The organism is Caballeronia sp. PC1 (assembly GCF_021353155.1).
GTDB lineage: Bacteria > Pseudomonadota > Gammaproteobacteria > Burkholderiales > Burkholderiaceae > Caballeronia > Caballeronia cordobensis.
In genome coordinates this window covers 57,672-115,176 of record NZ_JAJUBH010000005.1, presented here as the reverse complement: position 1 = coordinate 115,176, position 57,505 = coordinate 57,672, and the positions used below count along the sequence as shown (strand labels likewise).

55 protein-coding genes and 2 pseudogenes (1 of these 57 running past the window's edge) are annotated in these 57,505 nt (G+C 60.5%); 41 read left to right on the top strand and 16 right to left on the bottom strand.

Annotation, left to right across the window (positions count from 1 at the left end; translation table 11 throughout):
* The 21 genes from LY284_RS36650 to LY284_RS36550 form a co-directional block, all read left to right on the top strand.
* Positions 1–766, top strand: partial view of a hypothetical protein gene (locus LY284_RS36650; protein ID WP_233392138.1) — the 3' portion only. The gene continues 86 nt to the left of window position 1, outside the view; the window shows 766 of its 852 coding nt (coding positions 87–852); the start codon falls outside the window, past its left edge; the stop codon is at positions 764–766.
* A 377-nt stretch (positions 767–1,143) separates the two neighbouring features.
* Positions 1,144–3,291, top strand: a complete 2,148-nt coding sequence (locus LY284_RS36645) for a DUF3560 domain-containing protein (RefSeq protein WP_233392136.1) — start codon at positions 1,144–1,146, stop codon at positions 3,289–3,291.
* Between the two features lie 53 nt (positions 3,292–3,344).
* A complete protein-coding gene (locus LY284_RS36640) occupies positions 3,345–3,566 on the top strand; it encodes a hypothetical protein (RefSeq protein ID WP_033537241.1) in 222 nt (73 codons plus the stop codon).
* Between the two features lie 579 nt (positions 3,567–4,145).
* Positions 4,146–4,436 (top strand): hypothetical protein, encoded by a 291-nt coding sequence (locus tag LY284_RS36635; RefSeq protein WP_033536652.1) that lies wholly within the window; start codon positions 4,146–4,148, stop codon positions 4,434–4,436.
* A gap of 58 nt (positions 4,437–4,494) precedes the next feature.
* Entirely contained in the window at positions 4,495–5,307 is an 813-nt protein-coding gene (locus tag LY284_RS36630) for a methyltransferase (protein ID WP_033536651.1), read from the top strand.
* A gap of 28 nt (positions 5,308–5,335) precedes the next feature.
* Positions 5,336–5,638, top strand: coding sequence for a hypothetical protein (locus LY284_RS36625; RefSeq protein ID WP_033536650.1), 303 nt, complete (start codon positions 5,336–5,338; stop codon positions 5,636–5,638).
* A gap of 580 nt (positions 5,639–6,218) precedes the next feature.
* The gene (locus LY284_RS36620; RefSeq protein ID WP_033535944.1) at positions 6,219–6,449 is read left to right on the top strand and encodes a hypothetical protein; all 231 of its coding nucleotides are present in this window, start codon (positions 6,219–6,221) and stop codon (positions 6,447–6,449) included.
* A gap of 36 nt (positions 6,450–6,485) precedes the next feature.
* The gene (locus LY284_RS36615) at positions 6,486–6,839 is read left to right on the top strand and encodes a hypothetical protein (protein ID WP_033535945.1); all 354 of its coding nucleotides are present in this window, start codon (positions 6,486–6,488) and stop codon (positions 6,837–6,839) included.
* Between the two features lies 1 nt (position 6,840).
* Positions 6,841–7,029, top strand: a complete 189-nt coding sequence (locus LY284_RS36610) for a hypothetical protein (protein ID WP_033535946.1) — start codon at positions 6,841–6,843, stop codon at positions 7,027–7,029.
* Between the two features lie 40 nt (positions 7,030–7,069).
* Positions 7,070–7,453: a hypothetical protein gene (locus LY284_RS36605; protein ID WP_033535947.1), complete on the top strand. Its 384-nt coding sequence runs from the start codon at positions 7,070–7,072 to the stop codon at positions 7,451–7,453.
* Positions 7,454–7,459: 6 nt separating this feature from the next.
* Entirely contained in the window at positions 7,460–7,654 is a 195-nt protein-coding gene (locus LY284_RS36600) for a hypothetical protein (RefSeq protein ID WP_233392134.1), read from the top strand.
* Between the two features lie 563 nt (positions 7,655–8,217).
* Entirely contained in the window at positions 8,218–8,496 is a 279-nt protein-coding gene (locus LY284_RS36595; RefSeq protein WP_033537033.1) for a hypothetical protein, read from the top strand.
* Positions 8,497–8,563: 67 nt separating this feature from the next.
* The gene (bamE, locus tag LY284_RS36590) at positions 8,564–8,950 is read left to right on the top strand and encodes an outer membrane protein assembly factor BamE (RefSeq protein WP_033537032.1); all 387 of its coding nucleotides are present in this window, start codon (positions 8,564–8,566) and stop codon (positions 8,948–8,950) included.
* A 617-nt stretch (positions 8,951–9,567) separates the two neighbouring features.
* Positions 9,568–11,841, top strand: coding sequence for a ParB/RepB/Spo0J family partition protein (locus LY284_RS36585; RefSeq protein ID WP_051996582.1), 2,274 nt, complete (start codon positions 9,568–9,570; stop codon positions 11,839–11,841).
* Positions 11,842–13,671: 1,830 nt separating this feature from the next.
* Entirely contained in the window at positions 13,672–15,252 is a 1,581-nt protein-coding gene (locus LY284_RS36580; protein ID WP_144403812.1) for a DUF5710 domain-containing protein, read from the top strand.
* 5 nt (positions 15,253–15,257) lie between these two features.
* The gene (locus LY284_RS36575) at positions 15,258–15,689 is read left to right on the top strand and encodes a hypothetical protein (protein ID WP_033537031.1); all 432 of its coding nucleotides are present in this window, start codon (positions 15,258–15,260) and stop codon (positions 15,687–15,689) included.
* A gap of 202 nt (positions 15,690–15,891) precedes the next feature.
* Positions 15,892–16,314, top strand: coding sequence for a phospholipase D-like domain-containing protein (locus LY284_RS36570; protein ID WP_233392132.1), 423 nt, complete (start codon positions 15,892–15,894; stop codon positions 16,312–16,314).
* Complete coding sequence (locus tag LY284_RS36565) at positions 16,299–16,721, top strand: hypothetical protein (protein WP_144403811.1); 423 nt, start codon at positions 16,299–16,301, stop codon at positions 16,719–16,721. The genes LY284_RS36570 and LY284_RS36565 overlap by 16 nt, the downstream gene beginning before the upstream one ends.
* 567 nt (positions 16,722–17,288) lie before the next feature.
* The gene (locus LY284_RS36560) at positions 17,289–17,489 is read left to right on the top strand and encodes a hypothetical protein (protein ID WP_033537028.1); all 201 of its coding nucleotides are present in this window, start codon (positions 17,289–17,291) and stop codon (positions 17,487–17,489) included.
* A 10-nt stretch (positions 17,490–17,499) separates the two neighbouring features.
* Positions 17,500–17,796, top strand: coding sequence for a hypothetical protein (locus LY284_RS36555; protein WP_033537027.1), 297 nt, complete (start codon positions 17,500–17,502; stop codon positions 17,794–17,796).
* The gene (locus tag LY284_RS36550; RefSeq protein ID WP_033537026.1) at positions 17,793–18,347 is read left to right on the top strand and encodes a hypothetical protein; all 555 of its coding nucleotides are present in this window, start codon (positions 17,793–17,795) and stop codon (positions 18,345–18,347) included. The genes LY284_RS36555 and LY284_RS36550 overlap by 4 nt, the downstream gene beginning before the upstream one ends.
* Before the next feature lie 732 nt (positions 18,348–19,079).
* Here the strand turns inward: LY284_RS36550 and LY284_RS36545 are convergent.
* The gene (locus tag LY284_RS36545) at positions 19,080–19,406 is read right to left on the bottom strand and encodes a hypothetical protein (protein ID WP_144403810.1); all 327 of its coding nucleotides are present in this window, start codon (positions 19,404–19,406) and stop codon (positions 19,080–19,082) included.
* A 383-nt stretch (positions 19,407–19,789) separates the two neighbouring features.
* On the opposite strand from LY284_RS36545, the gene LY284_RS36540 reads away from it, so the two are divergent.
* The 5 genes from LY284_RS36540 to mobF are packed head-to-tail and all read left to right on the top strand — an operon-like array spanning position 19,790 to position 26,554.
* A complete protein-coding gene (locus LY284_RS36540) occupies positions 19,790–20,170 on the top strand; it encodes a hypothetical protein (protein WP_033537025.1) in 381 nt (126 codons plus the stop codon).
* A 4-nt stretch (positions 20,171–20,174) separates the two neighbouring features.
* Complete coding sequence (locus tag LY284_RS36535; RefSeq protein WP_033537024.1) at positions 20,175–20,525, top strand: hypothetical protein; 351 nt, start codon at positions 20,175–20,177, stop codon at positions 20,523–20,525.
* Positions 20,522–22,540 (top strand): type IV secretion system DNA-binding domain-containing protein, encoded by a 2,019-nt coding sequence (locus tag LY284_RS36530; protein ID WP_051996577.1) that lies wholly within the window; start codon positions 20,522–20,524, stop codon positions 22,538–22,540. The genes LY284_RS36535 and LY284_RS36530 overlap by 4 nt, the downstream gene beginning before the upstream one ends.
* Positions 22,540–23,010 carry a hypothetical protein gene (locus LY284_RS36525; protein ID WP_033537023.1) on the top strand — a complete coding sequence of 157 codons (471 nt, stop codon included), beginning with the start codon at positions 22,540–22,542 and terminating at the stop codon, positions 23,008–23,010. The genes LY284_RS36530 and LY284_RS36525 overlap by 1 nt, the downstream gene beginning before the upstream one ends.
* 1 nt (position 23,011) lies before the next feature.
* Positions 23,012–26,554 carry a MobF family relaxase gene (mobF, locus tag LY284_RS39175; RefSeq protein WP_051996575.1) on the top strand — a complete coding sequence of 1,181 codons (3,543 nt, stop codon included), beginning with the start codon at positions 23,012–23,014 and terminating at the stop codon, positions 26,552–26,554.
* A gap of 77 nt (positions 26,555–26,631) precedes the next feature.
* On the opposite strand, the gene LY284_RS38905 is transcribed toward mobF, so the two are convergent.
* Genes LY284_RS38905 through LY284_RS36490 form a run of 7 tightly spaced genes read right to left on the bottom strand, consistent with a single transcriptional unit; the run spans position 26,632 to position 32,453 of the window.
* Positions 26,632–26,760, bottom strand: a complete 129-nt coding sequence (locus LY284_RS38905) for a hypothetical protein (protein WP_255725350.1) — start codon at positions 26,758–26,760, stop codon at positions 26,632–26,634.
* Positions 26,747–27,655 (bottom strand): hypothetical protein, encoded by a 909-nt coding sequence (locus LY284_RS36515; protein WP_033537022.1) that lies wholly within the window; start codon positions 27,653–27,655, stop codon positions 26,747–26,749. The genes LY284_RS38905 and LY284_RS36515 overlap by 14 nt, the downstream gene beginning before the upstream one ends.
* A gap of 4 nt (positions 27,656–27,659) precedes the next feature.
* Positions 27,660–27,995, bottom strand: coding sequence for a hypothetical protein (locus LY284_RS36510; RefSeq protein WP_029672532.1), 336 nt, complete (start codon positions 27,993–27,995; stop codon positions 27,660–27,662).
* An 8-nt stretch (positions 27,996–28,003) separates the two neighbouring features.
* Positions 28,004–29,422, bottom strand: a complete 1,419-nt coding sequence (gene traN / locus LY284_RS36505) for a conjugal transfer protein TraN (protein ID WP_051996573.1) — start codon at positions 29,420–29,422, stop codon at positions 28,004–28,006.
* An 8-nt stretch (positions 29,423–29,430) separates the two neighbouring features.
* Positions 29,431–30,708 carry a hypothetical protein gene (locus tag LY284_RS36500; protein ID WP_033537021.1) on the bottom strand — a complete coding sequence of 426 codons (1,278 nt, stop codon included), beginning with the start codon at positions 30,706–30,708 and terminating at the stop codon, positions 29,431–29,433.
* Positions 30,705–31,253 carry a hypothetical protein gene (locus tag LY284_RS36495; RefSeq protein ID WP_029672559.1) on the bottom strand — a complete coding sequence of 183 codons (549 nt, stop codon included), beginning with the start codon at positions 31,251–31,253 and terminating at the stop codon, positions 30,705–30,707. The genes LY284_RS36500 and LY284_RS36495 overlap by 4 nt, the downstream gene beginning before the upstream one ends.
* 12 nt (positions 31,254–31,265) lie before the next feature.
* Positions 31,266–32,453 (bottom strand): hypothetical protein, encoded by a 1,188-nt coding sequence (locus tag LY284_RS36490; RefSeq protein ID WP_233392129.1) that lies wholly within the window; start codon positions 32,451–32,453, stop codon positions 31,266–31,268.
* A gap of 144 nt (positions 32,454–32,597) precedes the next feature.
* On the opposite strand from LY284_RS36490, the gene LY284_RS36485 reads away from it, so the two are divergent.
* The 3 genes from LY284_RS36485 to LY284_RS36475 all read left to right on the top strand — a co-directional run bounded on the left by LY284_RS36485 (position 32,598) and on the right by LY284_RS36475 (position 35,588).
* A complete protein-coding gene (locus tag LY284_RS36485) occupies positions 32,598–34,109 on the top strand; it encodes a GspE/PulE family protein (protein WP_233392127.1) in 1,512 nt (503 codons plus the stop codon).
* Positions 34,106–34,735: a thiol-disulfide isomerase gene (locus LY284_RS36480; RefSeq protein WP_033537020.1), complete on the top strand. Its 630-nt coding sequence runs from the start codon at positions 34,106–34,108 to the stop codon at positions 34,733–34,735. Before LY284_RS36485 ends, LY284_RS36480 begins: the two co-directional genes overlap by 4 nt.
* Before the next feature lie 331 nt (positions 34,736–35,066).
* Positions 35,067–35,588 (top strand): hypothetical protein, encoded by a 522-nt coding sequence (locus LY284_RS36475; RefSeq protein ID WP_033537019.1) that lies wholly within the window; start codon positions 35,067–35,069, stop codon positions 35,586–35,588.
* Between the two features lie 71 nt (positions 35,589–35,659).
* On the opposite strand, the gene LY284_RS36470 is transcribed toward LY284_RS36475, so the two are convergent.
* Positions 35,660–35,863 (bottom strand): hypothetical protein, encoded by a 204-nt coding sequence (locus LY284_RS36470; RefSeq protein ID WP_144403809.1) that lies wholly within the window; start codon positions 35,861–35,863, stop codon positions 35,660–35,662.
* 443 nt (positions 35,864–36,306) lie between these two features.
* Complete coding sequence (cadR, locus tag LY284_RS36465; protein ID WP_033537018.1) at positions 36,307–36,738, bottom strand: Cd(II)/Pb(II)-responsive transcriptional regulator; 432 nt, start codon at positions 36,736–36,738, stop codon at positions 36,307–36,309.
* 89 nt (positions 36,739–36,827) lie between these two features.
* On the opposite strand from cadR, the gene LY284_RS36460 reads away from it, so the two are divergent.
* The 9 genes from LY284_RS36460 to LY284_RS36420 all read left to right on the top strand — a co-directional run bounded on the left by LY284_RS36460 (position 36,828) and on the right by LY284_RS36420 (position 49,268).
* The gene (locus tag LY284_RS36460) at positions 36,828–39,296 is read left to right on the top strand and encodes a heavy metal translocating P-type ATPase (protein WP_075583539.1); all 2,469 of its coding nucleotides are present in this window, start codon (positions 36,828–36,830) and stop codon (positions 39,294–39,296) included.
* A gap of 32 nt (positions 39,297–39,328) precedes the next feature.
* Entirely contained in the window at positions 39,329–39,709 is a 381-nt protein-coding gene (locus tag LY284_RS36455; protein WP_075583538.1) for a zinc-ribbon domain-containing protein, read from the top strand.
* On the top strand, positions 39,706–40,431 hold the full coding sequence (locus LY284_RS36450; protein ID WP_033537016.1) for a ZIP family metal transporter: 726 nt from the start codon (positions 39,706–39,708) through the stop codon (positions 40,429–40,431). Before LY284_RS36455 ends, LY284_RS36450 begins: the two co-directional genes overlap by 4 nt.
* Positions 40,432–40,538: 107 nt before the next feature.
* Positions 40,539–40,802, top strand: a complete 264-nt coding sequence (locus LY284_RS36445; protein ID WP_033537015.1) for a DUF4148 domain-containing protein — start codon at positions 40,539–40,541, stop codon at positions 40,800–40,802.
* Positions 40,803–41,056: 254 nt separating this feature from the next.
* Positions 41,057–42,376, top strand: a complete 1,320-nt coding sequence (locus tag LY284_RS36440) for a TolC family protein (RefSeq protein WP_033537035.1) — start codon at positions 41,057–41,059, stop codon at positions 42,374–42,376.
* 10 nt (positions 42,377–42,386) lie between these two features.
* Positions 42,387–43,862: an efflux RND transporter periplasmic adaptor subunit gene (locus LY284_RS36435; RefSeq protein ID WP_033537014.1), complete on the top strand. Its 1,476-nt coding sequence runs from the start codon at positions 42,387–42,389 to the stop codon at positions 43,860–43,862.
* 72 nt (positions 43,863–43,934) lie between these two features.
* Positions 43,935–47,162, top strand: a complete 3,228-nt coding sequence (locus LY284_RS36430) for an efflux RND transporter permease subunit (protein ID WP_033537013.1) — start codon at positions 43,935–43,937, stop codon at positions 47,160–47,162.
* Positions 47,162–47,839: a heavy metal response regulator transcription factor IrlR gene (irlR, locus tag LY284_RS36425; protein ID WP_033537012.1), complete on the top strand. Its 678-nt coding sequence runs from the start codon at positions 47,162–47,164 to the stop codon at positions 47,837–47,839. Before LY284_RS36430 ends, irlR begins: the two co-directional genes overlap by 1 nt.
* 19 nt (positions 47,840–47,858) lie before the next feature.
* The gene (locus LY284_RS36420) at positions 47,859–49,268 is read left to right on the top strand and encodes a heavy metal sensor histidine kinase (protein ID WP_033537034.1); all 1,410 of its coding nucleotides are present in this window, start codon (positions 47,859–47,861) and stop codon (positions 49,266–49,268) included.
* Between the two features lie 100 nt (positions 49,269–49,368).
* On the opposite strand, the gene LY284_RS36415 is transcribed toward LY284_RS36420, so the two are convergent.
* Positions 49,369–49,641, bottom strand: coding sequence for a DUF4148 domain-containing protein (locus LY284_RS36415; protein WP_075583537.1), 273 nt, complete (start codon positions 49,639–49,641; stop codon positions 49,369–49,371).
* Between the two features lie 872 nt (positions 49,642–50,513).
* Between LY284_RS36415 and LY284_RS36410 the strand changes: the two genes are divergently transcribed.
* Complete coding sequence (locus tag LY284_RS36410; RefSeq protein WP_033537011.1) at positions 50,514–50,786, top strand: DUF4148 domain-containing protein; 273 nt, start codon at positions 50,514–50,516, stop codon at positions 50,784–50,786.
* Positions 50,787–50,924: 138 nt separating this feature from the next.
* Here LY284_RS36410 and LY284_RS36405 read toward each other — a convergent pair whose 3' ends face one another.
* Positions 50,925–51,107 carry a hypothetical protein gene (locus LY284_RS36405; RefSeq protein WP_033537010.1) on the bottom strand — a complete coding sequence of 61 codons (183 nt, stop codon included), beginning with the start codon at positions 51,105–51,107 and terminating at the stop codon, positions 50,925–50,927.
* Between the two features lie 490 nt (positions 51,108–51,597).
* Here LY284_RS36405 and LY284_RS36400 point away from each other — a divergent pair, with 490 nt between their 5' ends.
* Together LY284_RS36400 and LY284_RS36395 are read left to right on the top strand one after the other, a co-directional pair.
* A complete protein-coding gene (locus LY284_RS36400) occupies positions 51,598–53,091 on the top strand; it encodes an ISNCY family transposase (protein WP_062610968.1) in 1,494 nt (497 codons plus the stop codon).
* A gap of 288 nt (positions 53,092–53,379) precedes the next feature.
* Positions 53,380–53,793 (top strand): annotated as a pseudogene (locus tag LY284_RS36395) (DUF4158 domain-containing protein); the annotation flags it as partial.
* Positions 53,794–53,894: 101 nt separating this feature from the next.
* Here LY284_RS36395 and istB read toward each other — a convergent pair.
* The 4 genes and pseudogenes from istB to LY284_RS36375 all read right to left on the bottom strand — a co-directional run bounded on the left by istB (position 53,895) and on the right by LY284_RS36375 (position 57,475).
* The gene (istB, locus tag LY284_RS36390) at positions 53,895–54,710 is read right to left on the bottom strand and encodes an IS21-like element helper ATPase IstB (protein ID WP_375294349.1); all 816 of its coding nucleotides are present in this window, start codon (positions 54,708–54,710) and stop codon (positions 53,895–53,897) included.
* Positions 54,694–55,632 (bottom strand): annotated as a pseudogene (locus LY284_RS36385) (IS21 family transposase); the annotation flags it as partial. The pseudogene LY284_RS36385 and the gene istB, both read right to left, overlap by 17 nt.
* An 86-nt stretch (positions 55,633–55,718) precedes the next feature.
* Entirely contained in the window at positions 55,719–56,717 is a 999-nt protein-coding gene (locus tag LY284_RS36380) for a tyrosine-type recombinase/integrase (protein ID WP_029672325.1), read from the bottom strand.
* Complete coding sequence (locus LY284_RS36375; RefSeq protein ID WP_144403836.1) at positions 56,714–57,475, bottom strand: tyrosine-type recombinase/integrase; 762 nt, start codon at positions 57,473–57,475, stop codon at positions 56,714–56,716. Before LY284_RS36375 ends, LY284_RS36380 begins: the two co-directional genes overlap by 4 nt.
* Positions 57,476–57,505: the final 30 nt, after the last annotated feature.

The window sequence follows — 57,505 nt, the reverse complement described above, 5'->3', positions numbered from 1 at the left end:
CATCATGACTTTTGCTCACGATAGCGCGTCCCAGCACACTGCGGCCGGACCAATGAACATGTGCGATCGCCCACTGGCTGCAGAGGGACTACGGTCCTATCGCTGCAAGGGCGCATTTGGCTGGATCATGATAGGCGCGACGGACGATGACGACGCGTTCCGGGAGGCGCTGCGATCGAGTGATACCGCGAAGCGCGAGACGTTGCAGCGCTGGGACGGCCTCGGGTACGTTGACGTCACGCCGAGGCCTTCGACAGTCGGCGCGGATGCCGCGAAGCGACTGCATGCGCGCCAGTGTCATTACGATCGGCTGCACCATATGAAGCGTGTGCGCGAGTTGATGACGATGGAACTCGACAGCGAGCAAGTGCGTATGTTGCACGCGAGCCGCGCGATTCTGAACGGCGAAGCGCCGGGCACGCGATCGGTTGATCTATCCGACGCAGCTTATCTGGCTGAACTGGACGCGTTCGAACGAGAGGAAGGCGAGCGACGCAGCAAACCCTACTGGGAGCCGGACCGGTCCCTGGAGAGCCAGATCGACAAGGCGTCGAGCGTCGCGGACGCGATGGACCGCTATTACAAGCACGATCGACTCAACCGGCCAGGAGGCACGCGCGAGCGCCTGATTTCGGACCGGGAGATGGAACTCAAAGAAAAGCGCTTCGCATGCGTCGCCAGTCACCACGACTCAGTTAATGGCCGGGTCGTCTATCTGCGATCAATGGGGGACGGCCTGAGCGTCTGGTCCTCGCTCGTGCGCTGACCCACGCCCACCCAAACGCCGGCCGCGAGCCGGCGTTTTCACGTTCGCCGCAGGGCGTCGCTATCGAGCCGTGCCGCTGCACCCTGCGCGCCGGTCCGCTGCGCAGCCCGTCACGCAAGCTGCGATATCGCGGCCCGGTGACCGGACGACTCCGCTCTTGGGGCCACGCCGCGTCCCGCGGACTTGCCCCGGCGCGAGCCATCCCCTCCAGCCTCGCAGCGCTCCTGACGTCGCACCGCTCGGATAGCGCGCTCGCCGCGCGGGGCGTCCTGCCTCGTGCGTGAGCTGCTGCTGCCGACACCCACCGTTCCCCTGGTTCGCCGTCCAGTACCCGCGACCTTAGCTCAGGCCTTTGCCGCGTCAAGGCGCGCGGGGCCGTGTCAGTCGCTATCGCTCCATCCCGCACCCACCCCGCGCTTGATTCCTTGACGCGTCGCCGGCCCTCGCACGAATCGTCGCGGGACGACGAACTCAGGGGAACGGCGGCAGCTGCGAAGCGCAGCCCGCCAACTCGGCAGAACAACTTTTACGCCGGGACTCCGAATCTAGGGTCCCGGTCAGCTACCAACCCGTCAGGAGAAAACTGTATGTCCAACTTCAGCGCTACCTACTCGCCGGAAGACAACAAGCTGCGTTTGTACTCGCCGCACCGCCTCGACGAGGCGCTTTATCAGCGCGTGAGCAGCGAAGGGTTCCGATTCGCGCCGAAACAGGATCTTTTCGTGGCGCCGATGTGGACACCGTCCCGCGAGGATCTGCTGCTGGAGTTGTGCGGCGAGATCGGCGACGAAGACACCAGTCTTGTCGACCGCGCCGAGGAACGCGCGGACCGCTTCGATGGTTACAGCGAGAACCGCGCGCGCGAAGGCGATGCAGCGTATTCGAACGTCCAGAGCATCACCGAGCATATCCCGCTCGGTCAGCCCATCTTGGTTGGCCACCATAGCGAGCGCCGCGCGCGGCGTGACGCCGAACGCATCGAGGCCGGGATGCGTCGCGCCGTGAACGCGTGGGAGACGTCCGAATACTGGACGCGTCGCGCCAAGGGCGCACTGGCGCACGCGAAATACAAGGAACGCCCGGACGTTCGCCATCGTCGCATCAAGGGGCTGGAGTCGGACCGCCGCAAGTACCAGAAAGAGATCGACAACGCGCAAAAATTTACGAAACTGTGGAGCAAGCCAGAGCTCACCCACGAGCAGGCGAAAGCGATTGCTGGCTATGACCATCTCTATTTCAAGGTGGACGGACAGGTCACGTCGCTTTACACGATGCTGTGCGCCGAGGGAGCCGACATCGAGCAGTTGCGCGACAGGGCGCTCAAGGCGCACGCGCGCACGATCGCTTTTTATGGTCGCTGGATTGCGCACGTCGATAACCGTCTGGCGTACGAGCGCGCGATGCTCGGCGAGGCCGGCGGCATCGCGGCCGACAAATTCGACATTGCTGTTGGCGGCCGTGTGCTGGTCCGCGATGAATGGCTGGTCGTGCATCGCGTGAACAAGGCAGGCGGGCGCATCAATAGCCTGACTACGTCGTCGCCGCGCGTCGTCTCGTGGAGCAGCCGGTGGAAGGTCGCGATTGAAGAGGTCAAAGACTACCGCGCACCCGATCCCGTCGACGCGGCCGCAGTCGCCCAAAAGGCGAAGCTCGCGCCGTTGGTCAATTACCCGGGCGAGGGCTTTGTCGAGATGACCAATGACGAATGGAAGAAGCGAAACGAAGACGGCAAGAGCATCCGCAAGATCGCCGCAACGGCCGAGCACGGCGCGTACCGCGTGCGCCGCGCGCTTGTTTCAGATGCAGGGTATGCGCTGAAACAGGTTTTCATTACCGACGCGAAACGCGTAGAGCGTCCCGCGCCGGCGAGCGCCGCGCCCGTCGAAATCGAGCGACAGGCGGAACCGAGCGCGACGATCCAACCGAGCCCCGCGCAAGTGCCGGAGGACGACGACCGAGGCGCGAAGCTTCGACAGCTGCGCGACCAGCTGCGCGAAGGTGTGCAAGTTGTGAGCGCGCCGCAACTGTTCCCGACTCCCGCCGAGACTGCCGGGCGCATGGTGGACGAAGCAGACATACAGCCGGGCGAACACGTCGGAGAATTCAGCGCGGGAACGGGGCGGATTCTGTCGGCTGTCTCCGAGGCTATCGACTTTTCCCAGATCCAGGTTACCGCCGTCGAAATCAACCAGGGGCTCGCGCGCGCGCTTGAGGCACGCTATCCTGCCGCGCGCGTGCTGAACGCGGATTTCATGGAATGCGGCCCGGAGTTGGGCGCGTTCGACAAGATCATCATTAATCCGCCGTTTGCAAACGGTCAGGACATCGCGCATATTTCGCGCGCGCTCGGGTTTTTGAAACCGGGCGGGCGACTTGTCGCGATCTGCGCGAACGGTCCGAGACAGCAGGAGAAATTGCGGCCGCTGGTCGAGGAACACGGCGGACTGTGGGAGGAGCTGCCCGACGGCGCTTTCGAGGAGTCCGGCACGCGCGTTAGAACCGTGCTGCTGACGCTCGAGCTGTAACGGATGCGCGGCCACGTCGCAAGACGTGGCCGAATACGAGGAGACCAAGAACGATGAAAAAGATTTGCCGCTTTGCCGTTGGCGTCACACTGTGCACCGCGTGTGCCGCGCTGACTGCCTGCGCAGACCAGCCGCCGCCGCTTACCGGCAAGCCTGCGACGATTCGCATATACGAGCCCAAGACCCCGCCAGGGTTCGCGGCGCCGGGGGAGTTCAGCCTGTCGCCGGACGGAAAGATCACGATCAACCAGCGCGAGACGAAACCCGCCCCGTGACGCAGCGCACGAAACATCGACGCCGGCCGCGAGCCGGCGTTTTCACATGCGCAGCAGGGCATCGCTATCGAGCCGGGCCGCTGCACCCTGCGCGCCGGTCCGCTGCGCAGCCCGTCACGCAAGCTGCGATCTCGCGGCCCGGTGACCGGACGACTCCGCTCTTGGGGCCGCGCCGCGTCCCGCGGACTTGCCCCGGCGCGAGCCATCCCCTCCAGCCTCGCCGCGCTCCTGACGTCGCACCGCTCGGATAGCGCGCTCGCCGCGCGGGGCGTCCTGCCTCGTGCGTGAGCTGCTGCTGCCGACACCTGCCGTTCCCCTGGTTCGCCGTCCAGTACCCGCGACCTTAGCTCAGGCCTTTGCCGCGTCAAGGCGCGCGGGGCCGTGTCAGTCGCTATCGCTCCATCCCGCACCCACCCCGCGCTTGATCCCTTGACGCGTCGCCGGCCCTCGCACGTTTTGTCGCGGGACGACGAACTCAGGGGAACGGCGGCAGCTGCGAAGCGCAGCCCGCCAACTCGGCAGAACAACTTTTACGCCGGGACTCGGAATCTAGGGTCCCGGTCAGCAAGGGGGATTGCGATGTTTGATGTGAAGACGGCAAGCGATTACGTGCGCGGAGCTTTTCCGTATAGGTTCGACCGGATCGAAGTGAATGGCTCGGTCTTCACGGGCCCGGCGAAAGGCACGCACCTGTGCGCTGATTTCGAACGCCCGCGTGAGCCGGTCTCCTTCTGCCTGCTTGGCGAATGGTACTGCGACTATCCAAGCGGCCCGCATCTGGGCGTGCTTGCCAACAAGGCCGCCGACATTCTCGGCGCGAACGGCTTTTTTGGACTCGCCAGCGCCCGCCGCACAGGCATAGGCGACTGAGACGCACCCGACACAGTTCAATCGTCCACAGAGAAACGCAGAAACTAAGGATTACGACATGAAGCTGAGCCGCGCACAGACCAAGAAAATGCAGGAAGTTGAGCAACTGATTGCGCTTGAGCGCCGCCTGACAGACGATGAGCGCCTGTTTGTGTTCGAGCACTATCAGGAAGGCGCGAGCAGCAACAATGCAGCGCTGGGCGCTTTTTTCACCCCTTGGGGTCTTGCTCGGGATTTCGCCGTGGAGGTGCCGGAGCGTTGCAATACGATCGTCGATCTCTGCGCGGGCATCGGGTCGCTTGCCTATTGGTGCGAGAACAGGGCGCGGCAGGTCGTGTGTGTGGAGCAGTGCGCGGAATATGTGCGCGTGGGCCGGAAGCTGGTGCCGGACGCGACGTGGATTCACGCTGATGTTTTCGGGGACTGGTTTAAGGATTTTGACGGCTTCGACGTGGCGATTAGCAATCCGCCCTTTGGCAACCGCGTGAAGGCGCACGGCTTCGAGGGTCGATATACCGGCAGCACCTTTGAATACAAGGTGATCGAGCTTGCATCGCGTATTGCAGACACTGGCGTTTTCATCGTGCCCCAATCGTCGGCCCCGTTCGTGTACAGCGGCTCGCGTCGCTACGACGTGCGCGAAAGTGACGACTGCCGTCGATTCATGGAGCAGACGGGAATCCTCCTGGAGCCGAATTGCGGCATCGATACGGCGATGTACCGGGAGCAGTGGCACGGTGTCGCGCCGACCTGCGAAATCGTTGTATGCGATTTTGAGCAGTTCGAGCAGACCAGCCCGCTCGCGCAGACGCGCGCCGAGTCTATCGCGGTGCCGACAACGCAACTTGATCTGTTTGCCGCTGCTGCGTGATCCCCAACCAGATAACGAGAGTGCCCCTATGACACCGATGACATTTCACCAGACCTACGAGGTTGTCACTGACGACAGCGCAGAGCAGGGCGAGGCCGAGGAAACCGGCTTCGACTGGCAGGACGAACCCCACACGTTCAGCGAGCTGGTCCACCGCCTCAGGCGTGACTACATCGGCGCGGTCCCGCAACGCGGATGCAGCTGCATCACCGCGGACGGCGACCGTGAATATGTCGACGGTTCGACCCGCAATATCTCACTCCATCCCGGCAACGAACGGGCCAAGCGCTGGTTGCCGAAAGCATTGAAGGCCGCAGGACTGGTGCACTAGCCAACGTCACCGCCGATATGAACGCCGGCCGCGAGCCGGCGTTTTCACGTGCGCTGCAGCGCGCTGCTATCGAGCCGGACCGCTGCACCCTGCGCGCCGGTCCGCTGCGCAGCCCGTCACGCAAGCTGCGTTATCGCGGCCCGGTGACCGGACGACTCCGCTCTTGGGGCCGCGCCGCGTCCCGCGGACTTGCCCCGGCGCGAGCCATCCCCTCCAGCCTCGCAGCGCTCCTGACGTCGCACCGCTCGGATAGCGCGCTCGCCGCGCGGGGCGTCCTGCCTCGTGCGTGAGCTGCTGCTGCCGACACCTGCCGTTCCCCTGGTTCGCCGTCCAGTACCCGCGACCTTAGCTCAGGCCTTTGCCGCGTCAAGGCGCGCGGGGCCGTGTCAGTCGCTGCGCTCCATCCCGCACCCACCCCGCGCTTGATTCCTTGACGCGTCGCCGGCCCTCGCACGAATCGTCGCGGGACGACGAACTCAGGGGAACGGCGGCAGCTGCGAAGCGCAGCCCGTCAACTCGGCAGAACAACTTTTACGCCGGGACTCGGAATCTAGGGTCCCGGTCAGCAAAGGAGAACCGCATGCGTACTTTTTCACAGTTATCCGAATTTGCGTCGGTTGCGCAGGAGTATCAGCGACTCCGCACAAAGCATCCGTTGATTCCCGCGCGCTACGTGCTGAAGTGGATCAACTGCGACGACGCATCGATTGGATGTTCAACGATCGAGCAATTCGTGTGTCCGCACGAGTGGACCGTCAATGAGGAAAGCGACGCGGGTTACTGCTGTCTGTGTGGCCTCCCCGAGTGCTGAATCCCGTTACCACACCCCTTACTGGAGGATTTTGCAATGGTCGAAACGATCGAGATTGGTTCCGCTCCCTGCGATGAGCAGTGCGCGCAGGTCGGTGAATCCAATTACCCGGAGTGCAGCCGCGCCGAGTGCCGCGCATTCATCAACCAGATCAAGCGCGCAATGGGCGAGCCGCCGGAAGGCGTTGGCCTTTTCATCAAGAGTAACGCGCACGACTTCGGCACCTACCGCGAAGTGGCGGTAAAGGTCACCGGCCTGTTGACGGAGGAAGCACGCGAAAAGGCATTGGAGTATGCCTACCGCTGCGAGTCGGATTCGCCCGCGAGCTGGGACGACGAGGCGCGCGCTGAACTCGCCACAGCAGGATTTCCGGTCACGGTCGAGGCCTGACATGTTCCATACCATCGGCTACAAAGGGCACTACATTCACCTGGCCTATCAGGACGGCGTCGAGACCATCCAGACTCAGATCATGTATGCCGACGGCGGATTCACGCTGCAGCGTCGCAACACGTATGCAGGCGCGCAGCGTGCGATCACGCGGCACGTGCGCGCCGCACTCGCTGCAGCTAACCAGTAACGAAAAGGAAGGGTGAGCGGATCGCTCACCCACCACAAAAATGCGATTCAAGCGATATGGACGTTACGAATTCACCGACACGCCGCGTAAGCGCGCCGCGTTCGCGCGCAAACAGCGCCTGGAGCGTGAAGCCTTTCCGCTCTTCGCCGACCAAATCGCCGCCGAGCAGATCGGCGCCGATGAGGAAATGAAGGGGCGACGCGAGCAGTGGGACCGGCAGACGGCTGCGGACCGCTCGCGTCGCGCGACGCAGTGGCGCAAAGCTCGCGGCCGCCTGCGCGGATATCGGGCACCTGTTCGCAGCGCCTTGCACGCGTACTGGCAACAATGCAGATGGCCCGCCGACCCCGAATATCTGCTGACCATGCTGCACATGTACGACACCGGACGCTTGTCCCTGCCGGACACCAGCCCTACCAACTGAGGATCTATGCAGCTCTCAATCCATCCAGTCACCAGACGAGCGCCGAACGGTCGCCTCTGTCAGAGCTTTGACGTGGTCTGCGACGGCGTAACGGTCCACAACGCGATGACCCGAAGCCTCGCCCTGGCGCACATGGACGCCCTTTGGGAGAGCCGCCCGGAATCCGATCGCGTGCTGGAACAGCTGTACACCGGCGACTAGATGTCGCAGCCCTGCCGGTTACTGGGCCGCGCGCCGCTATCGAGCCGTGCCGCTGCACCCTGCGTGCCGGTCCGCTGCGCAGCCCGTCACGCAAGCTGCGATCTCGCGGCCCGGTGACCGGACGACTCCGCTCTTGGGGCCACGCCGCGTCCCGCGGACTCGCCCCGGCGCGAGCCATCCCCTCCAGCCTCGCGGCGCTCCTGACGTCGCACCGCTCGGATAGCGCGCTCGCCACGCGGGGCGTCCTGCCTCGTGCGTGAGCTGCTGCTGCCGACACCCACCGTTCCCCTGGTTCGCCGTCCAGTTCCCGCGACCTTAGCTCAGGCCTTTGCCGCGTCAAGGCGCGCGGGGCCGTGTCAGTCGCTGCGCTCCATCCCGCACCCACCCCGCGCTTGATTCCTTGACGCGTCGCCGGTCCTCGCACGAATCGTCGCGGGACGACGAACTCAGGGGAACGGCGGCAGCTGCGAAGCGCAGCCCGCCAACTCGGCAGAACAACTTCTACGCCGGGACTCGGAATCTAGGGTCCCGGTCAGCGTAACACCCAACAGGAGGGCCTTTTCATGGTCGAAGCAGGTCGCTCGATTGCGCAGGCAATCGCCGCTGGTAACTATCACAGGATCGAGGTGTATTCGGCACCGGATGCGCTCGGTATGACTCGCGTGGAGTACCGATACGATCCGCCCGCGTGTGAAACCGTCGAGGAGGTCGCGCAGTGCTTTGTCGAACTGTTCGGGCCGATCAAGGCGGGCTGCACGGCGAAAGCATGGCGCATCAAGGGCGGCCGCATCGGTGCCTATGTTGTCGAGGACGCTGGAGATGTAACCGCGTTGCTTCAATAGCGGTAGCGCAGCAGCCGGGAATGTGACTTATCTGCTTTTCTCTTTCACTTAATCAGGAGCCTTAATCATGAAGTCGATTCTTGTTGCAGTTGTGGTCACCATCCTCGTATCGGGCTGCGCAACCAGTGCGGGCAACATGGCCATGAGGGAGCAGAGCGCCGACAGCATCAGCGCGCAAATCGATGAAGGGAAGACGACCAAGAGTGAGGTCCTGCACGCGCTGGGCTCGCCATCGAAGGTGACCTACAACGAGAACAGCGTCGAGCAGTGGACGTACAGCTACGCGCGTGCCACGCCGAAGGCGATCAACTTCGTGCCGATCGTTTCGATGTTCGCGCGTGGCGCCGACGTTCACAAAAAGCAGCTTCTCATCCTTTTCGACGACGCTGGCCGTGTGAAGAAATACACTTTCACTGACTCCGTTGACGAGGTGAAAGGCGGGCTGATCGGCTGATGGACACTGACACCCGCATACGTGCCGCGTGAAGCCCGCCGACCGGCGGGTTTTTTTTCGTTTGCGCGTGCGCGGTGTCACAGCTGCGATCGAGCCGGCCCGCTGCACCTTGCCCGCCGGCCTGCCCTGCAGACCGGCATGCAAGCCGCCTCGTCGCGGGCCAGTTTCCGGAACCAGCCGCTCTTGGGGCGCGCTGCGTCCCGCAGCTTGCCCCGGCGCGGGCCATCCCCTCCAGCTTCGCACCGCTCCTCTCGTCGCAGTGCTCAGATAGCGCGCTCGCCGCGCGGGGCGTTCTGCCTCGTCGACGGCCAGCAGCTGCCAACACCTGCCGTCCCCTGGTCCGTCGTCCACTTCCCGCGACTGTAGCTCGAGCCTTTGCCGCGTCAAGGCGCGTGGGGCCGTGTCAGTCGCTATCGCTCCATCCCGCACCCACCCCACGCGTCAATCCTTGACCCGGCGTCGGCCCTCGCTCCTTTCGTCGCGGGACGACGAACTCAGGGGAACGGCGGCAGCTGCAAAGCGCAAGCCGCCGACTCAACAGAACGGCTTACGCCGGGACTCAGAATCTAGGGGCCCGGCGGTCCCGTCACACCTTCAACCTTCATTGAGGAACTGCCATGCAAACCGTGAACGCCCACGACACCAACCAGACCGCGAACGAGAACACGACGACCGCAGAACTGCCGAACGCACTCAAGGCAGGCTCGGCAGAGGTGCTGATTCCGCTCAAGCGTCTGGTCGCCTCGCCGTACAACCAGCGCAAGACCAAGCGTGACCCGGCGAGCATCGAGGCAATCGCGGACAATATCCTCGCAGTCAACCTCCTGCAAAATCTGGTCGTCCACCCGATGAAGGTGTCCGCAAAAAGGGCGCAGACGTATGGCGTGGATGCAGGAGAAACGCGCCGACAGGCTTTGCTTCTCAACGTCGAGCGCGGCCACATCAGCGAGGATTTTCCGGTGCGCTGCATCGTCATCACTGAGGCCGAGGCGATTCTCGCCAGTGCATCGGAGAACGACCTGCGCGTGCCACCGCACCCGGCAGACCAGTTTATCGCCTATAAGGCGCTCGCGGATGAAGGTCGCAGCCCCGAGTTCATCGCCGCTGTGTTCAAGGTAACGCCTAAGACCGTCGCGGGCTATCTGAAGCTGGCGAACGTGTCGCCCAAGCTGTTCGACCTGTTCGCTACCGACGAAATGGACCTTGACCAGATCAAGGCCCTCGCCATGACCGATGACCATGAACGACAGGAAGCCGCATGGTTCGGCGCGAAACATTCGTGGTCACAGCAGCCGCACGAACTGCGCGCTGTGCTGAAAGGCGACAAGCTGACGCTTGGCGACCGGATGGTCAAGTTCGTCACGGTGGAGGCCTACGAGGCTGCTGGTGGAATCGTGGAACGTGATCTCTTTGCCGAGCGCGACGATGGCTTTATCGTCAACCGCGACGTCCTGAACCGGCTGTTCGATGCAAAGGTCGCCAGCGAGGTCGAAGCCATCAAGGCGCAAGGATGGGCATGGGTCGAGGCCCGACCGAAGTTCGACTACAGCGACCGCAACCAGTTCACCCAACTGGACGCAGAACCCGTACCCCTGACCGCTGACGAACAGGCGCGTTACGACGAACTTGAAAAGCGGTCCGGGGAAATCTCGGACAAGCTGGATGCGCACGAGAATGCTGACGAAGGCGACGAGGCCTACCTCAGCGACGAAGCGTGGCAAGCCCTGAGCGACGAATTCGACAAGGTGTCGCAAGCCATTGATGAAATGGACGAAAGGGAAGGCAATTTCACGGCCGAACAGATGAAGGTCAGCGGCGCTGTCGTGGCCGTTGGTTACCACGGCGAACTGGAGGTCGTGCGTGGCCTCGTTCGTCGCGAAGATCGCGCCGAAGCACGCGCGATGATGGAGGACAACGGCGTCGCTGTTCCGCACAGCCTGACCAAAAAAGAGAAGGGCGTTCACTCCGAAAAGCTGCTGCTGAACCTGACGGCGCACCGGACGGCTGCTGTGCAGTCCGCTCTCTCACAGAATCCGCAGGTCGCACTGGTGGCGACTGTTCACAAGCTTGCGCTCGAATATCTCTACACGGGTAGTAGCCTCGACCGACTGAGCGTCGCGCAGATCAGCGCGCGCGAAGTGACTTACGAACTGGCCCGGTCGGCACCGGACTTGGAGCAGACCGAGCACGCTTCGGGCCTTCGCGCCTACGTGGACTCATGGCGCGCTCAGATTCCGAAAAATCCCAACCTGCTGTTCGGCTGGCTGTTGGAGCAGCCGCAGGACCGCCTGTTGAACTTGCTGGCTGTCTGCACGTCGCTGAGCATCAACGGCGTCTCGCGCGAGGAGGGCCCGAGCGCGGTAAATGCTCTGGCGGGCGCTCTGAGCCTGAACCTGTCCGCCTACTGGCAACCGACGCGAGCAAGCTACCTCGATCATGTGTCCAAGGATCGCATCGTTGCAGTCGTGAGCGAGGTCGTCTCGAAGGAAGAAGGGGCGCGGCTCGCCAAGATGAAGAAGGGCGAAGCAGCGCAGGCAGCCGAGAAGCTGCTGCAAGGCAAGGACTGGTTGCCCGAATTCATGGCCGCAGCCCAGGTCGCAGAAGTACGGTTCTACGGTGATGACGACGACGATGCGGACGACGAGTGCGACGACGTCACGCTCGACGCCGGAGAGTGCGACGACTCCGCAGCGTCCGAAGGCCCTCAGCACGCGGATGCGGCACCGTGGCCGTTCCCGAAGGCGGCCGATTTCGGAACCGTTCCGGCAGAAGTGAGCGCGCGCAAGTCCGACCGTGATGATGGGCCCCGCAAGCCGACTTCGCCAGCGATCGCCTGGCCGTTCCCGACGACCAATCCGCAAGCACTGCGTGGAATGCGGCAGGCGGCCTGACCGTCCAGTTTCTCCCTCGGGTCTTCGGACCTTTTTCGCCCCGCCTTGAGCGGGGTTTTTTTTCTGTGGGTAACTTCGCCCGGCCAAACGGCGCCTCACGATCCTTCCTCTTCGCGCCTCCGGCGCTCATCGTTCGGACCGCTGGGCGACAAGGGACACTCGGCTTCGCCGACCAAGGAGGAACCCCGTTCCGGTTCCCCCTTGGAACTCCCTCCCTCGGGCCGCAAGCATTTTCATAATATAATTGTGCTCAGTTGCAGAACTGAGTAAAATTAAATTGTGGCCCTGCTTTGCAGGACCATCAAGGTAGCCGCGGAGACCACTTGAAGCAAAAAACCAAAAGCCAGAAAACGCGTGCCATGCTCGCCGCTTGCGCGGCAGCAGACACGCGTCGTCTAAGGCTACGCTTCGGGAACAGAGTCGCCCCGATCACGTCAATCTCTGTCGAACCTCCTTCAGGTATGGTCGCTCAACCCATGATCGGCAATACCATAGGGCCACGGCAGAACACGAACCAGAACTGAAGTGTGCCGGGGCCATGCTCACGTCGATCGTTTTTGGATTCATTGCAGCAAGGGTGTCCACGGGCCGAGCTGCGGCCGCAACGGCGGCAGTCACGCCGAATCATGTCGATCGCGTTGTGACGTTTTCCGTCGCAACTGAATTTTTTGTTGGGTCGATTATTCTGCTGACGCTGAGTGCGCTTGTATGGATGGTCGCTCCAGCAGTAGTATCCGCAGTTCGCTTTTGCAGTTCGTCTGTCGGTGGCTTACTGAGTGTTTCATTTCCTTCAGATTGTGCTCCGAGCAGTGCGAGCTGGTATGTCGTCAAACGCGCGCTCGTCGGATATGCAGGATTATCGTTTGTCGTATTTTGCATCGCATTGGCATGGCGAATCGTGATAAGCCTCAGGGAGCGATCCAGTCGCCGTGCAGTTAGTCGCTGGTCAGTTATGGTCGACGACGATGGAAAGGAGTAAGCCCAATTTATTGGGGCGTCTTTGCTCCGCAAAGACCGGCTATGTTGCGCTACGCCCGCAAAAGACGCGGGCTATGCGTCGAGCCTCCTGCGGAGTCTCGCCCCTCTCCCTGCGGTCGGGGCTGCCAGCGCCTCGCCGTCCGGTCGCCTCGCTCCCGGAAAAGCTCACCATCGCTGGTACGGTCTCTCAGCATGCTGCATATGGCCCTCGGAATGGCAGCATGTTTTACGCCCCGCTCACGCGGGGTTTTTTTTCCGCTTCGCTCTTCGTCCTTGAGGACGCGCTGTCGTGTCGCGCCGTTGGCGCGAAAGGCGCTCGCCGCGCGGCGTTCTACCTCGACGTCACAACCCGTCAATGGCCGTTCCCACCCGTTCACGTCCAACCTCGCGACCATAGGTTCGTCTTGGCGTCCGTCAAGGCGCGCGGGGCCGTGTTGTCGCTGCGCGACCGCCCGCCCCAACACCCCGCGCTCTTCTCCTTGACATCCGCCGCGGCGAACCACAACCGGCCGCGGGACGATGAACTCAGGGGAACGGCGGCAGCTTCGGCAAGTGCGGCCGTCTCGGCAAAACACGGACGCCGGGACTCCAAATCTAGGGGCCCGGTCAGCGACACCCGGCAGGAGGGGCGATGGATAAAGACGACGAACGCGTATGTGGGGGATGCAGACACTGGTGCAGGGCAGGCGACTACAGATGGGGCGGTTGCGATGCCCCGTTGCCAGCCTATCTCATGCACGCGGACCTGCCCCGTACCGGGCCAATCTTCCCAGACGACAAGCAGGCGCAGGAGTGCGAGGTATTCGAAGTCAACGGGTCGCAACAGATCGCATCCGGGAGCAGCCACACATCATGAATCCAGTCATGGCCACGCGCTCTAAGCGTTTTCAGGATCGCATGCCCCCGCGCTCGCCGGGAGCTATTCAACAGGCACGGCGCGGCGCTGCCGCGCCCCTCCGGCCACCGACCACGCGCCCTGGCGGCCGCATATTCCTTGCGGTGCCGACTAAGGACATCCCGAAGGCGCGCGCGATGGGCGCAGAATGGGACCACGAGCTTCGCCTTTGCTGGTTGCCCGCCACCGCAGATACGACACCTTTCGCAGCGTGGGTCGTGGATGATGCCGCGTTGAACGCTGCCGGTATCGACCGGACGGACGTCCTTGCCGACTTTGCCGAGGCGATGCGAAGCTACGGCCTCATTGTGCCTGACACGCTGTATGCGGACGGCGAATGGCACTGTGCGATGGTCATGACGAAGTCTGGCCCGCGATCGCATGGCGGCTACATCATCGAACTTGACGGAGTACCGCATGGCTACATCCGTAACTTCGTTGGCGCGTCGGGCGCGTGGTGGTATCGGGCAGGCAAGCTCACGCGTGAGCAGCGCGCCGCGCTCGAGGCGCAAAGTCGGGAACGGCAGGCCGCGCGCGAAGCAGCCCTGCGCCGCGCTCAGGAACTTGTCGCGCAACGCTCCCTGAAAATCCTCACCATGTTGCCGAGGGCGGAACAGCACCCGCATCCTTATCTGGACAAGAAGGGCGTCGGCGCGTACGGATTGCGCGTTGCACACGCATCGAAGCACAATCTGGCAGAGCTGTTAAACGCGAAAGACCCAAGCGTCCTGAAACGTAGCAATGCCACATATCTCGTGATTCCCGGCCGCGATGCAGAGGACCGACTGCTTACGGCTCAGGCGATCGGCCCGGACGGCTTCAAGATGTTCGTGCGCGATGCCCGCAAGAAGGGGGCGTTCCATCCCATTGGCGTGCGGCGCACGCGCGACCTTGCGGCCGCGCCTGCGGTGCTGTTCGCGGAGGGTTATGCGACAGGTGCGTCGCTGCACGAAGCGACCGGACTGCCCGTGGTGATCGCTTTCGATGCGGGCAATCTGGTCGAGGTCGTTCGGCAGATCACGCCGTTGCTGCCGCCGTCACAGCCCAAGGTCATCTGCGCGGACAACGACCAGTTCTTTCTCGACAACGCGCTGGCCAGAATCGCGGAGATTGGCGGCTCACCCGATGCGAAGCCGGTTTCGGTTCGCGTGGTCGCCGGCGCCGATGGGGCAACGCGGGAGGTCGAGATCCGCGCCACCTATGCAGACGGCAAGTGGCACCAGACACGGCTTGGTAAATACCGTCTCTCGCTGGAAAGCGTCGCGGGCGTGGTCAGGAGCGTGACGCTCGACCTCGTTGTGCCGGATAAGCCGCACGTCCGCGTAACGACCCGCAACACCGGCGTCGAAGCGGCCACGGACGCGGCCCGTCTCGCGGCCGGCCGCGTCGTGACACCGTTCTTTGTATCGCTCCAACGCCGGCCGACCGACTTCAACGACCTGGACGTATCCGAAGGGCGCGCGCGCGTCACGGAACTCGTCCAGAGCGTCCTGCCGTTTCACATCACTGCGGACGCGGCTGTTACCGAACGCGCCTGATCCCTATGGCACATCTCTACTACTACCACCAGCTCACCCTTGAACAACAGGTTCAGGCGCTGAAGTTTTCCGAGGAAGTGCGTCCGGAGTGGCAATGCTACATGGTCGATTTCCGGGGCGACGTGTTGCGAGGTTTGCCGCTGAACCCGATCCTCCAGACAGGAACGGTCCGCGTGGCGGACAGCGAGCGCGCGCAACTTGCAAAGTTTCATCGCGCAGAGATCGAATTCGTGGTTCGGCATGCGATCGGAGACTGGTCAGAAATGTCCCCCGACGAGTGCGCAGCAAACCATCTCGCCATCGAGAACGGGGCTCCCGTCATTTCACGTTATGCAGTGGGCGACATCGCCCAGGTGTACGTAGTCACGCCTGCGGACCGGCTTCACACGCAAGTGATGGTGAGCCTCCACGCCGGTAGCCCGCGAGGCGTTCAGTAATTCATAAACATCATCCGCTACGGGAATCATCATGCGTCGTTGCATTACTGCGGCCGCGGTCGTCTTTGGCTGTGTTGCTTTCAGTGCGCCCGCCCGGTCATCGCCCTGGTCCTCGCAGCTTGAGGCTGCACGGGCGACACATACCGCGAGCGTTCCGTCCCAGCGGGTCAACTGGTTCGCGTTCTCACCCGAGGATCACGGAATGGACCTTGTGATGTACGGCGTCTATTCCGCCAAACGGTCGATACATGTCCTGTCGTACGTGATGACGTATCGCCCGCTGCTGCAAGCTCTCGCCGCCAAGGCGCGATCCGGTGTCCAGGTCGCTGTCGTGGTCGACTACGGCGAGAGTATCGCTAACGACCGCAGTGGCTACATCCGGCAAGGGCTCGGTTACCTTGAAAACGCAGGTGTAAGAGTGTGCGCGATCGACGCCTACAGAATTTCGCACGATAAGGCGATGGTGCTGGACGGTCGCAGTGTGCAGACGGGAAGCATCAATTACACGGCTGCCGGCGCACGCGAGAACAGCGAGAACGCGGTCATTGAATGGAACGACGTCGACAGTGCAGCCGGCTTTGAACGGCATTTTCAGACGAGGCTCGAACAATGTCACCCATTCTGATGGAGTCGTCGCGTCAGGCGCCGCATTGCGACGACGGCCGTATTCGTGTGCTCGGCGCGCTGCACATCGCTGTGAGCATTGGCGAGCTGCTGTCGGGGCGCGTCAGGTCTTCTTTGCCGGTTCGCGCCTCCCAATGGTCGACGCTTGGCGAGCATGTCCGCGCATGGCGGTTGCTGCTGGCCGACGACGCGTCGAGGATCGACCCGCACACGAGATCTCACCTCAGCCTGGTCGTGCGGCTACTGAATACCCTCCTCGAGCAACATTGCGCCGGCGACGAGCCTGACCGGGAAATGTGGGATACCGTCATGCCCACGATTGCGTCCGCCGCCCGTCATCTCGACGCCTTCCCGCTTCGGCAGCGGAAAGCGGCCAGTCGGCACTTCGCTGCGTATCGGCCGTCGTAGTTCAAGTCATAGCACCAGCTGCAGGGGCATTTCCGGGCAGAGCCCGGAAACCGCTACGGCGTGCCCGGCACGCTGCGCGAGCCGGTCATCGAGCCCCGTCCCGGGTCTCGCCCCTTCGGGCTTTCATCGCTTGCCTTTCGGCTGACGCCGACCAGAAGGGACGAGTCCCTTCTGGACATCCAACTTCCCGAAGTGATGCGGCCTGCGGCCGCATGAAGGGCGCTCGCCGCGCGGCGTTTTTACCCTCTCGCGCAGACACGCCGTCGCCAGTCCCCTGAGTCCGCCGTCCCTTTTCGCGACAGTAGCCCTCCGCCGCGCCCGGCCAAGGGTTCGCTTCGCCGTGTCCTCGCCCGTTCGGTGCTCGCCTGCGGCTGCGCTCCGCATGCGGCCTCCGGGCACGCCCTTGTCCGTTCGCGGCTACGGGCTCCTTTGTCGCCGGGACGACGAACTCAGGGGACTGGCGGCAGCACGGTAGCAGCTGCCGGTCGGGCAAAAACAAACCCTACGAAGGGACTCGGAATCTAGGGTCCCGGTCAGCCTGAACCCCTTAAACCGAACGGAGCGCACATGAAATCGAATCTTCTTCGCCGCATCGCAGCTTTCTTTCTCGGCTGCGACCTGAACGCAGAAATCCGCGTGATGTACCGCTGGCGTCGTGAGGAGGATGACGTGCGCGCCGTGCGTCTCGAAACCGTGATCGACGGCCAGCCCAAGCGCGTGACGCTCTACCAGCACACGCCCGGTAACTGGTCCCCGATGGCCATTTAAGGGAGGCACCGTGAGCAGCTATTCGTTTGCGCTTGAAGCTCGCGCCGCATGGGCACTTCACGTCGTCGCAGTGATTGCAGGCGATTCGAAGGCCGCGGACGCTTACCGCGCCGAGGCACAGATTATGGCGATGGAGAGCGGACGGGCAAGCCACACCGAAGGTGTTAGCAGGCCCAACCTGGTGTCGGACGTTCCCGCGCTGGTCGGCAAATGGACTGCAGGTTGGAATGAACGAGCGAGAGCCGCGCTCCCGACTATCCACGACCTTATCGAGGCCGCCCTCAACGCTAACAAGGTGACGCAATGACAGATACGCAGAAAAGCACATTTTCGACCGCACTCGACGCTCGCACGCAATGGGCGCTGCACCGCGTTAGCGTGGTTGCTGGCGATGACAGGGACGCCAAAGACCGGCTTTTCTGGGCGCTCAACTACGCAAAGCGTTGTGGTGATGTCGCCGGGAGTGACGATTGTGATGTGCAATGTCCGGCACTTCTCGCCGATGTTCAGCCGCTTCGCAACGCGTACATCGAGGCGTTCGAGGCGGTAAGGGAGCGGCGAGAAAAGCGGCGCACCCGGGAAGGTATCGACTCCGAGCTAACGGCGATGGCCGACACGGCAAGGCGTGGATGCGGACTCTCATACGAACTGTTCGTAAAGCGGTTTTCACAGAACGTGGACGACTTTCTGGACGCGCTCGAAGTGCCCTTCCGAGACCTCGCCCTGGAGATTGCCAAGGGCAAGGGCTACGCCACGCCGGAGGAATGTCAGGCGATGCAGGATGAGATCGAGGAGTCCGGAGGGTGCTCACTGACGGGGATTGATCCCTGGTGTTGCCCTTGCGGTAATCACGAATAGCGGACTACGGAGGCGCACCCGTCGTGCGATGCACGGCGGGCAAAGTTGCGCATGCGAAAAACATTCACAGGTGGGGGTGACTGCAATTTCCGCGGTCGGCGCGGGCGGGCCGGCTTCTGCGCTGCGCGCCGAATCCACCCCGCCCGCGCCGGGCACAGCACTCGCGATTTTGAGCAATGACTTGCTCAAAATAGGTCCGTCCGATCCGGCTACCGGCGCTCACGCGCCGCTCGCCGGATCTACCGTACGAGTGGCCGCTCGCGGCGCATTGCCATGCAATGCCGCCTCTCGCGACTCCACGCTACGGAACGCTCCGCGTCCCTTCGCCTAGCGCACGGCACGTCATCCTGATGGAGACGTCGCCGACCTAAACGCCGCTCTCATTTTGGCCGGACTCTCGCATTTGAACCGGTGCTGGCCCGTGCCGGTCCAGCATTCACTTAATCCAGCCTAACCGATTAACTCGTACCCTCGTCATCGGTCAGGAAGCCCCTGAAAATGGAAACGGCGACCAGGGGTCGCGCGGGACTATCGTCCCACACTTGCCCTTGGCCGCCGTCGCCGCTCACCGCCGCGGTTCTTACACCGCACGTTTCCCACAAGCTCCACCGCACCCCGCGGTACCGAGTTTTCCACAACAAACCCCGTTGTGGAAAACTCCCGCGGCGGACGGCTCTTGCGATTTATATCAATCGCGGCCGTCCGTCCGGTGCCGTGGATTTGTGGAAAGCGCTAAGCCGCCTGCGCCTGCGCTGGGCTTGCTTCCTTGGCGCTATCCGGCGTGCGCGCCGGGCTTTCGCCCGAGGCTTGCACGCCGAGAAGCGCCTTGACCTGCGGGACAACCTTCTTCCACTCGTCGACGCTGATCACATCCAGTCGCTCGGATTTGAACAGATCGAAAATCGCCTTACGGTTCTTCTCGACGTTCTCTCTCTCTTCGCGCCTCGCCTGTTCCCTAAGCGCTGCAAGTTGCTTCTCCATGTCGGCGATTTTCTCAGCGGTAGACAACGCCGGCCGACGTCCACGCGGTTTCTTCTCAGTTACGTCTTGCTTGCTCATGATGCTCATCCCATAGTGAGGTTGTAGTCGGGGGATTCCGTAGTAGCGTGCGCCGGTGCATCATCGCTTTCTCACGCCCAAAAATCAATTCCCCGGAATCCCCCGACGCTGCAGGGGCATGCCTTTTCCCCGTATTCCGAGGCAGCAGGAAAAATCAAAACCGCCCCTCAGAAAGCACAGACATGACGCACGTACCGTGCACACGTCAAAACCGTCGCAAGCTCATGATTTGGCGGTTCTTTTTGCGCACCAAAAATTATAATCAGTTCTTTCCATGAAAGAAATAAAGATGTAAAATCGCGCATGAAATCAGAGAGATACATAGTGGTGCAAATTGCACCACTTGCCGATCAATCAACCTCAAGCGAGAGAGACCAGATACCGTGAAGCCGTCAATTCATTTCCGCGTTGAATGGGACGAATACGAGCATCTAAAACAGGAGGCGAAGAAGCGCAAGATCACTCACAACACGCTGGCTCGCCTCTACCTGCGCGACGCAATCTCCGGCTACGACCGCATGCACGAGGTCCTGTTGGAGACCAATCAGACGCTACAAGCTCAGGTAACAGATCTGCAGGAAGCGGTTACCAAACTCTGCATTCTCGCGGCCGGGGCGCTCGCGTCCTCCGCAATCCCTCCGGGACTCGCCAGCACGATGCCAGACAGCGTGAAGGATCAGGTGAGAGGGCATATCCGGGAAGCGATCAAGCAAGGAAAGTTCATCGACCGCGCATACGACAACGGGACCTTCAACGGGGATTGACGCCATGTTTCTTCCTATCGACATCGAGTCCGTCAACCGTCAAGAGCAGCTGGAGGAAGGCGAGTATCACGCCTCATGTCGTACCTACGCCTCCGAAGACGGCGCCTGCACGATGCTTCACTTCGAATACAAGCGGGTCGGTGACGAGCTGCCGGGTGCCTGCGAGATCGTGTTTGTCGAACCTGATGGCCGCGTCAGGGCGTGCGATTTCCTGCGTATGCCAGACCGTAGCTGGCGAGACAGTTTCGGCGCACGCGCGGATTCCCTGCTTACCCTTTTGCCGCATGACGCCGCGGGGTATCGGCTGTTGAGTGTGTCCGAACTGGGTGTGCAACATGTGGGGAATGCAACATGAGCGAGAAGATCATTTCCGACGCGGGTGCCGGTCGTGCGCTCTTTCTGACCCGGATGAAGTTGACCATCCATGCGGTGTCAATGTCGCTGTGGGCGGGTGCGGTCCCCGGGCTGATCGTTCCCATTGTGCTCTGGATGTCATGCCTTTCGCCTCGCGATGTCGATATCGTCAAGCTCAATATCGTGTCGCACTTGGTCAAACAGGACACGCCCCGTAAATGGCGAATCCGGGACGACGCGGGTCAGGAGCAGATTCTGACCGTGATCAAGTCCAGTGGGGACCCGGTGCAGTTGCTAACCGCTGCCCAATACCGCAGTGTGACGACCTCCATCTCGCGGCCTGTGACCGTCTTTGGCTATGTCATGCTTTCCAGCATGCTGTGCGGCCTGCTCGGATATCTGTCTGTCTGGTGGTCGCTTAGCCGTCTCGGCAAGCGTGCCCGCGAGAACAGGCGGGTCGATGGGGTCGAGGAGCTGGTCGAGCCGAAAGAGCTTTCGCGTCTCGTTAGAAAGGAGGAAGCCGGTCCCTACACTGTACTGGATGTCGCTCTGCCGAAATCGGCACCCATGCAGGGTATTCAGTTCATGGGCGCGCAGGGCACCGGGAAGTCGCTGGCTATCCATGACCTCATGCAGCAGGTCTTTCAGCGCAAGCGCAAGTGCATCATCTATGACCAGAGCGGCGAGTATTTCAGAGCCTACTTCCGTCCGGGAAAGGACTATTTTTTCAACCCGTCCATGCTGGGCTCGGTGCCTTGGTCTATCTTCAAGGAGCTGCAGAACACCTACGACTCAAACACCTTGGCGCACGCCTTTCTGCCGCCGAAGGCAGGAGTTGTGCACGGCGCAAGTGCGTTCTTTGAAGACGCTGCCCGCGCGCTGTTCTCCGTCATGACTTTGCGGCTACGCCAACGCGGTGCTGTCTACACGCGGACGATCGCAGAGGCTATTTTGAGCATGCCGGAGGATGAGCTCGAACTGCTGATTCAGGAGTCGGTTGCAAGTTCGGCGGTCGGCGGCGATTCGAAAGGGCAGCGCCAGGGTGTCATCAGCTCCATCGCGATCTATCTCGACGGGATAGCGGCGGTCCAGGACGGCGAATGGACGTTGCGCCAGTTTTTCGAAGCTGACGACGATGCGCGATTTTTTATCGTTAGCACGGACGACACCAAAGCGATGTTCGCACCGCTTTACCGGCTTTTGCTTGCGATCTCCTTTGGCATCATCGCCGCCAAACGCGAGATCTGCCACTACGACCGTTACTGGTACTTCCTCGACGAGGTGCATGTTCTTGGCGACATCAAGCTTGATGAGACGCAGGCGACGCATCGCAAATATGGCGTGTGCGTGGCGACCGGGATTCAGGCGGACACTCAGTACATCACGTCGATCGGGCATGAACGGGCGAAGACGCTGATGAACTGCTTTAACACGTCCGTAATGCTGCGGGCGAACGAGCCAGAGATGCGGGATCGCATGGCAAGACGCCTCGGCCGGATGGACATGGAAGTCGTCTCCAACGGGCAGGCTCTGGCGGTGAGCGACTGGCGGGACGGCGGATCGCTGAATCAGGGGCAACAGGAAAAATGGCTGGTGATGCCCGACAAGATTGGCAAGCTGAAAAACTGCATGGCCTACGTTCAGGTGCCGGGTGACTATCCCGCGACACTCGTCAATTACCGTCACTGGCTGCCGGCGTGGTATCGACCGTGGGCTCGCGTTAATCGACTTGCCGCGCGTCAGGATGACCCGCCACGTGACCCGAGATTCAAAATTGTGGTCGCGGAGGGGCAGGACGCTCTCGCGAGCGTTCGCGCGGAAGCTGAAGCGAAGCGGGTCGAAGCGGAAAAAGCTGCCGCAGCGAAAGACGCGATCGAACGGACCGGCAAATGGGTTGTGACCGATCTTGAAACGGGCGAGATCATGCCAGCAGAGAATCATCACGAGGAAGCGCTCGCCGAGGGAGCGGATGGTGACCTCAACGAGAACAGCAATGACGAAGGGGGGCTGTTTTGATGAAAGGGCTTTTCATTCGTTGGACCGTCACGTTCGCGGTAATCGGCATCGCGCTCGCATGGGCATTTTTCCCGCAAATCCGCGGAGTGGCCGCCGATTGGTATTCGGGTAATGCCGGCATGCCGGCGCTGCAAGATGCGGAACTGGCTGGCATCCGCGAGGTGAAATTTCTTGGGCACGACCAGATCATCGCCAACGTCGCCGTGTCCGATTTGCGCGTGATAACAGCAGCTCAGGGTTTTGCGACGATCGGTCTGACGCTGGCGAGCAGCGAGCCGACGGCGTTGTATCCAAGTTTGCGCGTCTACCTGCAGGCGAACCACCAGACCGTGCGCACGCTTGTCATTGGTCCGGGCGCTTACGAGCATCACGCAACCCTCGTAAATGAGCCGGTGAAGGTATCGATCAGGCTGCAGACCGGCGAAACAGGTTTTACGGCGAGCGCTTTCTACGGCGCCGGAGGGACCTGACGTGATCTCGAAGGAGCCAATCAAAAGCGTCGGCGACGCTGCGCGATACCACGACAAATCCTTCAATCAGGACGCCGGGCAGAAGGCGGACAACTACTACATCAACGAAAAGGCAACCGCCCGCTGGGAGGGGCGAGGCGCCGAAATTCTTGGCATTCGCGGCAACGCGGTCGAGAAGAAGGACTTCGTCAATTTCCTGAGCGGAAAGCTAGTGAACCCCGAGACTGGCGAAGTGGTCGACCTTGCGAAAAACAGCAAAGGCGATAACCGCCGGCCGGGAATCGACTTCACCGTTGCACCGCCAAAAAGCGTTTCAATCGCCGGCCTCGTCGGAAGGGATGACCGGATTGTTGCGGCCCATCTGGTCGCGAACGAACGGACAATGCAGTGGTTTGAAAAGCATGCATCGATCATTCGCGTGAAAGATGAGAACGGCCGGAATCGGCAGGAGCGCGCGGGCAATCTGCTTTACGCGAGCGTGCTTCACGAGACCAACCGGGAGAACGAGCCGCAGATTCACAGCCATAACGTCATCGTCTCGGCGGTTTATGACGAAAATCGGAAGGTCTGGCGCAGCCTCACGAATGACATGCTGCACAATCTGCGCGCGCAGGGCGACGTGATCTACAAGGCCGAACTTGCGGGCGCCTTGAAGACCTTGGGGTACGAGCTGGAATACGCCACCAACGGCGTGGACTTCGAGATCAAGGGCTTTACCAGAGAACACGTCGACACATACAGCACACGTGCGACGCAGGTACGCGATGCGTTGCTCAAGCGCGGCATAGATCCGGGCGAGGCGAGCTTCGACGCTCGCCGAATTGCGAAGCTGGACAGCCGGGCGGCCAAGCAGGAGCATCCGCGCGAGGTGCTGCAGGAAATCTGGCAGGAGACGGCGCGAAAGGCCGGTCTGGACGTCGAGGCTATTGTTCAGTCTGCGCGGGACCGTACGCCACCGTTGACACATGACCGCGGCGCAGGCGTGGATCGACCGCGCGCGGATATCGGACGGGATGGAAGCGAACAGTCGGTAAGTCGGGACGCCACAGACGGCACTGAGGCGGCCAATGCACAGCGCTCGTCGCGCGGCCGGGAGGGCGTCGAGGGCGAGCCAAGCCTGGGCGCCATGCGCGCTGTGTCATGGGCCATCGAACACCTTACTGAACGAGAGCAGTCGTTCGAGCTGGCCGATCTCGAAATCGCAGCGGTCAAATTTAGCCGCGGGATGATCGACGACGTCGATGCAGCCGTGCAGCGACATATCGACAATCACATGCTGGTCGAGCGTGGCACGACCGACGACGGCAGACTGTTGTACACGACGCACCGCGCGATCGATAGTGAGATGCGACTCGCCGAAAACATCCAGTCGGGGCGAGACGGCGGAAACATCATCCTGGGCAACGAGTCCGAGTTCGACGCTGCGCTCAAAGCTTTCGAGCAGAAGAAGGAACAGAAGACCGGCAAACCATTCAAGCTTTCTGGCGAGCAGATCAACGCGGCGCGGAACGTGCTCATGCATCCAGACTCGTTTCAGGGCATCCAGGGCGAGGCAGGAACGGGCAAGACTGCTGCGCTGGCAATGGTCAACGACGTGGCGCTGGCAAAGGGATGGGACGTCATTGGCGTGGCGACGTCGGCGGCGGCAGCGAAAGAACTGGAGGCCTCGAGCGGAATGAAGAGCAGCACGGTTGCTGCCTATTTCGCCGCGCGCGATACGCAGATCCGTACGATCGAGTCACGCCTGGGGGAGCTGCGCGACGCGCTGGACAAGCGCGAGAACATCCGGGATACCGGCGCACTGCGTATGGAATCACGCCGGCTGACAGTCAAAGGCAGCGATATCGATTTCGGCACCAGCCGTTATTCGTTCGATCATCAGCGAGGGGAGGTCTTCAAGTCGCCCGACAATCTGCGCAACGCCATCGGCGCGGTGCTGACTGACATTGCAGCGCGGCATCGGACCCAGCCCGGCGAAGCAGTGAAGGAGCGCGAGACCTTCGGCGCGCGTATTCAGTCAGGCGCATTTGATCTTGCCGCATCGCTTGGACGCAGACTCTCGACATTCGGACAGGTAGGAACGGTCGAGGCCATTGCTGCACGGAACACGCTCTACGAGACGCGGCCGGGGCCCGGAGCCGAGTTGCAGCGCGAGCTGCTGGTCAAACAGGCTGAGCTGGCCAACCTTCGCAGATACGGCAACATTGAGGGCAAGAAGACCCTGATCGTGATGGACGAGTCGTCGCTGACCGGTGCATTCGACACCGAGAAGATCTCTAACCTCGCGCGAGAGATCGGCGCGCGTGTCGTGTTTCAGGGCGACATCAAGCAGCATGGGAGCGTGGCGGCCGGCCGCGCGTTTGAGCAGGCTCAGAACGCCGGTATGAATGTTTCGGTGCTTGAGGAGACGCGGCGTTTCGTCGATGCGACTGCGCCCACGCAACAGGCCTTGCTCGAAATGAAGGCGGGAAACTACAGCCGGGCCGTGGAGATGCTGGATACCGTGACCGTGGACCAGGGCAAGCTGGCCACGACCGTCGCCGAACGCTATTTCGAGAACCTGCAAGCGCTCGAAGCGCGCGGCGTCGAAAATCCGAAGATTGGCGTTGTCGCGATTACCAACCGCGACCGGAAAGCAATCAACGAGGCTGTCCACGCGAAGCTTGCCGAAAACGGGCTTGTGTCGGGTCAGGATTTTCACAAGCCACATCTCGACGATCCGAAGATGACCGGTGCGGAGCAGCGGTACGCCGTCATGTTGCGCGAGAAAAAGGTGAACGTGCTCGTTTACCGCAAGACCTATCGCGAAATCGGTGTCGAAAATGGCGACGTGCTGCACGTGAAATCGTATGACATCGAGAAGAATCGCATCCACGCCGTGAACGCCCAGGGAAAAGCTATCGAGATCAATCCGCAGCGCCAGGACTATTTCTCGCCTGCGGTGCTGGAAGGCCGGAAGTTCTCTGTGGGCGATCGCATCGAGACGCGCGCGATCATTCGCCTGCCAGCGCAGGAACTGCAGCGGATCGACAATGGCACGCCCGGCGTCATCACCGAAATCGACGAACAGGGAGCAAAGGTCCGCTGGACGCGGACCGGCAAAGAGTCGTATCTGAAGAACGACGACATACGGTTCGTCGACCACGCGTACGCGCACACCTCGTACAAGGAGCAGGGCGCGACGAATGATCGCGAAATCATCGCTGTCAGCGTGACGGGTGCCAAGGTTTTCAATCGCGAAGCTGCCTACGTCGCGGCATCGCGCGCACGGGACAATACAGAGATCGTCACAGAAGACCGCGACGGTATGTTGCGTAACGCGGGCAAGGAGGTCGGTAAAACAACGGCCGTCGAGTTTGAGGCAGCTACGCGCAACGCGGCGACGTCGCAGCAAGCAAACGCGGCGCAAAAGCAGACAAACAAGCGCGACCGATCAGCGACGAAGGAGCAGGTGCGGGAGGTCGATGCGCACGCGCAGCCAGAACGCCAGACGGACCAGGACAAGCGGCAGGGACAGGAGAAGGGGAAGGTGCTGGAACTCTGACAGACTGCAGCCATACGCTCGCGCAAAAGAAAACGGCCCGCCTTAGACAAGGCGGGCCGTTTTCACTTGGCGTCGCACTACGCGTGCTGAGCCAGAGAGATGATCGCGGCTACCGCGATGGCGGCAAAGGCCACCCAGGTAATCCAGCTGTTTTTCTTTGCCATCTTCTGGCCGAAAGTTTCCTTCTTTGCCTCACTGCTTGTCATTCGATGCCTCCTTTTGGCATTTACCGTCAGCTACACATGCGTCCCAAATCGCGACGCGCTCCTTGAAATCTGTCTGCCGTGCGGCATCCACCGCATCGGCTGTGGTATCGGCCGCCGCGAGCGCGACGATCGCTTTCACGAGGGCATCCTGTTCGGCCTGCGGCGTTTTTTCTGTCTTGTAGGCGATCACAATTTCGCCCGGAGTGTCGGGCCTGAAATCCACGCGCCGTACGTCGATCTGCCGGTATGCACTCGTGTCGAGCGCCGGCAGGACAGCAGGGATCAATGCGGCGCGTGCGGGCCGGGGTACATTGCCAAGATCCTCGGCAATACCTGAATTCGCCATGACCTGAGCGCCGGCTGCCGTGCCGAGCCCAGGCACCGGAATGAAGAGCGCACCGATCGACAATGCGTCGCCCGCAATGTTGCGGACCCTCACACGTGCGGGCAACGAGCGGGGATCACCCTCGCGACGTACGAACAGTTGCCGGTAATCGAGCTGCGCCTTGGCGAACTTCGGGTAGTCGTCGGGCGCGAGCGTCGTCGCGTCCCCCACGTGGAAGAGATATGCAGACTTGCGGACCAGCGTTGTCTTCTGTGCCGCCAGTGCAGCCTGGGCTCCAAGCGTCACCGGATTGTCGCTGACGCCTTGAAGCACCAGTGGGCTTCCGCGGTAGCGCGTGCCGTCCAGCATGATGTCGTACGAGACCTGACGGTCACGGATTGCGTCAAGCGTGTCCTGCTGCACGGAGGTGTCGCCAGACCAGGAATCGACCGGCCGCACGACGATGACATGGGCGGCGTCAGTATCGAGTTCAACCGGCTGTGCCATGCTACAGAGCGGCGCGCCGGCCGCCGCCGTGGCGAGCACAAGCGCTTTGAGCATCCTTTTCATTGAGTCAGACTCCGAGTTTGAGCGTTTGGCGGATCTTCTCGCATGCCGCCGCCTGTTCGGCAAAAGCGCCGACATTGTCTTTCAGGCTGCTGTTTTCAGGAAGCAGCTTCGCGAGCTGGTCGCTCAGTGAGGCGAGCTTCGTCTCGTCGTCCCGGTACTGCTTGTCCAGCGTCTTGACCTGCGCGTCGAGCTTTGTCAGCTTGTCGGCCTGCTGTTTGTTCTGCACTTCAAGCGAGCGCTTGGAAAGATAAGTAACGCCGGAAAAGGCGAGCGACGCTACCAATGCGACTGCGCCGAGCGCGGTAAAGATCTTGGTGATGACCGGTTTACGGGTGTCCATGTTCGGCTCTATTTGGTTGAGTAAGTGGGTAGGACCGGGTTGCTACTGGATTGCACGGTGCCGCTCTTGCTGTTCTGCTCGATCGTGTTGTAGTTGCCCGGGATGTTTTTCGGCACGTTCGCCAGCGCCTGCTGCTCCATCTGTGCGGTGAATTCGCTGAAGTCGATCTTTGTGAAGTCAATCGCACTGACCTGGGCTGGCGTCAAGCCACCACAACCTTCCAGCGGCAAGCCGAGCTGGGTCTTACCCTGTATGTTGATGATTTTGGCGAGCAGCGAGTTGAACGAACAATAGTTGTCGACGTACTGCACGCAAGCGCCCAACACCTTCTTTGAACATGTCTCGTCGATAAACGTGCTGAGGTCCGCGCCCTTGTGTAGTGCGAGCAACTGTTCTGCCTGCGAGCACTTTGAAAGCGACGTGATCACCTGTATCGCGACCATTGCGGCGAAGACATACGGGTTGAACGCGAGATAACCGTTAGATCCGAATGTCGCGAGTTCGATATTGCCGCCGAAGAGGCCGGCCCCCATCGAACCCCAGCCAGCCGTGAAGCCGAACGCGCCGACCGAGAAGCCATTGGCTGCGAGGTTCGTGCCGAGGTTGCCGCCGCCGTTTGCTGCATCAAGCGAAAACGCAGTCGTGAAATTCTCCGTCAGTGCGTTCGTGAAGATGCCGTTCGTGTACATGGCATCGAACACGTAAGGCGAAGCGAGGTCGATCGCCTTCTCGCCTGCATACTTCACAAGCGACCCTGCGGCGCCGACCGCTGTAGACATCGCTACGTTGTTCGACGTCGCTCCGGGCGAGCTCTTGCAGCAGTTCTGGATGCCTTCGTAGCCCTTGCGGCAGCTTTCGGCAACGCCCTTGAAAATGGTGTTGCCGTCCGTATAGGTTTGCCCCTCGCCAAGAATCTCGAGCCCCAGCGCACCCTTGATGAACGAGTCGTTATTGTTAGGCGGGGTCGGGAACCCACCGTCGTTAAAGAGGCCACTCGTGCAGTTCAGGTTCTGTGCCGTCTGTTGCGCCTGGGTCTGGCATTTATACGTATACGTCCACTGATCGCACTTGCCGGTTTCGGCGATCGTGTCATTACAAACGCTTGAGACAACGCCGCACGCCGGGTCGCTACGATACTGCCCGCAGGTATCGGTTGTTGTTCCTGTGCACGCGTAGTTGTACGAATACTGCCAGCAGCTGTATGGCACCTGGAGTGCGCCAGACGGCAGAGAGGCGTTCGACAGGCAAACCTGCTGGCCGTTCGAATCTGTCTTGCACGGCGTGGTGTCGATGCATGTCTGCGAGCCAGGTACAAGCGAACATGCTCCCGCTCCGTAGGTTTGTGCGAAGGCGACGGGAACGTTGCAGGCGAACGTGAACAGCAGAAGCGCAATGACCTGCCGTAGGAAGCGGGAGAAGTTTGTCATGTGCCTTCTCAATTCGTAGGTGTGGCGAGCGACGAACCGGCGCTCTGTTCGTAGACGCCACATGTATCCGTCCACGTCGTGGTAACCGTCTGCTTGACGCAGTTGGTTCCAGTGAGCGACTGGCCAGATGGGCAGCTATACGTGATCGTGGGTGCCGTTTGCGTGACCGATACGCATGACTGGCCCTGCACCGAGCCGCCGCTCGGACAGTTGTACTGAGCGCCCACGGTGATGGTCTGGATACACTGGGCGCCATCCCACGAGTATCCGCTCGGACATGATTTGAGCGGGAGGAACCAGCACGTCCCCGCGTAACAGGTCACGAGATCCATCCCCTCATAAGTCGGAGGGTAAGCGGTCACGTCTGAGAACTGCTTCATGCACGTGTTGTTGCCCGAGATCGTCATGGGCGTCGTATCACTCGGGCAGGTCATCGAGGCCGCAAGCGTGTTGGTCTGGACACATTGATTAGCGCCTGACTGAATGTACCCGGCCGGACAGGTGATGGTCGGCGCATAGGTGTACTGGTTTTGACAAGCGCCATTGACGAGACTCCCGCCTCCCGGACAGCTTTCGGTTGAAATGGCCTGATTGATCGTGTTGACGATCTTCGCGCTCAGATACTGCGAGCAGGCGTTTTCTTCTTCGTCGGTCGACACCGTGCAGGTGTTGTACGCATATTGCGCGGGCTGGGTAACGACGGTGTCAGAGGTACACGTTTGCGTGAGCGTGTCCGTGGCTGTGTTTCCCAGGTTGCCTATCACCTGAAAGATCGGGTCCGACGACGTCACTTCATTGCCGTAGTTGTACTGTCCTTGACCAGCGCCGTAGGTGCCCGCGCAGTTGGCGGACGAGCCAAACTGAGTCGAAGTCGCGCCAAGCACTGACTTCTGGTTCCCGGTCGGCGTCATGCACTGTTCATTCAGGAAATTGACGGCGGCACAGTACTGGTTCTGGTACGGGTCACTTCCGGGGGTATAGCTGGCGCAGTACGACTCAGCCTGGCGTCCGAACGCCGTCAGATTTGAATTCTTCGCAGCGTTCAACGAATCCGATGCAGTGTTTGGATTCGAAAAGCCACCGAGGCCTGTTGGGACCGACGAAGATACGCCAGTCTGGTTGCCCCAAGTGCTCGAACTTACCCCGGTCGGATTGACGATCTGCGAAGGAGAAGTCGGCTTGATCGAGTTCGCGAAGGCTGTGCCATTCGCCACGTCTGAGGCACTTTGCGCATAAGCAGCCGTAACGCCGCAGGCGAGAAGGAGGACGGCGATAACGCGCTTCATTGACGGCTCCCCTTTGCTGCGGGTGCGTCGGGCGTGGCGCTTCTAACCGCTTTGGCGGCCTGTTCCGGGGTCATGCCGCCAGCGGCGACGGCACCTTGAATCGCGGCAGCGACTTCAGGTGTGTCAACTGGCGTGGACGCATCGGCGCACACGCTGTTGTAGGGGACGAGTTTGTCGGGGTGCCCCTTGCACATGCGCAAAGGCGGCTCGCCGTCTTCACAGATGTTGAACTGCCCCGACATATCGGAGTACATCACTTTCGCGCTCGGCTGCCCGATGATGAACCCGACACGTCCACAAAGCGGCTGTTGCGTGAAGCGGGTAATGCGCTGCGCGTAAACAACGACGGGGCCGCTGTCGCCGGTTCGCTTCTTGATGGCGACGACGGCTTTGCCAAAGTTGCCGTCGTCGGACAGGGGCGCGCTGGCCGAGCCGTTCGAAAGCGCCTGCGTAAATACGCTTGACGGTCCTTCGTCTGCACGAGCCAAGGTGGAAATCATCACCACGAACGCGCATAGGGACCAAGCCGGGAGTGACAGCCTCATGGGTTCTTTTCCTTATTGCCTTGTATGGCTGACAAATGGGGCGAACTGGTCAACGTCCTGTTGCCGGAAGGGGAGGTAAGGAACGCTCCACGCATAGTGGAAATGGTTGGATGCGCGCTCCTTTTCCAGTGAGCGGATCTCGGTAGGGACAAAGCCGACGATTCCAGGCACTACGGTGTTGTAGCGGATCAGGGCCTCTTTAGGGTCTGCCGCAATATTGCCGGTCTGGCGGTAGCAACTGATCGCGTCGTCGCGCAGGGTATTGCCATCGAGATTGTGACGGTAGCGATCGACCAGCATGTACTTGCAGGCAAGGTATTGGGGATCGGCTCCCGCGTCATGCGTCACTTTTGCGAGCAGGGGATAGCCGTCGTCAATGCCTGCGACGATCGATTCGCGTAGAAGGGTCACGCGTTGTGGCAGGGTTACGCGGTCGTCGTAGAGTGCCTTTGGAATGCCGGCCAGACTGGACCAGCATGACTGTGCGTAACGAGCCGCCTGCGCGCGATCGCCAACCCGATAGCTGAGGAATGCACCAAACCCGCACACACGATAGGAAGCGTCCGGGCTGATGGACGAGGCGCGCGCGATATAGCCAAGCGCGTTATTGAAATCTGCGCGGGACCCGAGTTTTCCATAGGCCGACGCGACAGCGAGGTTATAGATCGCTGGCTGATAATTGCGGGCGGCCGCTGCCTGATATAGCTGTAGCGCGCGAGAGACATTCTGTGGATTCCCGAACAGGCCATATTCAGCAGCGAAGCCCTCGAACGTCAACGCTTCGGGGATGTTCTGATCCGCCAACGCCGCGAGCTTGCCAAGCAGATCCGTGCGCTCCGCCGGCGACGCGCTCGTCAGTTGGATCATCCACGCGATCATCGTCTCGCCGTCGTTGCTAACGACCGCGTGGTTTCCATATTTCAGTCGCTCACCCAGGACCTTCGCCTTGGGCAGCATTGCTTTTGCCTGTGCGACCGCGGCGTCATTCACGCTGTCGATCACGGATCTGTTTTGACGCTGGAAGTTCGACTGGAGCTGGCTGAAGACGGGCGAATTGAATGTTGACTCGGCGAAGCCCTTGACGCTCTCAGGCGTCGTTGGCTGCATCTGAGCAGCCGAATAGCCAGGCAACAGCGCGGCCAGACAGGCAGCAGAAAACAATGAGAGACATCCCCGTGTGGTCGTAACTTTGTTCTGCATCGTTCTATTGAGAGGGCAGGTTACCTTAATTATAATCAGTTATCGTGCGGACTCAAATTTAAATCTGCGACTCGGCGGGTACGCAACAGATGGTCCAGCGCAGAGACCTCAACGGGGTAACGAGCGATGCAAATTAGAAACGGGATGCTGCTGGAAGAGATACCTGAAGTCGACGGATTGGACGACCTGACTGAGGAAGAACGCCGGAGCGTCATGATGATCCGCGAGGGCAGCAGTGAGCAGGCGCCCATCGAACTCGCCATTCGCAATCTTTTCGTGTGGGCGATTATCAGTAAGGCCGAAGACGTCCACATTGAAGGGCGAGGGCACCGGGACTCGCCGACGGTTCATGTGCACGTGAGACTGCCAGGCGGCATGGTGAACTTCAAGTTCGAACCCCGAGGCAAGGAAGCGCGGCATTGGGAAACCAAAATGTTCCAGCTCACTGGCACGTCGCAGGGGGCCACGACGCCAGAGATCGCTTCAACGCGTTTTGACATCGTGCTGCCGTCTGCTTTCGCGTCGCGGCATGGGCTAAAACCGTTCGAGGACGATCCATCCTATCGGGTGGACATCCGGGTCGAGTACACGAGGACATACAACGGCTTCGCTTTCATCAGCCGCCTGCTCGATTCTCAGCGCGCGCCGAAACTGGAGGAGCTGGGTCTTTCCTACACGCTGTACCGCATCATCCTGCGTGCATTGAACGAACCGAGTGGCCTCATCCTGGTGACCGGGCCGACAGGCTCGGGAAAGACCACACTGCTAAACGCCATGCTAGCGGTGCTGAACGACGGCACGCGAGCGATTGATACCGCGGAAGACCCGGTTGAGATCGCACTGCGCGGCATAGGCCCGATCAAACAGCGGCAGATCGGTGGAAACATCACCTTCCCGCGCGCCTTGCGCTCGATGCTTCGGTCGGGCCCAGACGTCATCCTGATCGGCGAAATTCGCGACGCGGAGACGATGGAAATCGCACTTCAGGCCTCGCAGACAGGTCACATTGTTCTCGCGACGCTGCACACCAACGACAGTGCTGAAACCTTCTCCCGGGCGCTCGATCTCACGCTGGACAAGGGCCGGGACGCATTCCGGCTCGCGCAGAATCTCAAACTCGTGGTCGCGCAACGTCTCCTGACCAAATACGAGGGACCGGTGGTGAAACGCCGGCTGACGCGCGATGAGCAGCAATGGCTCGATGCGAACGGCATCCCGTACGGCGACGATATCTCAGAGGTCGTACCTGAGCGGGTCGTCGGCAAGGTGGCCGTACTCGAGGCGGTTGTCACAACACCTGAAATCAAGCAGGTTATCCGGGCTGACCGGATGGATACGTCAGCCATCTATCGTGCGGCGTGCGACCAGGACCATTTCGAGCCGCTTGCGACCGGAGGAGTACGGGCGGTGCAGGCGCACCTGTCGACTTTGCACGAATGCATGCAACGTCTCGAAGGCAATACCGACGCCCGTATGCACCCGAGCCTGCGGGTTCGACTGGCGCGTCAGCACGGTCTGGATTTTGTACAGGTCGCTGATGCGATCGATGCCTATCACCTGGACGCCGACAGCGGCAGCAAAACCACGATCGAACAACACATCGAGACTGCCACGCTTGGCGCGCTGAACAAGGTCATCGAACAGGAGGCGGCATGAAAGGCATCGCATCACTCATTGTGGCGGCGGCCGCGGCGACGTTTGCATGCTGTGGGCACGCGCAGGTTCCAGCGGGGATGGAACAGCTCAAACCCTATTTGCAGGTAAAACCGGTTGCGGGCGACGAGGAGACGGTCCGCGTATTCTTTTCTCCGAGTTGCCAGTTTTCAAGAAACTACTTTCAGTTTTTTAAAAATCTCGAAGCAACGATGCCGAAACCCAAAACGTTTGAATTCACGCCTTTGGTAAATAAAGGAGATGGGCTCGCCTTCGCATTAAGCTTTTTAGCCGTCGAGAAATATTATCCGTCGTACGTCCATAATTTTATGGAGGCGTCGTTTATTGGAGCACAAGACCTCGGTATCTCGACCGTGAATTGGGCCGGAATTGACCGCATCGGGAAGGCGGCTCACGTACCAGTTTCCGTACCGCTGCTGGTCAAGCAGCACGAAGCCGCCCTCAGGACTGACCTGGCCGCGCTCCTGACGCTGCAGAAGGACCTGCAGGTGACAAATACGCCGGCCGTCTCCGTTGCCGGAACTTACATCGTCACGCCGGAATTCACCAACGGGGACGCGCAGCTCTTCAGCCAGCTGGTCAACGGCATCATCTCGATGGCTCGCTGATGGCGGGCCCGAACCAGAATCTGTCGCCCGCGAAGGAGACGCGCGGGCGAAAATACGCGCTTACCACATTACATTTCTTAACAGTTTTCAAAGCTACCGTCATAATTGTCCGGTTAAGATTCCGGGCTCTGCGTTGCGGGCTTCGTTTTTGCTGGTTCCCCGCAAACCTTTGCTTGCAGGCCGCTTTCGTTCGACCATTTCTTATTTCAAACCAGCGTTGTAAAGTGCGCTGGTAGGGTCTTGCGCGCGTGAGTCGAGACAACTTGAGTTATGAAACTGTAATGTGCTGCACGACCTGTCACCGGAGAGTGGCGAAAAAAGTTGAAGACCTATGCTGACGGACGAACAGAAAAAACTTATTACTAAGGGTCTCAGCAGGGGAGTCGCCGACACCCAGATAGCCGAAGCCATCGGCGTTAAACACATGCAGGTGTTCAACTACCGGAAATCCATCGGCGTCAGCTCACAACAGGTGGTCGAAGCGCGGTACGACACATGGATACGGTTGCTTGAGGCAGGGATGAGCGTTGACCTCGTGGCTTCCATGTACCAGGTAAAGCCTGAGTCCGTGCTGAATAGCCTGTACCGGAAGCGCGATTTCTCTTACACGGAAGCGAAGAAGCGCGGTCAGAAGGCGATCGAGGCGGGTTTCCGCAAGGCGATGGGACTGACCGCTCAAGACCTTCAGGAGCAACGGACTCAGGCTTGGGTGCGGCTATTTGACTCAGGCATGTCGGTGGAAGCGATTGCGGACATCTACAAGCTGAAGGCCTCGACCGTGCGCAATGCCATCAGGAAGGCGACGGACATGAAGGTCCCTTCAGAGTCCGCACATGGGGCGTTCGACTGGTGAGAGGCAGCCTAGAAACGCAAAGGGCGAATTTCGCATGCGAAACTCGCCCTCTTGCTACCACTTAACAAACTTCAAAAACCGGGGCCGGGTCGTGCGCCCCAATCGTTATTCGGGCCGCGCGCGCCTTGCCCAAATCCATTTGGATTGACGTGATTGAACCCGCTCGGTCCGACACCGGACCCAGCGACATAATCACCGTCTTCATCCTCATTATCGAGCGGAATGCGCTTAACTAATTCGAGGATTTTAGCCGCCGCGTTTTTTAACATCGACATGATCACCTCTTCTGCTTTAAACCTTTTCTCTAGGCTAACACAAAAGCCCGTTTACGGGGTCGCCTTGATTTCGGCGCCAAAATCGGGTTAGGTCGAGCACGATCTGACAAGGGTTTCCCTTGTGCCCCCAAATAAATACTATTTAAAATCAGAGGCTTCCTGTCTCCCTTTAGGCGCTTGCGTTTATCTTTTTGCGTCGCGGGCAGCCTAGCAATTCGTTTCCGGACTAAGGGTACCTTCTCGTCGAAGACTCGATTTCAGCAATATGCGGGCGCAGGAGGCACGAGGTGGCCGGACGGAGCAATGAAACAGCGGCCACACGCGATGCAGGTACCAAGTCCCTGGGCCGGAACCCCAGCGTGCAATGCCTTTGTGCAGAGAGGAGTTCGCGGGCGGAGGACGTCCAGACTGAGCGTTGAAACGAACGCGGATGCCCGAAGTTTCTATCCCAAGTGGGTCGTGCGGGGCTTCGGCGAGATCGTGTCCATCGATGTCAAGCCTTGAACAATGCCGCAGTTCTCGACGACTGCCCCTCCGCCGCATCGCTGCCTCAACGCCGTCAATTGCTGACGCAGATGCGTGAGTTCAGCAATCCGTTCGTCGACGTGCGCAATGTGCTCATCCACGAGCGCGTTCACGTTTTCGCAACCGCCGGACGGGTCGTCGGAGGCAACCAGCAGCGCCCGCACTTCGTCGTGCGTCATATCGAGCGCGCGACAATTCCGGATGAAACGAAGCCGATCGACGTGGCTTGCGGTGTAACTACGATAGTTCGCGCCGTTTCGCTCGGGCGGAGGGAGGAGCGCCTCTTTCTCGTAAAAGCGAATCGTCTCAGTCGTGCAGTTCGCCAGTTTCGCTAATTCCCCGATCCTCATCTTTGGCGTCCCTTCTCAAAAAAAATCCTTGACCTTGAAGCAACTTCAAGGTGTGTACTGCGAGCATACAGCAGAATAAGGATACGAGCATGGCACACGGCGAAGACAAGACGACCGCTCAAGCGCTCGCTGACAAGTCGAAGCGGGAACCGGGGAACGATCCCATAGCGGGTTGTGGCGAGGCGGTTTGCTGCAGCGGACCTGCGCAGCTACCCCTTGACTTGCAAGCGTCAAGCGGGACGCAAAAGCACGAGCACGCACATGGGAACCGCGACCACGGCGCGGACGATCACCACGACCACGATCATTCCCAAGGTGGCGATCATCCCCACGCACATGCTCACGCCAACGGCGGCGAACATTCCCATGAGGCGCACGACCATGGCGACTCGTGCTGCGGCACTGCGCCAACCTCCTTCCAGGCCCTTGCCGGAGCGGTTGCCGTGGGCGGCTCGATCCGCACCCAGATGCGCATCCTGCAAATGGATTGCCCGACCGAAGAAGCGCTCATCCGCAAGAAGCTGGGCGGCATGCCCGAGGTGGCTGAGCTTCAGTTCAATTTGATGCAACGCGTGTTGACGGTGGTGCACCGGCCGGACGGGCTCGACGCCATCGTCAAGGCACTCGGCACGCTCGGCTTTAAGCCCGAGGTCGCGGGCGCAGCAGGCGATCCAGGTGCCTCGCCTGCCGCATCCGAGGTGCGCAAGCCCTGGTGGCCTCTTGCGGTGGCCGGTGCGGCCGCGGTTGGCTCGGAGGCTGCCAGTTGGGCGGGCGCGCCGGTCTGGGTCGTAGCGGCCCTTGCGCTCCTGGCCGTCGCTTGCTCCGGTCTCGGAACCTATAAGAAAGGCTGGATTGCCATTCGGAACCGCAATCTCAACATCAACGCGCTGATGAGCATTGCCGTGACGGGCGCGCTGCTGCTCGGGCAGTGGCCCGAGGCCGCGATGGTGATGGTCCTTTTCACCATTGCGGAACTCATCGAGGCGAAATCGCTGGACCGCGCGCGCAATGCGATTCAAGGTCTGATGCGCCTTGCTCCCGACAAGGCGACCGTCAAACAGGCGGATGGATCATGGGCGGAGATCGAGGCCGCGCAGGTCACCATTGGGGCCGTGGTGCGTGTGAAGCCCGGCGAGCGAATCGGACTCGACGGAGAAATTGTGAGCGGCCGCTCGACGGTGAATCAGGCGCCGATCACCGGCGAGAGCTTGCCGGTCGACAAGGCGCAGGGCGACGCCGTCTTCGCTGGCACGATCAACGAGGCTGGCTCGTTCGAATACCGGGTGACGGCGGCGGCCAACAACACGACGCTTGCACGAATCATTCATGCGGTCGAGGAGGCGCAAGGCGCCAAGGCGCCGACACAACGCTTCGTCGATCAGTTTGCGCGCGTCTACACGCCGATCGTTTTCGTGTTGGCCATCGGCGTTGCCGTCGTTCCGCCGCTGTTCTTCGCGGGCGCGTGGTTCGACTGGATCTACAAGGCCCTCGTGCTGCTCGTGATCGCCTGCCCGTGCGCGTTGGTCATTTCCACGCCGGTCACGATCGTCAGCGGCCTCGCCGCCGCGGCGCGCCACGGGATTCTGGTGAAGGGCGGCACCTATCTCGAACTGGGCCGCAAACTTGCCTGGCTGGCGCTCGACAAGACCGGCACGATCACGCACGGCAATCCCGTTCAGACCGAATTCGAACTTCGCGCGGTCGATCAAGACAGCATGATGGTTCGCTCCATCGCGGCGAGTCTCGCGGGGCGCTCAGATCACCCCGTCTCATTGGCAATCGCGCAAGCGGGTGATGCAAACGGCGTCGCTCGACTGAGCGTCGATGCGTTCGAGGCGATTCCGGGCCGGGGCGTCGCAGGCGTCGTGAATGGGCAGCGCTACTCGTTGGGCAATCACCGGCTCGTCGAGGAGCTCGGTCGCTGTTCGGTCGAGCTCGAATCCCGACTGGATGTACTCGAGCGGGAGGGCAAGACGGTCGTGATGCTGATCGACGAGACTCGCGTTCTCGGACTCTTCGCGGTAGCTGATACCGTGAAGGACAGCAGCAAGGCCGCCATATCCGAGTTGCACGCACTGGGCGTTCGAACGGCGATGCTGACTGGCGACAACCCTCACACGGCGTCGGCCATTGCGAGTCAGGTCGGCATCGATCGCGCGGAAGGCAATCAGCTTCCGGAAGACAAGCTCGAAGTCGTGAAGACGCTCTCGGACGGTCGGTCGATGGTGGGGATGGTCGGCGATGGCATCAACGATGCACCGGCGCTTGCACAAGCTGATATCGGCTTCGCGATGGGCGCGATGGGAACGGATACCGCAATCGAGACCGCCGACGTCGCGCTGATGGATGACGATCTGCGCAAGATTCCGACGTTCATACGGCTTTCGAGGGCGACGCACAGCATTCTAGTTCAGAACATCACACTAGCACTGGGGATCAAGGCCGTGTTTCTCGCGCTGACCATCGGCGGCTTGGGCACCATGTGGATGGCTGTATTTGCGGACGTCGGAGCGAGTCTGCTGGTCGTGGGGAATGGACTGCGACTACTTCGCAAGTAAATCGAGATTTCAACCGAAACGGGAGATGACCCATGAACTGGCTTGAAAGGATATTCGGAGGTCATCACGGTGGCCACAACAGTGGAGGTCACGATCGTGGGCACGGAAGCTCGCATGGTGGATCGCACGACGACAGACGCGGTCATCACGGAAGCAACCACGGCAACAATGGTGGGTATGTCGACGAACGCAGTCGCGCTTCCAATGAAGGGTGGGGCAGGACGCCCGGCGCTGCTCCCGCAGCGCAGCCGGGCCTGACGTGCCCAAAATGTGGCGCGGCCAATGCCGAAGGCGCTCGCTTTTGTAGCCAGTGCGCGAGCTCGCTCACGCCGCAAGCCTGCACGAAGTGCAATCAGCCGTTGGCGCCGGGCGCGAAGTTTTGTAGCCAGTGCGGCACACAGGTGACCACGTGACACCCGCTGCTAAACTTGCACTCCTCACGCTGCCACCTGTGCTCGCCGCTGCCGCAGGTGCTGTGATCGCGTCGGCGCGCAAGCCTAGCCCACGCACCACCAGCGTCATCCAGCACTTCACGGCGGGCATCGTGTTCGCCGCCGCGGCGCTCGAATTGCTTCCCGAAGACCGCAAGCATGCCCTGTGGCCGGTCGTTATCGGGTTTGCACTGGGCTTAGGACTGATGCTGGGCATCAAGGCGGTCTGCAACCGTCTGGAAGAACGACTTGAAGGTTCCGCGCTTCCAACCGGCCTCGTGGTCGTGACTGCGGTCGACCTGATCATCGACGGACTTGTGCTGGGAATTGCCTTCGCGGCGGGAGAGGAAACTGGCGTGATCCTAACCATCGCGCTTACCCTCGAAGTGCTTTTTCTGGCGCTATCTGTCAGCGCAGCGCTGAGCGCTTCCGGGGTGCGTAGCCTTTGGGCAATCGTCGTCCCGATTGCGCTTTCTGCACTGCTCTCGGTATCGGCTGTGGCGGCCCATGGCGCACTTGCCAACTTACCCTCGGTCTATTACGCGGCACTCCTCGGGCTGGGAACCGTTGCGCTCATTTATCTGGTGACCGAGGAGTTGCTCGTGGAAGCGCATGAGGTGGCTGAAACTGCGCTTGCAACCACAGCGTTCTTTGTCGGTTTCATCGTCTTCTTCGTCATTGAAGCGACGGTCAAGACGGGATGACCATTCTGCGGGCAAGATGACAATTTTCTCATCTTCGCGTCATTGAGACGCACCGTCGGCACTCCACACTGAGTTGAGCCATATGCGGCTCAGTGTGGAGTTCACCGATGAAATCGAAAGTTGTTGTTGCAACGGCCTTGTTGATGGCCGGCTTGGCGCAAGCGCACGAAGGTCCATTGAACGAGGGGAAAACGCGGGAGCAAACGCGTCAAGAACTCGAGCAAGCCTATAAAGACGGCGTACTGCCCTTCAGGCGAAGCGAGTACCCGCCCACGGCGGCATCAAAGAAGAAGAACCGCGACGCGTACCTGCGGGCACATCCTGAAGAAATCGCGAAGCCCACAACCTCGGAAGCGAATGCCGGCCAGTAACTCGACTTGAGTGAGATGCTGGTCGCAACAGCTTGCGACCGCTTTGTTCTAAATAAACTCGATATTGCTGCGGCCCGTTCTCCCACGGGACGCACGCTTTTTTGCAACGGCATAAAGCCGAGGACCCAGCGTACTGAGTCAGAAATTGTGCGGTTAGTGGCTTGCCCGAAGATGACAAAAATTTCATTTTGATCTCATCTTGGCACTGCGATAGAACCGTAGCATCGCATCACCCCCATCCTTCAATGTCGCACATGCTCACGCGAACCCTTGCCGTCATGGCTCTCCTGGCGGTCACAACATCAAACTACACACAGGCGTCTCCCGTTCAGCCGATTGCGGATGAGGGCGGCTTGCCGCAGTCTCCGAGCGTTTCACCAACGGATCTGCCGCAAGTTTCATTGATCGACGTGCTTGGGCTTGCCGCGCAGAGCAACCCCCTCTTGCGAGGCGCGAGGGCGGACTCGGACGCATCGGCCGGCGCATTGATGCAGGCCGGCGCCAGGCCCAACCCCGAATTGTCGCTTCTGCAGGAAGGGTTTGGTGGTACGGAGCGCACGAGCACGGCGACCGTGAACCAGCTTATCGAACTCGGCGGCAAACGTCAGGCACGGCTGGACGTGGCGTCCTATGGTCGAGAGGTTGCGCTCGCCGCGCTCGACGGCAGAGGCGCGGCATTGCGGGCAGACGTCATCTCCGCGTTCTACGAAGAGCTCGCCGCGCAGCGGCAAGAGCAGGTCGCGCGTGAATCCGGCGACATCGCGGCCCGCTCTGCCGATCTTGCGGAGAAGCGTGCGCGCGCAGGCAAGGTTTCGCCGGTCGAAGCCACCAAGGCGCGCATTGCCGCGAGTGCTGTCCAGATCGAAGTGACGAATGCAACTGCGCGTGTCTTGACCGCTCGCGAGCGTCTGGCATCCGTCACCGGCAACGCGCAAGTGCGGGGCAGCGCAGCCGGAGGCGATATTGAGTCGGTGCCGAGTCTTGAGCCGCTCTCGGTACTCGTCAGTCAATTGAACGATAGCCCAGGCTCGCGCGTGGCCCGCGCCGAAATGTTGCGTTCAGACGCTGCGATCTCCGTTGAGCGAGCCAAGCGCATCCCAGATATCACGGTCAGCGCCGGTATGAAGCGGGTCATCACCGGTGGCATTCCCGACAATCAGGCCGTCATCGGCGTATCGATTCCGCTGCCTCTCTTCGACACGAATAAAGGTGCGCTTTTAGAGGCGGCTCACAAAGCCGAGAAAGCCAGCGCCGATTTCGATAACGAGCGCTTGCGGCTGCAACTGGAGTTGACCCGCGCGTATGCGAACTACGAAACATCGGTTCAGGCGGCTCGCAGGCTCAAGGACGACGTGCTGCCGGCCTCCAAAGATGCATTGAACGCCATGTCGAGAGGATTTGAACTCGGCAAGTTTGCTTTCCTCGATGTGCTCGATGCACAGCGCACGCTGTTCCAAGCGCAATCGCAATACGTGCAGGCGCTCACCGACGCTCACCTTGCGTATGCCGAAGTGGGGCGCCTGGTTGGCACGCCACTTCCCGCCGTCTCGCTGTCGAAGAACACTTTACCCTGAAGGAATCACCATGCCGCGCCGTAGAACATACTTCCTCATGACCGCTCTCGGTGGGATCGGCATCATCATTGCCGCCTACGCGATGACGCAAAAAAAGGAAGCGCCTGCGCTCGAGCCCCCGGTCGCCGAGGCTCAACAGGGCGAGGCGAATGCCAGTGCCGGACAGCACGGCGGCGTCCTCCTGAAAAATGGCCCGCTCACGCTCGAAGTCGTGCTCGCCGAGAAGCCCGGTGACTCGCGTCTCATCGTTTACCCCGCGAGCGATGGCAAGCCGCTGTCGAGGGAAGTGGTGGTCTCGGCAGCCGTGACCCGTTACGACGGGCAGAAAGAAACGTTGCAGTTTAGGCATTCCGCGCAGAAATACACGTCCACCGAGCCCATTGCGAAACCGCACGTGTTCGATGCGATCATCGAGGTCAAAGGAGGCGGTCGCAATGCCTCATTCGAATATTCCCGCACCGATGGGACGGTGGTGCTGTCCGAGGAGCAACTGAAGACCTCCAAGATCGATCTGGCCAAGGTCGGTCCGGCGCAGATCGCAACCTCGTTTCAGTTGCCCGGCGAGATCAAGTTCAACGAGGATCGCACAGCTCACGTCGTGCCTCGCGTGGCCGGGATCGTCGAACGCGTGGATGTGTCCATCGGGCAGAACGTAAAGAAGGGGCAGGTGCTTGCCGTGATCGCGAGCACCGGTCTGGCGGATCTTCGCAGCGAACTGTTGACGGCCGAGCGGCGTCTGTCGGCCGCGCGCACGACATACGATCGGGAGCAGACGTTGTGGAAAGAACGCGTGTCCGCCGAGCAGGACTTCCTGCAAGCACAGGTGCAATTGCGCGAAGCGGAGATCGCGGCGCAGAACGCTCGCCAGAAGCTCGCCGCGATCAATGCGCCTGCGGGCTCCGCTAGCCTGAATCAGTACGAGTTGCGTGCGCCTTTTTCAGGGACCGTGGTCGAGAAGCATGCGACACCGGGCGAGGCCATCACCGCGGACGCCAATGTCTTTGTGATCTCGGACCTTTCCAGCGTTTGGGCAGAAATGGCGGTGCCGGCACAGCGGCTCAACGACGTTCGCGTGGGACGGGAAGCCACCGTGAGCGCCGCAGCGTTCGAATCGACCTCGCGCGGGCCCATCGCCTATGTCGGCGCATTGTTGGGTGAACAGACGCGCACCGCACCCGCACGGGTCGTGCTGCCAAATCCCGACGGCGCATGGCGGCCCGGCATGTTCGTCAATGTCTCAGTCGACGCAGGCAAGCAGGACGTGCTGATCTCCGTTGCGAGCGACGCCCTTCAGGACGTCGATGGCGCGCCGTCTGTGTTTGTCCAGTCGTCCAAGGGATTCGTCGCTCAGGCTGTCGAAACGGGTCGTCGTGATGAACGGGTCACCGAAGTCGTCCGGGGCCTGCACCCTGGCCAGCAGTACGTTGCGGCGAACAGCTTCGTGCTGAAGGCGGAGCTCGGTAAAGGTAGCGCCGAAGAAGAATGAACAGCGCAACCCGCTACATAACGACGCGGCCCTTCGCGCCGCGCGCTTCCTGCTGCATCAGAGGACCATTCCATGTTTGAGCGATTGATTCGCTTCGCGATCGCGCACCGCTGGCTTGTCATGCTCGCGGTCGCTGCAGTGGCCGCCTTCGGCATGTACAGCTATCAGAAGCTGCCGATCGATGCCGTGCCCGACATCACCAACGTTCAGGTGCAGATCAACACCTCTGCTCCAGGCTATTCGCCCCTCGAGGCGGAGCAGCGCATCACTTATCCCGTCGAGACAGCGATGGCGGGTCTGCCGAACCTGGAGGAAACGCGCTCGATCTCGCGATATGGCTTGTCGCAAGTGACGGTCATCTTCAAGGACGGCACGGACATTTACTTCGCGCGTCAGCTGGTCAACGAGCGGATTCAGGAAGCAAAGGACAAGTTGCCGCCCGGTGCAACGCCTGCAATGGGCCCGACTTCGACAGGACTCGGCGAAATTTATCTCTGGACCGTAGAAGCGGATCCGTCTGCGCGTAAGCCTGACGGGACGCGTTACACGTCGTCGGATCTGCGCGAGCTCCAGGACTGGGTCGTGAAGCCTCAGCTTCGTAATGTGCCGGGCGTGACTGAGGTGAATTCCATCGGCGGATACGTCAAGGAGTTTCGCATCGCGCCGAACCCGACCAAGCTCATGTCGTATGGCTCGACGCTGGCAGACGTCGTGCGGGCGGTCGAGCGCAACAACGACAATGTCGGCGCGGGCTATATCGAGAAACGCGGCGAACAGTATCTGGTACGCGTGCCGGGTCAGGCGCGCTCGGCGGAAGATCTGGCGAATGTCGTACTGACGAACGTGGGGGGCGTGCCCGTTCGCGTGAAGGACATCGCGCAGGTCGACACGGGGCGTGAACTGCGTACGGGTGCTGCGACGTCCAATGGTGAAGAAGTGGTGCTCGGCACGGTCTTCATGCTGATGGGAGAGAACAGCCGCGCGGTATCGAAAGCCGTCGCGCTCAAGATGGACGACGTCAATCGTTCGCTGCCCAAGGGCGTGCGCGCCATTCCTGTGTATGACCGGACCAATCTGGTCGAGAAGGCCGTGGACACGGTCAAGAAGAACCTTCTCGAAGGTGCGGTGCTGGTCATCGTCATTCTGTTCCTCTTCCTGGGCAACATCCGCGCGGCCATCATCACGGCGCTCGTCATTCCGCTGTCGATGCTGATGACCTTCACCGGTATGGTGAACGCGAAGGTGAGTGCGAACCTCATGAGTCTCGGAGCGCTCGACTTTGGCATCATCGTCGATGGTGCGGTGGTGATCGTCGAAAACTGCGTGCGGCGGCTCGCGCATGCACAAACTCTGCTTGGCAGACCGCTGACGCGCGAGGAACGGTTTGCCGAAGTGTTCGGCGCATCGCAGGAGGCGCGGCGGGCCCTCATCTTCGGGCAGCTCATCATCATGGTGGTGTATCTGCCGATCTTCGCGCTCACTGGCGTGGAAGGCAAAATGTTCCATCCGATGGCCGTCACGGTCGTCATGGCCCTGGCGGCGGCGATGGTGCTGACCGTGACGTTCATTCCGGCGGCGGTCGCTCTATTCATTGGCGAGCGTGTAGAAGAGAAAGAAAACCGCATCATGGGCTGGGCGCGGCGCGCCTATGAGCCTGTGCTGACTCGGTTCATGGCGCAACCCAAGCGCGTGCTGAGCGGTGCTGTGGTCATCGTTGCACTGACGATGGGACTTGCGACCCGACTCGGTAGCGAATTCATTCCAAGCCTCAACGAGGGCGATCTCGCCGTGGCCGCGCTGCGCATTCCCGGCACAAGTCTGTCTCAGTCGCTCGACATGCAGAAAACGATCGAGAAAACGCTCAAGCAGCGCTTTCCCGAGATCGATCGGGTGTTCGCGCGTACCGGCACGGCAGAAATCGCGGCCGATCCCATGCCGCCGAATCTGTCCGATGGCTATGTGATGCTGAAGCCGACGAAGGATTGGCCAGATCCTGACAAGTCGCGTGACGATCTCATCAAGGAGATCGAGACGGTTCTCGCCGAACTGCCGGGTAACGCGTATGAGTTTTCGCAACCGATCCAGCTACGTTTTAACGAGCTGATTTCCGGCGTCCGTAGCGACGTGGCCGTCAAGATTTTTGGCGACGATATGTCGGTGCTCAACAGTACGGGCGAGAGGATCGCGGCGGCGCTGAACAAGGTGTCGGGCGCGTCCGAAGTGAAGGTCGAGCAGACGACAGGCCTGCCGGTGCTGACCATCAATCTCGAGCGGGAGAAGCTGGCCCGGTACGGCGTCACGGTTGCCGATATTCAGGATGCGATCGCCGCAGCGGTCGGTGGTCAGAAAGCGGGAACGCTGTTTCAGGGCGACCGGCGCTTTGACATCGTCGTGCGTCTGCCCGACGAGCTGCGCTCGGATATTGAGGCGATCAAGCGGTTGCCGATTGCGCTTCCCGCGGCGGCGTTGGCGCCCGCGAGCGGGCCGGTCGTGCAGGCGCCGTACGTTCCGCTGGCAGAACTCGCGACAATCGAGGTCGGACCCGGACCGAACCAGATCAGCCGCGAAGACGGAAAGCGGCGCGTCGTGGTGAGCGCGAACGTGCGCGGGCGCGATGTGGGCTCGTTCGTGGCCGATGCACGCCAGCAGATCCAGCAGGATGTACAAATCCCGGCCGGCTACTGGGTGTCGTGGGGTGGCCAGTTCGAACAACTCCAGAGCGCAAGCGAGCGGCTGAAGCTCGTGGTACCCCTGGCGCTGTTCATGGTGTTTGTGCTGCTGTTCGTGATGTTTAACAACGTGAAGGACGGTTTGCTGGTGTTCACCGGCATTCCTTTCGCACTGAGTGGCGGTGTCGTATCGCTTTGGCTGCGCGGCATTCCGTTGTCGATTACGGCGGCGGTCGGCTTTATCGCCTTGTCGGGCGTCGCGGTGCTCAACGGCCTCGTGATGATATCGTTCATCCGGAGCCTGCGAGAGGGCGGGGCGGAGCTCGACGTCGCGGTCAGGGAAGGTGCGCTGACTCGCCTGAGGCCTGTGCTGATGACCGCGCTCGTCGCCTCGCTCGGGTTCCTGCCGATGGCCTTCGCAACCGGCACGGGCTCGGAAGTTCAGCGGCCGCTAGCGACCGTAGTGATCGGTGGCATTCTGTCGTCCACCGCTCTGACCTTGCTGGTTTTACCGGTGCTGTATCGGGTGAGCCACTCGACATCGATGCGCGCCGTGTTCGAAAAGCGCTTCGGCTTTCTCGCGCCAAGCTGGCTTCAGCGGCGCATGCGTCACTCCCGAGGTAACGTGTAATGCGAATTCTGATTGTCGAAGACGAGGCGAAGATGGGCCTCTATCTGAAACGGGGGCTTTCCGAGGCCGGGTACACCGTCGATTGGGTTGAGGACGGCTTATCAGGCCAGTATCAGGCTGAAACGGAAGACTACGACCTTCTGATCCTGGACGTGATGCTGCCCGGCCAGGACGGATGGTCAGTGTTGCAAAACCTGCGTCGCACGAAGAAGACCCCCGTGCTTTTTCTGACGGCGCGAGACGATGTGGGCGATCGGGTCAAGGGACTCGAGCTTGGCGCCGACGATTATCTTTCGAAGCCGTTTGATTTCGTGGAGCTCACCGCTCGCATCAAGGTTATTCTCCGACGAGGTCAGCCGAGTGATTCGAGCACCATCCGTGTGGCCGATCTTGAACTCGATTTGACCAAACGGAAGGCCTTAAGACAGGGCAGCTCGATCCTCTTGACGGCGAAAGAATTTGCTTTGCTGTGGTTGCTCATGCGCCGTAAGGGTGAAATTCTGCCACGCGCGACGATCGCCTCTCAGGTTTGGGACATGAACTTTAATAGCGATACGAATGTGGTCGACTCGTCCATCAGGCGGCTTCGTTCCAAAGTCGACGACAATTACGAGCCCAAGCTTATTCACACCGTGCGCGGCATGGGATACGTACTCGAAGTCAGGGATGGCAAGTGAGAACCTCAAGCGTCAGACGATGAAGCGCGACTTTCCGAGAACCCTGCGCGCCAGGTTGACCGTCCTGATCGTCGTGTCCACTTCGACTGTGCTCGCTTTGAGCGGCCTGGCGCTCTACGAGGCTTTGCGAAGCCGTATTGAATGGACCGCGACCGAGCAGATGTCGAGCATTCTGACGGCGCTCAGGAGCCACTTCGACGAGATCAAAACCGCGGACGAGATCGCGCGCAATCCGGAGATGTGGACGGATCAGCTTCATGATCACCCCAACATGGCCATGGCGATCTACGATAGTAAAGGAGCACGGTTGCTTCAGACGCCCGGGTTCCAACCGTCCACGCCGATGATCGCCAAGCGGTCGCCCTACGCGGTTAGCCTTGACAGATCGAACTCCAAGAAGCGCTATCTCACCGCCGCGACGCCGCTAAACGCTTCGCCTGGCGAGAGTGTTCGCGTCGTGCTGCAGTACGACGGCAAGAATGATGCAGAACTTCTTCGAGCTTATGCTTATACGATCATTGTGATCGAAGTACTCGGGGTGATGCTCGCCTCAGCGCTCGCATACGGGATTGCCAGATTTGGCCTAAAACCCTTGAGGCAGCTCGCCGCTCGCGCCGAGCAGATGTCCACTTCGAGACTCGCGCATCCCTTGCCGTCACTGGATACGTCCGGTGAGCTCAAGGAACTCGAACTCGCCTTCAACGGCATGGTCGAACGGCTCAACGAGTCGTTCACGCGTTTAAGCGAGTTTTCGTCAAACCTTGCGCATGACATGCGCACCCCGCTCACCAACTTACAGGCGGCGGCACAAGTTGCCTTGACCCACGAGCGTTCCGCGCAAGATTATAAGGACGTAATTGAATCGAGCATCGACGAGTATCAACGCCTCTCGCGAATGATCGAAGATATGCTTTTCATCGCGCGTGCCGAACAAGCTGATGCAATGCTGAAGATCAGACGGCTCGATGGAGCATTGGAGGCAGGCAGGGTAGCGGGCTTCTATGAGTCGTTGGCGGAGGACACAGATTTGAGTATCCGCATTTCTGGACACGCGCGTATAGATGCTGATCTGCTTCTTTTTCAACGAGCGCTGAGCAATCTCGTCTCCAATGCGATCGCTCATGCGCCTTCTGGTAGCACAATCGATGTTAGTTGCGAGGAACGCGGCGACCAGTCTGTCATTAGCGTCACGGACACCGGACCAGGAATCGAACCGGTACACGTGGATCGCATCTTTGACAGGTTCTACCGTGTCGATCCCTCTCGCCATTCGCGATCATCCAGCTCTGGTCTCGGTCTCGCTATTGTGAAATCTATTGCTGGCAGTCACGGGGGAAACTGCGGAGTCGAGAGTCAACCCCATGTCAAAACAAGGTTCTGGGTTAGCTTTCCGATCCAACGTATTCGAGACGTCCCACCTGCGCTCTGATTTTCAATCAACGCGTTGAAGTGGTTTATCGCCGTCGACCGAGAAAAAGCGAACGCGCGCAGAGCTCAATCACGCGCGCGTTATTTGCGATCAGACGGCGCTATCGAGCAGCAACCGAGTCGTGATGATCCACGTTTGGCGTTACTTCGCCAGCATGTCGAGACGTGGCGTGCACTTGCTTATTGCGAGCGACTTGCGCTTCAGTAGGCGGATACTGGGTCTTGCTCGTCGGCACAACGCCCTCGTGCTGAGCCTGGACAAGCTCCTGATGGACTTGTGCGCGTGACTTACCTTGCGCCATAGCAACGTTTGAAATTGCGCCGAGCGTGACAGACGCGGTAACAAGCAACGCTGCGAATTTGATTGCTTTCATCTCTTTTCTCCGTTGATTCAGACGCCCAATCGGCGCGTCTTGGAGAACAGTATGCGTGTTAGCCCCTTCGTCAGCGTGACGCGAAAATGAGAAATCTGTTAGAGAGAAGATAAGTGAAGGAGGGACCGTTCGTCACCGTATTCGCAAGCACGTAGATGACGCCAACATGATGAAAATATCATTTCCGCGTCATCGCCGCAATTCGCTTCTAAGCCACCATAACACTGTAAATCTGCTCGATCTCTGAGAGCAGAGCGGTGGAGTCAGGATTAACTCAGATTGGTGGACCTTATGCGTAGAAAGACGCTTGTTGCATGTACTGCAATCACCGCAATTACCCTTGCGGGATGCGCTCAGTTTGGTTCGTTCGATGCAAACATGTTGCCGTCATCCAACGACGTCACGAAACAAAAGTCCTCGGCGCTACCATCCAACAACCAAGTCGATTATGCGGGGCATCCTTGTACGAGCGCGAATCTGCACGTGAAGGCACACCCGTGTATCTTTCCGCGGGATCGAGCCGAGTGACGCAAGAATCGTCGCGCCGCGTGTTGACGATTGAAATGGAATGAAAGGGACGGCGTTGTGAAGAACGGGTTTTATAGGATAGGTCTTGGGAAAGGGCACAACGCGAAGGGCAAGGCACACAGCGAAAGTTGGTCGCAGTAATCGAGCGAATGGTCCACTAGGAATCAATCTTGATCGCCCTCATTCATTTGAGACGAACGCGCTCTGCAAGGCTTCTATCAGAGCCTGGTCTATGAGATCAAAATGACGATACTTTCATATTCAGATCATGTTGGCAAAGCGTCCAGTTGCCATAATCCACTCACAGAATTGCCATTCGGCAATTAACTCCTGGAGAAACTGAAATGAATGCGAAGAAGGTTGTGGGCGCGATGCTGACTGTATGTGCGACGCTGGGTCTGGTTTCGGAAGTGGCGATCGCGCAGTCCAAGTCGCGTGAGCAAGTCCGTCAAGAACTCATTCAAGCTCGTCACGAGGGCATCACACCGGCAAGCAAGACTCAATATCCACCGACCGAGGCGGTACTTGCGCGCAACAAAGAGATTCACGCTGCTACAACCCATGCCGGTGAAAGATCGCCGAGTGCGGATCAACACGATCAGATCTCGGGCCGCTAATGTGCGAAAAACGTAACTCGTCAGTAGGCACCGTCCGAACGGACCGATAAATGGGGTTCGCTTCCACGTGCGCAGGGACCGGGCCGACGATCATCCATGTCGTACCGGTCCCGCATGACGTCGTCAGATGGCTTCATTTCACTGTCCCCACTTCTTCAGGTGCGCCAGGAACGCATCGGCACCGACGAATCCGACGAGCTGCGCGTCGCGTTCCTGTCTTCCGTTACTGTCGTAGAAGATCAGTGCGGGCGGCCCAAAGAGGCCAAAGCGCCGCAACATCGCAAAGTCCTCCGATGTGTTCTTCGTCACGTCGAGACGCATCTGTATCACAACTTCAGCTCGCGTTCCAACTCAATCGGCAACGGATTGCTGCGGTCGTGGCAACAGAGGGCATCCGGGACCCCGGCAGACCGATGATCCTCTTGAGCGTCTGATACGCCGATTCAACAACGCCGGTCACTTTCGCGTCTGTCTTTGAGTCGCAAGTTCCACCGTCGTTGGCGGGCTGGCGAGCAGTCTCAAAATATCGAGGAAAGGCGTCTGAATTGAGAACACGCTCCGGAGACGCCGTGGCCACTGGAGGGTCGCCGGATTCAGCCGGACCCTGAAACTGAAGCTCGGTGTTTCGCTGCGCGTCCTGAGCAAAAAACCGTCTGCTTCGCATACCGTAGCAATTTTACATAACCTAACTTATCGCATTTTAATTCTGTAGCGGCTAAGTTGTAATGTCCGCTTTTAGCCAAGTTCAAATGTCCGCTTCGCGTTCATCGTAAGCTTGCCGCCCGCTGGAGATCCAGCTTCAGGAGCTTCGATGGCAGCCGCAAGAGAACGGATAACAATGACGATGGGCGAGCTGGACAGACTCAAGATCATTCAGGATGTGATGGACGGCAGGCTCAAACCCTGGCGCGCAGCGCAGCGTCTCGAGCTGACGACGCGGCAGATTCGCCGGCTCGTAGCGCGGCTGCGCGAACATGGACCCGAGGGTCTCGTGTCACGCAAGCGCTCAAGGCCGAGTAACAACCGGCTGGATGCGAGGACGGCCGATCGAGCCCTGTCGATCGTGCGCGAGCGCTACGCTGATTTTGGGCCGACGCTGGCGTGCGAGAAGCTCCGGGAATGCCACGGCATCCGGCTGGCGAAGGAAACGCTCAGGAAGCTTATGGTGGACGCCGGACTGTGGGTGCCGCGGCGGCAGCGCCCGCCGAAGGTCTACCAGCCACGCGCACGCCGCTCGTGCCTGGGCGAACTGATCCAGATCGACGGCAGCGACCACGCCTGGTTCGAGGACCGGGCGCCGCAATGCACGCTGCTGGTGTACGTGGACGACGCGACGAGCCGGCTGATGCAGTTGCACTTCACGCAGACGGAGTCGACCTTCAGCTATTTCGAGGCGACGCGCGCGTACATCGAGCGCTATGGCAAGCCTGGCGCGTTCTACAGCGACAAGGCCAGCGTATTCCGCAACACCAGTGCTGAGCGGACCGGCCGCAGCGTGACGCCGTTCGGCCGCGCGATGTACGAGCTGAACATTGACACGATCTGCGCCAACAGCAGTTCGGCCAAGGGCCGTGTGGAGCGTGCGCACCTGACGCTGCAGGATCGCCTCGTGAAGGAGTTGCGGCTGCGTGGCATCAATACGATGGCTGAAGCCAATGCGTATGCGCTCGCCTTCATGACGGCCTACAACGCGCGCTTTGCCAAGCCGGCCAAGAGTGACTTCGACGCGCATCGGCCACTACGGGCCGATGAGAACCTGGAGACTGTGCTTACGTGGCGTGAGCCAAGGATCGTGACGAAGGCGCTCACGGTGCAGTACGACCGGGTCATGTACCTGCTCGACGATACGCCGGAGAACCGCAAGCTGATTCGCCGGTATGTCGAGGTCTGGGAGTATCCGGACGGGCGCATCGAGATTCGCGCCGATGGCCAGGCGTTGCAGTACCGCGAGTACGACCGGCTGACCGAGGTTGATCAGGGCGCCATCGTTGAACACAAACGGCTGAGCCACGTGCTTCAGGTCTCACAGGTGATTCAGGCGCAACGCGATAACGAGCGGATTGGTAAAGCCCCTTCCCGAACGCACCGCGGGGACTCGACCCGAACGCAGCGCAAGCAAAGCCATGCGCGCAAGAAGAAGCAACGCGAATTCACACAGGCCGACATCGAGCAGGTGATCGTCGACCTGGCCGGGCAAAAGCAGCCTTCGGGGGCTGAGCGCAAACCAGGTCATCGATCAGCACGCGTGAATGGAACAGACGCGAATGCCCTGCCCGTTCATGACCCGACCTTCGACACTGCGTGAACTGCAACCCGTGAAAGACAAATTGTGAATCCCGCGAAAGCGGACATTTGAACTTGGCCGGGAAGCGGACATCTGAAAATGGCTTTGACAAATTCGGGAGGCCTTATGTCAAGAACCATCCGCTGACTAGACTCGTTTCGCGCTACATTATGTCAATTGTAAAGAATCGCCGCTGGTTGCTGTCGGCTGGACAGCCGATGCCAGGTCGGCATCCCGATTTGTACCGTAGCGCCGCCGATTTTGCGCCGCTAGGCTGGATCGCTTCGTGATCGCCGCGGAGCACAGACGATGGAAAGCTGGCGAACAGGCTATCTTGGGATCCGTCAAGTACCCCGCGATCTGAGCGAGTTTGAACTCAACACTTTCTTCACGTTCTCGAAGCAAGAGATCGCGCTCATCGAGACGCGGCGATCTGAATTATATCGTCTCGCCGTTGCGTTGCACGTCGGGTTCATACGAATGTCCGGCCGATCGCTGGATTCATATCGCCAGATACCTGCGATGCTGTGGCGGCACCTCGGTCGACAACTGCATGTCCAGCCGCCCGATCTCGGAACGCTGCGCTCGATCTACGACGGACGCTTCGATACGCTGTCCGACCATCGACGATTTGCTCAAATCATCGCGAACTTCCGCACGATCTCAGAGCACCAACGGACCACGGATTGGCTAGAATTTGGTTCCAGAACACACCCCTCTCGGGCCTTGCGGCCATTTCTCTGCGAGCAATTCGACCGCACCCCCGAAAGCCGCACCCCCACTTTTTGCATCTAAAATTGACCCACCCCTGATGTGCAGAAACATCATTCTGGTGCGTCGATTTCCTCCTCTTTTTGTCGTCTGGGTGAGCTTTTCCGGGTTGCAGCCCGCGAAGCGGGCTGCCCCGCGGTGCTGTTTTTGAAGCGCCAAGAATCGTTGCCTGTTTCGACGATATGGCAGTGGTGCGTCAGACGGTCAAGCAGCGCAGTCGTCATCTTCGCGTCGCCGAACACGTTCGACCATTCGGTGAAGCTTAGGTTGGTCGTAACGAGAATGCTCGTACGCTCGTATAGTTTCGAGAAGAGATGAAACAACAGTGCGCCACCCGTTTGAGTGAATGGGAGATAGCCCAGCTCGTCCAGAACGATGGCGTCGACGTACATCAAGCGATTCGCCAGCTGTCCCGGTTTGCCGGCGGCCTTCTCGGCTTCGAGCTGATTCACAAGCTCAACGGTGGTAAAGAATCGAACTCGCTTCCCGTGATGCTGTATCGCTTCGATGCCGATGGACGTCGCAAGATGCGTCTTTCCTGTGCCCGGGCCACCGATGAACACAATGTTTTGCGCGGATTCGCAGAATCGAACAGTATGGAGTTCTCGCACAAGAGCTTCATCGACATTCGCCTGCCCGAAGTCGAACCCGGCGATGTCACGATGGGCAGGGAAACGAGCTGCGGCCATTTGGTAGTTGATTGACCGGACCTGCCGCTCAGCAGTCTCCGCCTTCAGCAGCATCTGCATGAATTGCTCCGGGTCGAAGTCGTTGTGACGCGCCTGCGCTACCAGTTCGGGCCATGCTTGCGCCATTCCGTGAAGCTTCAACGATTTGAGAAGTGCAGCTGTTTCATTCGACATGACCATCCTCCTCATTGCGCGTAACTCGCAGCCGCTCGTAACGGCGAACGTCTGCAAGCGGTTCGACCTTGAGCGTGATTGCTGTTCTCACAACGTCACCCGGACGCTGCGACGGACTTTTTAGTCGAGCAAGGATGTTGAGGACATGGTCACCGCTCGGGCGTCCGGACTCGAGCGCTAATTCCACGGCGACGAGCACGGCTTCCAATCCATGAACGGGAGTCGCAGCGAGAACCTGAACCATCACGCGGTCGCCACCGGTTTGCTTCAACAAGTGTCTCTGCAGACGAAGCATTGGTTCGGGCATCGTCAAGAACGGGGCCCCGTTTCGCAAGGAACCGGGCTTACGCTCCACGAGATTGATGTAGTGCCGCCAGTCGTAGAAGGTTTGATAACGGTCGAAACTGCGTGGATGGCGCGCAATCTCGGCGCCATCCGCCACGACGCTGATGTAGGTTGGATAGCTCCGGAGGCTGACGATTTGATGGGCATACTCCGTCGGCACGCTGTAACGGTTCCGGTCGAGATGCACCAAACTCGTCGGCGAGACGCGCACCGGCTTCTCAATGTAGCCGTCGAAGGGCTTTGGAACCTGCATCAGCCGTGGACGTTCGTCGGCCAAGGCGTCTTCGACGCTCAGTTCCGGCCATTGTGGATGTCTCAGCTGCTTCCAGGCCTGTTGGCATCGCTCGGCCAACCATATGTTAAGGACCTCGAGCGATTCCCACCGGATATTGATTGCATCGTGCCAAATCTGTCGGCGCCGGTCCTGAACGTTCTTCTCGACGATGCCTTTCTCCCAGCCGGCCGCTCGGTTGCAGAATTCAGGCTCGAAGAGATAGTGGCCGCACATCGCGTGGAACCGCGCATTGATGGCTCTCTCCTTGCCCGGCCCAACCTTGTCGACGGCGGTCTTCATGTTGTCGTAGTTTTGTGCCCGGACTCGTTTTGTGCCCTAGCGGCCTGAGACGCGCACCGGCATTGACGAGTCACCGGCCGCGAGGCACATAAGCTTCAAAGCGATTGCAGCCACTTCATCAGGTCTTTGTCTTGGTGCCATCCGTCGCGAGGCGGGGATGCCGCCGAAGCCGTCGGAGGCATGCATGCTGCGAGAGCGGCTTGCTTGGTTCGCATCGTGATCTCGGCGTACCGATTAGTTGTGTCGAGACTGACATGACCGAGCCAGGCACGGATGACGTTGGTTTCAACTCCCGACTCCAGCAATCGGACCGCGGTCGTGTGTCGAAACACATGGGGCGAAATATTCCTGCCTTGATCGTGGCCATCGCTTCGCACAAGGTTCTGCGTGTTCCGCCTGACGAGTTTGTAGATACCAAAGCGCGTCAGCGGTTGGCGTCGACTCGAAACGAAGAGTGCTGCTTTCGCGTCGCCGCCCTGCACCGTATCCAATTCCTTGAGCAAAGCGGCCGTTTCGGGCCAGATGGGGCAGCCCCGCCACTTGTCGCCCTTGCCATGTAGTCGCACGCGCAGCGGCCCCTCGAGATCGACATCGCCGACGCGCAGATCGGCGATCTCCTGTACGCGAGCACCCGTGTTGTACAGCAGCATCAGCAAGGCTTGATCGCGCAGCGTCCCCTGCGAAGCAAGCGTCCGGAATAGCCGGTCGATCTCATCGTGTTCCAAGTAGCGCGTTGGCGCGGGCGATGTCCGCTTGTTCGGGATAGCCTCGACGCGCTCTGCCTCGGCCAACATCTCGCAGTGATGTAACGCCACAAAGCGATAGAAGGTATGCAACGCGGCCAAGCGCTGGTTGCGCGTTTGCGGCTTGTTGTGGCGCTGAACCTCGATCATCTGCAGGAATTCGAGTACCCTCTGCGATGATAGATCCGTCAGACTGAGACGAGTGACCGGTTTGCGACGCGCGTGAGAAACGAAGGCGAGGAACAGCTTGATCGTGTCTCGGTAACTCCTGACCGATCCGGGACGTAGTCCCTTCTGGACCTTCAGATAGTCTTCGAAGAAGCTGAACAACACCTGCCCGACGGTGCTCATGATTGTTCTCCTCCAGGTACGAACATCCGAAATCGTCTGTCGGCTTCGTGCAACAACTCCTCGGTGATCGTCAGGTACACGGCAGTGGATGCCGGGTCTGCATGTCCGAGGAAGGTTGACAGATGGATCAAGCGCGAATTCGGATCGATTCCCGAGCGATACCAACGCAACAAGGTTCCGACCGCGAAGGCATGCCTCAGATCGTGTAGCCGTGGGGTGCATACACCGCTCGGGATGTTCAACTCGAGGTGCGGCAGTAGCGAGTGAAACGTTAGGCTGATCGTGCCTTCATGGATGGCTCCGCGCTTGGTGAACGTGAACAGCGGGGCCTCGGGATCGGGGCGCGGGCCGAAGCGTCGATCGACATAGCGTGCCAGGCGCTCGCCCATGCGTGGACCAAACGGCACAAGCCGGGACTTATAGAACTTGGTATCCCGCACCGACAGCATTGCACTCTGGAAATCGACGTCCCCCACCAACAACCTGGTGACTTCGCCGACCCGCAAGCCCAGCCCGTACAGCAAGGCGAACACCATCTCGTAGACCAACGCGCGATGTGGCGCCTTCGGCCGGGTACGCATGCCTCGGGCGGCCTCGAGCAACCGCTTCGCGTCGTCAAGGCTAAACAGGTAGGGGATGCGCTGGCCGGTCACGCGGCGAGAACAGGCATTGACCGGGTTGCCCTCGAGCACTCCTTGGATCGATGCCCAGTCGAAGAATCGCCGCGTTACGCCCACAAGGTGGTTGTAGCTGCGCACACGGGCACGCGGACGTGAAGCGAGGAAGGC

Coding starts and splice junctions, on each gene's coding strand:
- LY284_RS36525 (WP_033537023.1), top strand. CDS start 22,540: ATGAAAGGGCTTTTCATTCGTTGGACCGTCACGTTCGCGGTAATCGGC.
- cadR (WP_033537018.1), bottom strand. CDS start 36,738: ATGAGGATCGGGGAATTAGCGAAACTGGCGAACTGCACGACTGAGACG.
- LY284_RS36625 (WP_033536650.1), top strand. CDS start 5,336: ATGACACCGATGACATTTCACCAGACCTACGAGGTTGTCACTGACGAC.
- LY284_RS36470 (WP_144403809.1), bottom strand. CDS start 35,863: ATGTCGATGTTAAAAAACGCGGCGGCTAAAATCCTCGAATTAGTTAAG.
- LY284_RS36475 (WP_033537019.1), top strand. CDS start 35,067: ATGCTGACGGACGAACAGAAAAAACTTATTACTAAGGGTCTCAGCAGG.
- LY284_RS36580 (WP_144403812.1), top strand. CDS start 13,672: ATGAATCCAGTCATGGCCACGCGCTCTAAGCGTTTTCAGGATCGCATG.
- irlR (WP_033537012.1), top strand. CDS start 47,162: ATGCGAATTCTGATTGTCGAAGACGAGGCGAAGATGGGCCTCTATCTG.
- LY284_RS36565 (WP_144403811.1), top strand. CDS start 16,299: ATGTCACCCATTCTGATGGAGTCGTCGCGTCAGGCGCCGCATTGCGAC.
- LY284_RS36485 (WP_233392127.1), top strand. CDS start 32,598: ATGCTGCTGGAAGAGATACCTGAAGTCGACGGATTGGACGACCTGACT.
- LY284_RS36585 (WP_051996582.1), top strand. CDS start 9,568: ATGCAAACCGTGAACGCCCACGACACCAACCAGACCGCGAACGAGAAC.
- LY284_RS36500 (WP_033537021.1), bottom strand. CDS start 30,708: ATGAAGCGCGTTATCGCCGTCCTCCTTCTCGCCTGCGGCGTTACGGCT.
- LY284_RS36380 (WP_029672325.1), bottom strand. CDS start 56,717: ATGAGCACCGTCGGGCAGGTGTTGTTCAGCTTCTTCGAAGACTATCTG.
- LY284_RS36515 (WP_033537022.1), bottom strand. CDS start 27,655: ATGAAAAGGATGCTCAAAGCGCTTGTGCTCGCCACGGCGGCGGCCGGC.
- bamE (WP_033537032.1), top strand. CDS start 8,564: ATGAAGTCGATTCTTGTTGCAGTTGTGGTCACCATCCTCGTATCGGGC.
- LY284_RS36630 (WP_033536651.1), top strand. CDS start 4,495: ATGAAGCTGAGCCGCGCACAGACCAAGAAAATGCAGGAAGTTGAGCAA.
- LY284_RS36480 (WP_033537020.1), top strand. CDS start 34,106: ATGAAAGGCATCGCATCACTCATTGTGGCGGCGGCCGCGGCGACGTTT.
- LY284_RS36510 (WP_029672532.1), bottom strand. CDS start 27,995: ATGGACACCCGTAAACCGGTCATCACCAAGATCTTTACCGCGCTCGGC.
- LY284_RS36530 (WP_051996577.1), top strand. CDS start 20,522: ATGAGCGAGAAGATCATTTCCGACGCGGGTGCCGGTCGTGCGCTCTTT.
- LY284_RS36445 (WP_033537015.1), top strand. CDS start 40,539: ATGAAATCGAAAGTTGTTGTTGCAACGGCCTTGTTGATGGCCGGCTTG.
- LY284_RS36440 (WP_033537035.1), top strand. CDS start 41,057: ATGCTCACGCGAACCCTTGCCGTCATGGCTCTCCTGGCGGTCACAACA.
- LY284_RS36615 (WP_033535945.1), top strand. CDS start 6,486: ATGGTCGAAACGATCGAGATTGGTTCCGCTCCCTGCGATGAGCAGTGC.
- LY284_RS36400 (WP_062610968.1), top strand. CDS start 51,598: ATGGCAGCCGCAAGAGAACGGATAACAATGACGATGGGCGAGCTGGAC.
- LY284_RS36460 (WP_075583539.1), top strand. CDS start 36,828: ATGGCACACGGCGAAGACAAGACGACCGCTCAAGCGCTCGCTGACAAG.
- LY284_RS36490 (WP_233392129.1), bottom strand. CDS start 32,453: ATGCAGAACAAAGTTACGACCACACGGGGATGTCTCTCATTGTTTTCT.
- LY284_RS36610 (WP_033535946.1), top strand. CDS start 6,841: ATGTTCCATACCATCGGCTACAAAGGGCACTACATTCACCTGGCCTAT.
- LY284_RS36600 (WP_233392134.1), top strand. CDS start 7,460: ATGCAGCTCTCAATCCATCCAGTCACCAGACGAGCGCCGAACGGTCGC.
- LY284_RS36570 (WP_233392132.1), top strand. CDS start 15,892: ATGGACCTTGTGATGTACGGCGTCTATTCCGCCAAACGGTCGATACAT.
- LY284_RS36455 (WP_075583538.1), top strand. CDS start 39,329: ATGAACTGGCTTGAAAGGATATTCGGAGGTCATCACGGTGGCCACAAC.
- istB (WP_375294349.1), bottom strand. CDS start 54,710: ATGGTCATGTCGAATGAAACAGCTGCACTTCTCAAATCGTTGAAGCTT.
- LY284_RS36420 (WP_033537034.1), top strand. CDS start 47,859: ATGAAGCGCGACTTTCCGAGAACCCTGCGCGCCAGGTTGACCGTCCTG.
- LY284_RS36620 (WP_033535944.1), top strand. CDS start 6,219: ATGCGTACTTTTTCACAGTTATCCGAATTTGCGTCGGTTGCGCAGGAG.
- LY284_RS36595 (WP_033537033.1), top strand. CDS start 8,218: ATGGTCGAAGCAGGTCGCTCGATTGCGCAGGCAATCGCCGCTGGTAAC.
- LY284_RS36550 (WP_033537026.1), top strand. CDS start 17,793: ATGACAGATACGCAGAAAAGCACATTTTCGACCGCACTCGACGCTCGC.
- LY284_RS36545 (WP_144403810.1), bottom strand. CDS start 19,406: ATGAGCAAGCAAGACGTAACTGAGAAGAAACCGCGTGGACGTCGGCCG.
- LY284_RS36640 (WP_033537241.1), top strand. CDS start 3,345: ATGAAAAAGATTTGCCGCTTTGCCGTTGGCGTCACACTGTGCACCGCG.
- LY284_RS36535 (WP_033537024.1), top strand. CDS start 20,175: ATGTTTCTTCCTATCGACATCGAGTCCGTCAACCGTCAAGAGCAGCTG.
- LY284_RS36430 (WP_033537013.1), top strand. CDS start 43,935: ATGTTTGAGCGATTGATTCGCTTCGCGATCGCGCACCGCTGGCTTGTC.
- LY284_RS36435 (WP_033537014.1), top strand. CDS start 42,387: ATGCCGCGCCGTAGAACATACTTCCTCATGACCGCTCTCGGTGGGATC.
- LY284_RS36415 (WP_075583537.1), bottom strand. CDS start 49,641: ATGAAAGCAATCAAATTCGCAGCGTTGCTTGTTACCGCGTCTGTCACG.
- LY284_RS36495 (WP_029672559.1), bottom strand. CDS start 31,253: ATGAGGCTGTCACTCCCGGCTTGGTCCCTATGCGCGTTCGTGGTGATG.
- LY284_RS36605 (WP_033535947.1), top strand. CDS start 7,070: ATGCGATTCAAGCGATATGGACGTTACGAATTCACCGACACGCCGCGT.
- LY284_RS36405 (WP_033537010.1), bottom strand. CDS start 51,107: ATGCGTCTCGACGTGACGAAGAACACATCGGAGGACTTTGCGATGTTG.
- LY284_RS36575 (WP_033537031.1), top strand. CDS start 15,258: ATGGCACATCTCTACTACTACCACCAGCTCACCCTTGAACAACAGGTT.
- LY284_RS38905 (WP_255725350.1), bottom strand. CDS start 26,760: ATGACAAGCAGTGAGGCAAAGAAGGAAACTTTCGGCCAGAAGATGGCA.
- LY284_RS36635 (WP_033536652.1), top strand. CDS start 4,146: ATGTTTGATGTGAAGACGGCAAGCGATTACGTGCGCGGAGCTTTTCCG.
- LY284_RS36560 (WP_033537028.1), top strand. CDS start 17,289: ATGAAATCGAATCTTCTTCGCCGCATCGCAGCTTTCTTTCTCGGCTGC.
- traN (WP_051996573.1), bottom strand. CDS start 29,422: ATGACAAACTTCTCCCGCTTCCTACGGCAGGTCATTGCGCTTCTGCTG.
- LY284_RS36410 (WP_033537011.1), top strand. CDS start 50,514: ATGAATGCGAAGAAGGTTGTGGGCGCGATGCTGACTGTATGTGCGACG.